At 53.3% G+C, this 48,546-nt stretch carries 41 protein-coding genes and 2 pseudogenes (1 of these 43 running past the window's edge); 10 read left to right on the top strand and 33 right to left on the bottom strand.

Annotation, left to right across the window (positions count from 1 at the left end; translation table 11 throughout):
* A partial coding sequence (locus tag C7B16_RS25255; RefSeq protein ID WP_224481887.1) for a hypothetical protein occupies positions 1 to 114 on the top strand: 114 nt, incomplete at its 5' end.
* Positions 115 to 147: 33 nt separating this feature from the next.
* Here C7B16_RS25255 and pdxK read toward each other — a convergent pair.
* Positions 148 to 999 (bottom strand): pyridoxine/pyridoxal/pyridoxamine kinase, encoded by an 852-nt coding sequence (gene pdxK, locus C7B16_RS07070; RefSeq protein ID WP_000096626.1) that lies wholly within the window; start codon positions 997 to 999, stop codon positions 148 to 150.
* Positions 1,000 to 1,103: 104 nt separating this feature from the next.
* Between pdxK and C7B16_RS07065 the strand changes: the two genes are divergently transcribed.
* Positions 1,104 to 1,478, top strand: a complete 375-nt coding sequence (locus C7B16_RS07065; protein ID WP_000719937.1) for a YfeK family protein — start codon at positions 1,104 to 1,106, stop codon at positions 1,476 to 1,478.
* 32 nt (positions 1,479 to 1,510) lie between these two features.
* Positions 1,511 to 1,600: pseudogene (locus tag C7B16_RS07060) on the top strand (WGR domain-containing protein); the annotation flags it as partial.
* Between the two features lie 196 nt (positions 1,601 to 1,796).
* Here C7B16_RS07060 and cysM read toward each other — a convergent pair.
* From cysM to ucpA, 6 genes are all read right to left on the bottom strand, one after another.
* Positions 1,797 to 2,708 carry a cysteine synthase B gene (gene cysM, locus C7B16_RS07055; RefSeq protein ID WP_001516829.1) on the bottom strand — a complete coding sequence of 304 codons (912 nt, stop codon included), beginning with the start codon at positions 2,706 to 2,708 and terminating at the stop codon, positions 1,797 to 1,799.
* Positions 2,709 to 2,841: 133 nt separating this feature from the next.
* Positions 2,842 to 3,939: a sulfate/thiosulfate ABC transporter ATP-binding protein CysA gene (gene cysA, locus C7B16_RS07050; protein ID WP_000021087.1), complete on the bottom strand. Its 1,098-nt coding sequence runs from the start codon at positions 3,937 to 3,939 to the stop codon at positions 2,842 to 2,844.
* A complete protein-coding gene (gene cysW, locus C7B16_RS07045; protein WP_000852694.1) occupies positions 3,929 to 4,804 on the bottom strand; it encodes a sulfate/thiosulfate ABC transporter permease CysW in 876 nt (291 codons plus the stop codon). Before cysW ends, cysA begins: the two co-directional genes overlap by 11 nt.
* Positions 4,804 to 5,637 carry a sulfate/thiosulfate ABC transporter permease CysT gene (gene cysT, locus C7B16_RS07040; RefSeq protein ID WP_000458417.1) on the bottom strand — a complete coding sequence of 278 codons (834 nt, stop codon included), beginning with the start codon at positions 5,635 to 5,637 and terminating at the stop codon, positions 4,804 to 4,806. Before cysT ends, cysW begins: the two co-directional genes overlap by 1 nt.
* Entirely contained in the window at positions 5,637 to 6,653 is a 1,017-nt protein-coding gene (cysP, locus tag C7B16_RS07035) for a thiosulfate/sulfate ABC transporter substrate-binding protein CysP (RefSeq protein ID WP_107179523.1), read from the bottom strand. The genes cysT and cysP overlap by 1 nt, the downstream gene beginning before the upstream one ends.
* 157 nt (positions 6,654 to 6,810) lie before the next feature.
* Positions 6,811 to 7,602: an SDR family oxidoreductase UcpA gene (gene ucpA / locus C7B16_RS07030; RefSeq protein WP_000517453.1), complete on the bottom strand. Its 792-nt coding sequence runs from the start codon at positions 7,600 to 7,602 to the stop codon at positions 6,811 to 6,813.
* 229 nt (positions 7,603 to 7,831) lie between these two features.
* On the opposite strand from ucpA, the gene murQ reads away from it, so the two are divergent.
* Positions 7,832 to 8,728, top strand: coding sequence for an N-acetylmuramic acid 6-phosphate etherase (gene murQ, locus C7B16_RS07025; protein WP_001175637.1), 897 nt, complete (start codon positions 7,832 to 7,834; stop codon positions 8,726 to 8,728).
* 264 nt (positions 8,729 to 8,992) lie between these two features.
* Here the strand turns inward: murQ and yfeX are convergent, their stop codons facing one another.
* From yfeX to C7B16_RS07005, 4 genes are all read right to left on the bottom strand, one after another.
* Positions 8,993 to 9,892, bottom strand: coding sequence for a porphyrinogen peroxidase (gene yfeX / locus C7B16_RS07020; RefSeq protein WP_107179522.1), 900 nt, complete (start codon positions 9,890 to 9,892; stop codon positions 8,993 to 8,995).
* A gap of 93 nt (positions 9,893 to 9,985) precedes the next feature.
* Complete coding sequence (locus C7B16_RS07015; RefSeq protein WP_107179521.1) at positions 9,986 to 10,561, bottom strand: RpoE-regulated lipoprotein; 576 nt, start codon at positions 10,559 to 10,561, stop codon at positions 9,986 to 9,988.
* 60 nt (positions 10,562 to 10,621) lie between these two features.
* Positions 10,622 to 11,071: a DUF2919 domain-containing protein gene (locus C7B16_RS07010; RefSeq protein ID WP_010379003.1), complete on the bottom strand. Its 450-nt coding sequence runs from the start codon at positions 11,069 to 11,071 to the stop codon at positions 10,622 to 10,624.
* A complete protein-coding gene (locus C7B16_RS07005; protein ID WP_000405994.1) occupies positions 11,058 to 11,483 on the bottom strand; it encodes a GNAT family acetyltransferase in 426 nt (141 codons plus the stop codon). The genes C7B16_RS07010 and C7B16_RS07005 overlap by 14 nt, the downstream gene beginning before the upstream one ends.
* A 213-nt stretch (positions 11,484 to 11,696) precedes the next feature.
* Between C7B16_RS07005 and amiA the strand changes: the two genes are divergently transcribed.
* Together amiA and hemF are read left to right on the top strand one after the other, a co-directional pair.
* On the top strand, positions 11,697 to 12,566 hold the full coding sequence (gene amiA, locus C7B16_RS07000) for an N-acetylmuramoyl-L-alanine amidase AmiA (protein WP_000102900.1): 870 nt from the start codon (positions 11,697 to 11,699) through the stop codon (positions 12,564 to 12,566).
* A gap of 3 nt (positions 12,567 to 12,569) precedes the next feature.
* Positions 12,570 to 13,469, top strand: a complete 900-nt coding sequence (gene hemF, locus C7B16_RS06995; protein ID WP_107179520.1) for an oxygen-dependent coproporphyrinogen oxidase — start codon at positions 12,570 to 12,572, stop codon at positions 13,467 to 13,469.
* A 5-nt stretch (positions 13,470 to 13,474) separates the two neighbouring features.
* On the opposite strand, the gene eutR is transcribed toward hemF, so the two are convergent.
* From eutR to maeB, 18 genes are all read right to left on the bottom strand, one after another.
* Positions 13,475 to 14,527, bottom strand: coding sequence for an HTH-type transcriptional regulator EutR (gene eutR, locus C7B16_RS06990; RefSeq protein ID WP_001516839.1), 1,053 nt, complete (start codon positions 14,525 to 14,527; stop codon positions 13,475 to 13,477).
* A 45-nt stretch (positions 14,528 to 14,572) separates the two neighbouring features.
* Entirely contained in the window at positions 14,573 to 15,061 is a 489-nt protein-coding gene (gene eutK / locus C7B16_RS06985; protein WP_001516840.1) for an ethanolamine utilization microcompartment protein EutK, read from the bottom strand.
* Between the two features lie 12 nt (positions 15,062 to 15,073).
* A complete protein-coding gene (gene eutL, locus C7B16_RS06980; protein ID WP_001111029.1) occupies positions 15,074 to 15,733 on the bottom strand; it encodes an ethanolamine utilization microcompartment protein EutL in 660 nt (219 codons plus the stop codon).
* 9 nt (positions 15,734 to 15,742) lie between these two features.
* A complete protein-coding gene (gene eutC, locus C7B16_RS06975) occupies positions 15,743 to 16,630 on the bottom strand; it encodes an ethanolamine ammonia-lyase subunit beta (RefSeq protein ID WP_105266010.1) in 888 nt (295 codons plus the stop codon).
* Between the two features lie 20 nt (positions 16,631 to 16,650).
* Positions 16,651 to 18,012, bottom strand: a complete 1,362-nt coding sequence (eutB, locus tag C7B16_RS06970; RefSeq protein ID WP_001516843.1) for an ethanolamine ammonia-lyase subunit alpha — start codon at positions 18,010 to 18,012, stop codon at positions 16,651 to 16,653.
* Positions 18,013 to 18,023: 11 nt separating this feature from the next.
* Entirely contained in the window at positions 18,024 to 19,427 is a 1,404-nt protein-coding gene (eutA, locus tag C7B16_RS06965; RefSeq protein ID WP_001097493.1) for an ethanolamine ammonia-lyase reactivating factor EutA, read from the bottom strand.
* The gene (gene eutH / locus C7B16_RS06960; protein WP_000512411.1) at positions 19,424 to 20,650 is read right to left on the bottom strand and encodes an ethanolamine utilization protein EutH; all 1,227 of its coding nucleotides are present in this window, start codon (positions 20,648 to 20,650) and stop codon (positions 19,424 to 19,426) included. Before eutH ends, eutA begins: the two co-directional genes overlap by 4 nt.
* Before the next feature lie 915 nt (positions 20,651 to 21,565).
* A complete protein-coding gene (gene eutG, locus C7B16_RS06955; protein ID WP_001516845.1) occupies positions 21,566 to 22,753 on the bottom strand; it encodes an ethanolamine utilization ethanol dehydrogenase EutG in 1,188 nt (395 codons plus the stop codon).
* Positions 22,743 to 23,579 (bottom strand): ethanolamine utilization protein EutJ, encoded by an 837-nt coding sequence (gene eutJ, locus C7B16_RS06950; protein ID WP_016262237.1) that lies wholly within the window; start codon positions 23,577 to 23,579, stop codon positions 22,743 to 22,745. Before eutJ ends, eutG begins: the two co-directional genes overlap by 11 nt.
* A gap of 10 nt (positions 23,580 to 23,589) precedes the next feature.
* Positions 23,590 to 24,993, bottom strand: a complete 1,404-nt coding sequence (locus C7B16_RS06945) for an aldehyde dehydrogenase family protein (protein ID WP_016262238.1) — start codon at positions 24,991 to 24,993, stop codon at positions 23,590 to 23,592.
* 11 nt (positions 24,994 to 25,004) lie between these two features.
* Positions 25,005 to 25,292: an ethanolamine utilization microcompartment protein EutN gene (eutN, locus tag C7B16_RS06940; protein ID WP_000762196.1), complete on the bottom strand. Its 288-nt coding sequence runs from the start codon at positions 25,290 to 25,292 to the stop codon at positions 25,005 to 25,007.
* Between the two features lie 106 nt (positions 25,293 to 25,398).
* Positions 25,399 to 25,692 carry an ethanolamine utilization microcompartment protein EutM gene (gene eutM, locus C7B16_RS06935; protein ID WP_000387719.1) on the bottom strand — a complete coding sequence of 98 codons (294 nt, stop codon included), beginning with the start codon at positions 25,690 to 25,692 and terminating at the stop codon, positions 25,399 to 25,401.
* Between the two features lie 38 nt (positions 25,693 to 25,730).
* Complete coding sequence (gene pta / locus C7B16_RS06930) at positions 25,731 to 26,747, bottom strand: phosphate acetyltransferase (RefSeq protein WP_000583002.1); 1,017 nt, start codon at positions 26,745 to 26,747, stop codon at positions 25,731 to 25,733.
* Positions 26,744 to 27,547: an ethanolamine utilization cob(I)yrinic acid a,c-diamide adenosyltransferase EutT gene (gene eutT / locus C7B16_RS06925; RefSeq protein ID WP_107179519.1), complete on the bottom strand. Its 804-nt coding sequence runs from the start codon at positions 27,545 to 27,547 to the stop codon at positions 26,744 to 26,746. Before eutT ends, pta begins: the two co-directional genes overlap by 4 nt.
* Positions 27,544 to 28,245 carry an ethanolamine utilization acetate kinase EutQ gene (gene eutQ, locus C7B16_RS06920; protein ID WP_107179518.1) on the bottom strand — a complete coding sequence of 234 codons (702 nt, stop codon included), beginning with the start codon at positions 28,243 to 28,245 and terminating at the stop codon, positions 27,544 to 27,546. Before eutQ ends, eutT begins: the two co-directional genes overlap by 4 nt.
* Positions 28,220 to 28,699 carry an ethanolamine utilization acetate kinase EutP gene (gene eutP, locus C7B16_RS06915; protein WP_105267847.1) on the bottom strand — a complete coding sequence of 160 codons (480 nt, stop codon included), beginning with the start codon at positions 28,697 to 28,699 and terminating at the stop codon, positions 28,220 to 28,222. The genes eutQ and eutP overlap by 26 nt, the downstream gene beginning before the upstream one ends.
* Before the next feature lie 12 nt (positions 28,700 to 28,711).
* Positions 28,712 to 29,047 carry an ethanolamine utilization microcompartment protein EutS gene (eutS, locus tag C7B16_RS06910; RefSeq protein ID WP_000356954.1) on the bottom strand — a complete coding sequence of 112 codons (336 nt, stop codon included), beginning with the start codon at positions 29,045 to 29,047 and terminating at the stop codon, positions 28,712 to 28,714.
* Between the two features lie 292 nt (positions 29,048 to 29,339).
* On the bottom strand, positions 29,340 to 31,619 hold the full coding sequence (gene maeB, locus C7B16_RS06905) for an NADP-dependent oxaloacetate-decarboxylating malate dehydrogenase (RefSeq protein WP_107179517.1): 2,280 nt from the start codon (positions 31,617 to 31,619) through the stop codon (positions 29,340 to 29,342).
* A 285-nt stretch (positions 31,620 to 31,904) separates the two neighbouring features.
* Here maeB and tal point away from each other — a divergent pair, with 285 nt between their 5' ends.
* A complete protein-coding gene (gene tal, locus C7B16_RS06900; protein WP_001003730.1) occupies positions 31,905 to 32,855 on the top strand; it encodes a transaldolase in 951 nt (316 codons plus the stop codon).
* 19 nt (positions 32,856 to 32,874) lie between these two features.
* Positions 32,875 to 34,878: a transketolase gene (tkt, locus tag C7B16_RS06895; protein ID WP_001516851.1), complete on the top strand. Its 2,004-nt coding sequence runs from the start codon at positions 32,875 to 32,877 to the stop codon at positions 34,876 to 34,878.
* A gap of 113 nt (positions 34,879 to 34,991) precedes the next feature.
* On the opposite strand, the gene C7B16_RS06890 is transcribed toward tkt, so the two are convergent.
* From C7B16_RS06890 to aegA, 3 genes are all read right to left on the bottom strand, one after another.
* The gene (locus C7B16_RS06890) at positions 34,992 to 36,035 is read right to left on the bottom strand and encodes a DUF1176 domain-containing protein (RefSeq protein ID WP_016249056.1); all 1,044 of its coding nucleotides are present in this window, start codon (positions 36,033 to 36,035) and stop codon (positions 34,992 to 34,994) included.
* Between the two features lie 125 nt (positions 36,036 to 36,160).
* A complete protein-coding gene (gene nudK, locus C7B16_RS06885) occupies positions 36,161 to 36,736 on the bottom strand; it encodes a GDP-mannose pyrophosphatase NudK (protein ID WP_000193712.1) in 576 nt (191 codons plus the stop codon).
* A 67-nt stretch (positions 36,737 to 36,803) separates the two neighbouring features.
* The gene (gene aegA / locus C7B16_RS06880) at positions 36,804 to 38,783 is read right to left on the bottom strand and encodes a formate-dependent uric acid utilization protein AegA (RefSeq protein WP_107179516.1); all 1,980 of its coding nucleotides are present in this window, start codon (positions 38,781 to 38,783) and stop codon (positions 36,804 to 36,806) included.
* A 205-nt stretch (positions 38,784 to 38,988) separates the two neighbouring features.
* On the opposite strand from aegA, the gene narQ reads away from it, so the two are divergent.
* Positions 38,989 to 40,689, top strand: a complete 1,701-nt coding sequence (gene narQ / locus C7B16_RS06875; RefSeq protein ID WP_107179515.1) for a nitrate/nitrite two-component system sensor histidine kinase NarQ — start codon at positions 38,989 to 38,991, stop codon at positions 40,687 to 40,689.
* 108 nt (positions 40,690 to 40,797) lie between these two features.
* Here the strand turns inward: narQ and C7B16_RS25250 are convergent.
* A pseudogene (locus tag C7B16_RS25250) lies at positions 40,798 to 44,273 on the bottom strand (autotransporter outer membrane beta-barrel domain-containing protein); the annotation flags it as partial.
* A gap of 1,404 nt (positions 44,274 to 45,677) precedes the next feature.
* Between C7B16_RS25250 and acrD the strand changes: the two are divergent.
* A protein-coding gene (acrD, locus tag C7B16_RS06855) for a multidrug efflux RND transporter permease AcrD (RefSeq protein WP_085449137.1) crosses the window boundary here: on the top strand, positions 45,678 to 48,546 show its 5' portion. 245 nt of this gene lie beyond the right edge of the window; 2,869 of the gene's 3,114 nt are visible here — the first part of the coding sequence; its start codon is at positions 45,678 to 45,680; the stop codon falls past the right edge of the window.

Genomic DNA, 48,546 nt, shown 5'->3' with positions numbered 1-48,546 from the left:
ATGGGACAACTTGTGAAATTACCGACAAGAAGGGAAAGGGCCTTCCCGAGAGTGGTAAAGGAGAGGCCCTGGAAATACCCCACAGCCCCGAAAAAGAGCCAGTCAGTTGCTTAACTGACTGGCATTACGCCCGTGGGCGCCATTTTTTTATGCTTCCGCCAGCGGCGGCAAAATCAATTCATCGCTTTCATGCTGCTGGGTATAACACATCACCTCCAGCACGCGTAAACCTGCGCTGTGCACTGCGTCGGTTAACGCCTTCCCTTTCAGTAATCCACTGATAAGTTGAGCGCAAAACAGATCGCCAGTACCTTTAAGATCCGTTTTTACCCGAGAGTGGGAAATGACATTCACGCTATCGGCACTGACCACCACCACCTGCATATCCTGATTGTCTTCATTGCCGGAAGCGCTGGTAATAACCACCCATTTTAATGTCTCTGAAAGCAAACTTTTTGCTGCGGCAATGGCGCTGTCGAGATCGCGGCAGTTTTTACCGGTCAGGATTTCCAGCTCAAAGATATTTGGCGTAATCCCCTGCGCCAGTGGCAGTAAATATTGCCGATACGCATCGGGAAGGTCAGGTTTGACGTAAATACCACTATCAATATCGCCAATCACCGGATCGACCATAATCAGCAAGTCAGGATGCTCTTCGCGTAAGACTGTCAGCCATTCGGCAAGGATTCTAATTTGTGACGCTGTCCCCATATAGCCCGTAGTCACCGCACGTAACTTACGCAGCGCATCACGCTCTTTCAGTGCGCGCAAATAACCGCTAAACCACTCGTCCGGAATCGCACCACCGTAGAACGTGTCATAATGCGGCGTATTACTCAGCAACACGGTCGGTACGGCAAAGACATTCAGGCCGTTCTGTTTAATGGCAGGCACGGCAATGCTGTTGCCTACGCTGCCATACACCACCTGCGACTGCACGGCGACGATATCCGCCTGCAACGCCCTGCTCTTATCGTTAAACAACAACAAACTACTCATTTAATAATTTCTCCTTGCCGATGATCCTCATCGTACCCCAACCGAAACTTTACCTGATTTTGGCAGTCAAATCGGCTAATACAACACAAGGATAAGGCAATTCAGTGAAGAAAATCATTTGTCTGGTCATCACACTGCTGATGGCACTCCCCGCTTACGCGAAGTTAACTGCCCACGAAGAAGTCAGAATTAACGCCATGCTGGAGGGATTAGCGCAGCATAAGGATTTGATATTCATACGCAATGGCGATCAACATACTTGTGATGAAGCAGTTTCTCATCTGCGCTTGAAGCTGGGTAATACCCGTAACCGCATTGATACTGCCGAGCAATTCATTGATAAGGTGGCTTCGTCATCATCGATTACCGGTAAGCCTTACATCGTGAAGATGCCCGGTAAGAGCGATGAAAATGCGCAACCTTTTTTACATGCGCTGATTGCGCAGACGGATAAAACAGTGCCTGAGGAAGGGAATTAATCCGCTTTGGCAAGGCATTTACAGGAGGTAACATGAAAAAATGCTTTATTTATAACGATGAAAAATCGAGTAAATTTTGGTGGATAGATTACGAAGGGGATAGTTTAGCTGTCAACTATGGCATTTGTCGGCAGCAACAACTGCCGACAAATCAGATTATTGACAAAGTGCACTTTGTTTAGCCGGATGCGGCGTAAACGCCTTATCCGGCCTACAAAATATTGCTAATGCAATATATTACAGGAACCTTGTAGGCCTGATAAACGTAGCGCATCAGGCTGTTTTGCGTTTGTCATCAGCCTCCAATGCTATTAATCCTTAAATCCCCGCCCCCTGGCTAAAGTGTTCTTCGCCAAACACCCCGGTGGAAAGGTAGCGATCGCCACGATCGCAGATGATCGCTACCACCACTGCGCCAGGGTTGGCTTTTGCCACGCGTATCGCACCGGCAACCGCGCCGCCGGAGCTGACGCCGCAGAAAATCCCTTCCCGCACCGCCAGTTCGCGCATGGTGTTTTCCGCGTCGCGCTGGTGAATATCCAGTACCTCGTCCACCAGAGAAGCGTTAAAGATGCCCGGCAGATATTCCGCTGGCCAGCGGCGAATCCCCGGAATGCTGCTACCCTCTTCCGGCTGCAGGCCAACAATCGTTACCGGTTTGGATTGTTCGCGCATAAACCGTGACACGCCGGTGATGGTGCCAGTCGTCCCCATGCTGGAGACAAAATGCGTAATGCGACCGCCGGTTTGCTGCCAGATTTCCGGCCCGGTGGTGGTGTAATGCGCATAAGGATTATCGGGGTTATTGAACTGGTCGAGCAGCTTGCCTTCACCACGATTCGCCATCTCCAGCGCCAGATCGCGTGCGCCTTCCATGCCCTGCTCTTTAGTGACAAGAATCAGTTCCGCACCGTAGGCACGCATCGCCGCGCGACGTTCCTGGCTCATGTTGTCGGGCATCAGCAATTTCATGCGATAGCCTTTTAGCGCGGCGATCATTGCCAGCGCAATGCCTGTGTTACCACTGGTGGCTTCGATTAACACATCACCGGGTTTAATTTCCCCACGCTTTTCCGCCTCGACAATCATTGATAATGCCGCGCGGTCTTTCACCGAACCCGCAGGGTTATTCCCTTCCAGTTTTAACCACACTTCACTGCCGTTATCCGGCCCCATTCGCTGCAACTTCACCAGAGGCGTATTGCCAATTGTTTGTTCTAATGTACTCACGATCTCTGTCCATACGTGGTGTTGCCTGATGCGACGCTTGCGCGTCTTATCAGGCCTACAGGTTACAAACCTTGCCATTAAAAAGCCCGGATCGCGGGATGCGCCTCCGGGCGTTTAACATTTACTCAACCTATCAGGCGCTTTGTGCGAGAGCAAGCTCCTCATCGCGGGTTTCAATACGCTGATCGCCGTTATACAAGCGCGCATGTTGCAGGCCAACGAATAAACGCTCACCGCGTTGCGGGGCGTCATCGCCATGCATCACAACTGTCAGCGGTTCGTTGTACCACCCCAGCGGTTGTACGACTAATTGGGTGTAGTGTCCTTTCGGACTGGCTTCCAGTACCTGTACCGGCAGCGGCGAATCGAGGCTGGTGCGGCGACTGATATCCACTTCCCACGGACGCAGGAAGAGATCCACCGGCCCCTGATATGCAGGCGTATACCCCAGCGGCCAGCGATGCGCGCCAACGTGGAACTGCCCGCCGCGAATAATTCCCTGTAAGCGGTTCACTTCGCCCATAAATTCGAGCACAAAGCGGGTCGCCGGTTCACGCCAGACCTGATCCGGCGCATCCGCCTGTTCGATATTGCCCTGGCTCATCACGACCACACGATCGGCAACTTCAGTCGCCTCTTCCTGATCGTGAGTGACGAACACACTGGTAAATTTCAACTCTTCGTGAAGCTGACGCAGCCAGCGACGCAGTTCTTTACGCACCTGCGCATCCAGCGCGCCAAACGGTTCATCAAGCAACAGAATTTGCGGTTCCACGGCAAGCGCACGCGCCAGCGCCACACGCTGTTTCTGACCACCAGAAAGCTGCGCCGGATAACGATCTGCCAGATGAGCAAGCTGCACCATCTCCAGTAACTGGGTGACTTTCGCTTTGATCGCCGCCGCATTTGGGCGCTCTCGACGCGGCAGCACCGTCAGGCCAAAGGCGATGTTGTCGAACACCGTCATATGGCGGAACAGCGCGTAATGCTGGAACACAAATCCCACTTTACGATCGCGCGCGTGCAGGCGGCTGACGTCGGTGCCGTGGAAGCGAATATGCCCGCTGGTTTGATGCTCCAGCCCGGCGATAATCCTCAGCAGCGTGGTTTTCCCGGAGCCGGACGGCCCCAGTAACGCGACCATCTGACCAGAAGGAATATCCAGTGAGATATCGTTCAACACCTGGGTGCGACCAAATGACTTCTTAATCCTGGCAATCTCAATGCTCATGATGTACCTCCTGCTGCGCGCGTTTTTCCTGATTCTCCAGACGCCACTGCAACATACTCTTTAAAAACAGGGTGATAATCGCCATCAGCGTCAACAGCGCGGCGGCGGTAAAGGAGCCGACGGTATTGTAGTCCTGCTCCAGCAATTCAATCTGTAATGGCAGCGACAGGGTTTCGCCGCGAATCGAGCCGGAAACCACCGATACCGCACCAAACTCGCCAATCGCGCGGGCGTTAGTCAGCACCACACCATACAGCAGCGCCCAGCGGATGTTCGGCAACGTAACGCGGCGAAACATCTGCCAGCCAGACGCGCCAAGCAAAATCGCCGCTTCGTCTTCCTGGCTGCCCTGACTTAACATCACCGGCACCAGTTCACGCACCACAAACGGACACGTCACGAAGATAGTCACCAGCACCATTCCCGGCCAGGAGAACATAATTTGCAGATTATGTTCGTCAAGCCAGCCGCCCAGCGGGCCGTTGGAGCCGTAGAACAGCAGATACACCAGACCGGCGACTACCGGCGACACCGCAAACGGAATATCCAGCAGCGTCAGCAGCAACTGACGCCCCGGAAAATCAAAACGCGTCACCAGCCAGGCCAACAGGATGCCGAACACCAGGTTCACCGGCACAGCAATCAGCGCAATCATCACCGTCAGCCAGATGGCGTGCAGCATGTCCGGGTCTGCCAGGTTCTGTAATACCGGCATGATCCCCTTGCTGAATGCCTGCACAAAGATGTAAATCATCGGCACGAGCAGGATGAACGCCGACACCAGCATCCCGGTGCCAATCAAAAACCATTTGCCCCAGTTAATCGGGCGCGCGTCATAACGCTTCAACTGTGTAACTTCCGCCATTAATGACCTACCACACGCCGACCGAAGCGACTTTGCAGAGTGTTAATAGAAAACAGCAGCAACAGCGATGCTGCGAGGATCACCGAAGCAATCGCGCTCGCCGCCGGGTAATCAAATTCCTGTAAACGCACAAAAATCATCAGCGACGTTACTTCCGTCTTCCAGGCGATGTTCCCGGCGATAAATATCACCGCGCCAAACTCACCAAGACTACGGGTAAACGACAGCGCCACGCCCGCCACCAGCGCCGGAGAAAGCTCCGGCAGCACCACTTTGCGGAAACTCTGTAAACGTGTTGCGCCGAGCGTTTCTGCCGCTTCTTCGTATTCCGGCCCTAATTCTTCCAGTACCGGCTGCACGGTTCGCACCACAAACGGAATGCTGGTAAAGGCCATCGCCACCGCGATCCCCAGCCAGGTATAGGTCACTTTGATATCAAACTTCGCCAGCCATTCGCCGTAAAAACCGTTCACGGAAAAGAGCGACGCCAGGGTTAAACCCGCGACCGCTGTCGGTAGCGCGAAGGGTAAATCCATCAGCGCATCAAGCAGCGTGCGCCCCGGAAAGCGATAGCGGGTTAAGATCCACGCCATTAACAGACCGAAAACGCCGTTAAAAATCGATGCCACAAACGCTGACAGCAGCGTCACTTTGTAGGCCGCGACCACCTGCGGATTGGTGATCACCTCCCAGTACTGCGCCCAGCTCATCTCAGAAAGCTGCATCACCAGCGCGGAAAGCGGCAGTAACAATATCAGGCACACAAACAACAGACTGGTGCCAAGGCTTAAGGTAAAGCCCGGCAGCACGCGTCTTGAAGAAACTGCAAACATCAGTTACGCCCCGCAGCCAACAGCTTGTCTAACTCACCGCCGCTGGTAAAGTGGGTTTTCATCACTTCTGGCCAGGAGCCAAACTTATCTTCCACGCGGAACAGTTCGGTCTGCGGGAATTTATCTTTCAGCTTGTCCATGACTTCCGGGTTATTCACGCGGTAGTAATAGTCGGTGATGATGGTTTGCGCCTGCGGGCTGTAGAGCCAGTTCAGATAAGCTTTTGCGGCTTTTTCCGTACCGTTGGCCTGCACGTTTTTATCCACCCATGCCACCGGGAATTCCGCCAGAATATTGGTTTTCGGAATCACCACTTCAAAACCCTGCGCTTCATACTGTTTGCGGATGTTGTTCACTTCCGACTCAAAACTTATCAGCACGTCGCCCAGGCCACGCTCGGCAAAGGTTGTGGTCGCTCCACGACCGCCGGTATCGAAGACTTCAACGTTTTTCAGGAACTGGGTCATAAACTGTTCGGTTTTGGCTTTATCGCCGCCGTCCGCTTTATCGGCTGCGCCCCACGCTGCTAAGTAGGTATAACGCGCGTTACCGGAGGTTTTCGGATTCGGGAAAATCAGCTTCACGTCGGAACGCACCAGATCGCTCCAGTCGTGGATATTCTTCGGGTTGCCCTTACGCACCAGGAAACCCATCGTGGAGTAGAACGGCGAGCTGTTATTCGGCAGGCGCGACTGCCAGTCCACCGGGATCAGCTTGCCTTTGTCGTGCAGGATCTGCACGTCGGTCACCTGGTTATAAGTTACAACATCGGCTTTTAAGCCCTGCAAAATCGCCAGCGCCTGTTTTGATGACCCGGTATGAGATTGTTTTATCGTCAGTTTGTCACCGCCGTTATCTTTTGCCCATTGTTGCTCAAACGGCGGATTCAGGGCAGCAAACAGCTCGCGGGAGACGTCATAAGAACTGTTCAGCAGTTCCGTTGCCTGCACGTGGCCAGCCAGCAGCAGAGAAGCGACCAGCGCGAGAGAGTTCTTTTTCAGTAAGTTAACGGCCATTGCGCACCCTTATATATTTAATGACTTTCTAATAGCCATCATATTTATAACGGGCGTGAAAGGAGTAACGGTTTTATATACCGTTTGGTGATTTGGAAGTTAAAAAGAGAATAAGGCGAAATCCTCCCCACTGATGCAGGGAGGAAACAGAGGTGAATCAGATGCCGACGCTGACCGTCTCTGGCAGTGTGCTGCCGCCATCGATCACATTCTGTGTACCCGTTAAATAGCTGGACTCATCCGACGCCAGAAAGGCTGCCAGCTCGCCTACTTCCAGCGGATCAGCGAGGCGACGCAGCGGAATTGCTTTCGCCATTTCAGTCAGTACTGATTCCGGATCTTGCGGATTCGACTGGCGAGCGATGTTTTCCGCCATTGGCGTGCGCACGTAACCAGGGCAGATTGCGTTAACGCGAATCCCCGACTGAGCATACTCCACTGCCAGCGATTTGGTCAGGCCAACAATCGCCGCTTTCGACAAGGCATACGCCGTTTCGCCCGGATCGGCCACCATATCGCCAGTAACCGAAGACATCATCACAATGCGACCATCTTTGCGGGCAATCATCTCCGGTAGAACTGCCTTCGTGACGTTCCACACGCCTTTGATATTGATATCAATATGGAAATCGCGATCGTCATCGCTCATTTCCAGAAAACTACCCAGACGGCAAACACCTGCGTTATTCACCAGAATATCAATGCGCCCTTCTTTTTCCTTCGCGCGCTTGATCGCTGCCGTAACCGACGCCGGGTCGCGTACATCGGCAATTACCGCCGTACAGCGATGACCGCGACCACACAGCTCGTCTGCCAGCTTTTCAATCTCAGGGGAGATATCCAGCAAGATTAGGTTTGCGCCATGACGCGCAAAGGTTCTGGCAATACCTTCGCCAATACCTTGCGATGCGCCCGTAATCAGTGCTGTCTTGCCCGTGAGTTTACCCATTTCAAGTTTCTCCTTTTGAATACAGAGCATTACGCCCTATTGTCCCTACCATACCTGAATGACAGATCAATGCTGAGGAGTGGATCTAAATTCAGGGAAATCTTAAGTAAAATCACCCATAACCACAACTCAGCCATTGCGCGAATTCACTGCTGTACATAATCAGGCAGGGAGATATGATTCACGCCAGATGAAATTATTTGAAGACAAATATTTAAGGTGATTGCCTATGCAACTTGAAAAGATGATTACTGAAGGCTCCAACAATGCCTCTGCTGAAATTGACCGCGTATCGACGCTGGAAATGTGTCGGATCATTAACGAAGAAGATAAAACCGTACCGCTCGCCGTTGAGCGCGTACTACCGGATATCGCAGCGGCGATTGATGTTATCCACACCCAGGTGAGCGGCGGCGGTCGTCTGATTTATCTCGGCGCGGGAACTTCCGGTCGTCTGGGTATTCTCGATGCCAGCGAGTGCCCCCCCACTTACGGCGTGAAACCAGGTCTGGTCGTTGGTTTGATTGCTGGCGGCGAATATGCCATCCAGCACGCGGTGGAAGGCGCGGAAGACAGCCGGGAAGGCGGCATCAACGATCTGAAAAATATTACTTTAACGGCGCAGGATGTGGTGGTTGGTATTGCCGCCAGTGGACGCACGCCATATGTGATTGCCGGGTTGGAATACGCGCGCCAGTTGGGTTGCCGTACGGTCGGTATTTCCTGTAATCCGGGAAGCGCGGTTTCCACCACCGCAGAGTTTGCTATTACGCCAGTCGTCGGGGCTGAAGTGGTTACCGGTTCTTCGCGGATGAAAGCAGGTACGGCGCAGAAACTGGTGCTCAACATGCTCTCCACCGGGCTGATGATTAAGTCAGGCAAAGTGTTTGGCAACCTGATGGTCGATGTGGTCGCCACCAACGAAAAATTGCACGTGCGCCAGATTAATATCGTCAAAAACGCGACCGGATGTAGCGAGGAACAAGCGGAAGCGGCATTGATTGCCTGCGACCGTCACTGCAAAACGGCCATTGTGATGGTGCTGAAAAATCTCGATGCCGCAGAAGCGAAAAAACAACTGGATCAATACAATGGCTTTATTCGTCAGGTTTTAGACAGGGAATAACCCATGACAATTTGAAGACATCTCCTGGCTATTCATACACCTGAGCAGTGATCCGCTCAGTTGTGCCGTGCTGTTTACACCACGCTCTTTGGCTGCCATAACGTCAATCTGGACTAAGCAGTAGCTTAGAGACAAAACAGCCCGATGCGCTACGCTTATCGGGCCTACAGGTTGACTGCAATTTATTAAGTTTGAACGATCTTACACGCCGGATTAAGCATTTACGCCGCATCCGGCAAGACGCTACAAGTGCGTGAGTAAAACTTACAGCGCCATCAGTTTGTCCAGCGACGGTGCAAAGTAATAGCCGCCAGTGACTGGTTTGGTAAAACGTAACATTGCGTCACGTTTGCCATCGGTATCGCCAAACATACTCAGCAACTGCTGCTCAATGTTATGCAAACGTGCACAGTAAGCGCAGAAGTACAGGCCGTGCGTGCCGCTGGCGGTGCCATATGGCAGGCTCTGGCGAACAATCTTCAGGCCTTTGCCATCTTCTTTCAGATCAACACGGGTCAGGTGAGAAGTTTCCGGACGCTCATCGCCATCGATCTCTTCGTTGGCTTCTTTAGTACGGCCGATCATCATTTCCTGATCGTGAACGCTCATACGGTTGAGTTGCTTCAGGTTGTGTTCCCAGCGCTGCACAAACACATAGCTACCGCCTGCATCCACACCGTCTTTGATGACCGCCACTTCGCGACGCGTCTCTTCACCCACTGGATTTTCCGTGCCGTCAACAAAGCCGCTCAGGTCACGCTCTTCCACCCAACGGAAGCCGTGGATCTCTTCTTTTACCTCAATGCAGCCGCCAAAGGCTTCCATCGCCGCCTGGGCCACGGAGAAGTTTACGTCGTGACGCAGAGAAAGAATGTGGATTAACACATCGAACTGGGTCGTCGGCGCAAGACCTTTTCCGTAACCCGGAAAATCTTTTAGCTCTTCGGCTCCCACGCCGCCGCTCAGAGCACGCCAGGTGTTGTTGCCAAAGGCGACAACCGCGCCAAGATGCGCGTCCGGGTATTTTGCTTCAAAGGTTGCCAGTTTATCGGCAAAGTTTTTACTGGCCGCACGCAGGGCATCAACTTCCCCTTTTACGTTGGCTTCGATCCAAATCGCCGCGCGGCAATGTTCTGGCAAAATGCCACTCTGAACCTGAGACATTGTTCCTCCTGAAATAAGAATGCCACGCAATCCGTGGCATTGTTGAGCGCTATTTTACGTGTTTTTTGTGGCGACGGTTTGTTCAGACGCAAATTAACGCCGCCAGATGATTTTACTGACTTTCCAGTTTTTCAGGGTATCGTCAGAAGGCATTAACCCTTCAGGACCACTCCACTCACCGCTAAACTGGTAGCTAATATGTTGACTGCCTTCGGCTTTACATTCGACGGCACGATTATCATCACCGTCTGCTTTTTTGCAATTGCCAAATGCTTTGCTGTAAAGGTCACTAAACGGTGTACCGATTTTAACCCCCGTGTCAGCAGGAATATCACTATCTGAGACATCAATGCGGCTGATTGTACCTTGATCACCGTTGATAACCATCGCCACGCTGTCGCCCTTCATCACTTCAAAAAAGCGCACCACATTACCGTTCGCGGTTTTCATTCCGCTGCGCAGCCGATAATCACCATCAAGCGCATCGGCAATGACTTGTTCTTGTAGTGGCGTGGACGCCGTTAATTTGCCAACGCCTTGCTCGCTCACTTTAGTGGACGAGCCAAACCAGTTCCACGGATTAGCGGCAGACCAGTTAACTGACGACATGGTGGAACAGCCGGTCAGCATCAACGGCATAGCGCATAACATTAAACGCAGCGATTTCATGTCACTTCCTTTGGTTATTCAATAACGTTGCTTGGAGTGCGAATTTGCAAAAAAGTGCCGTTATTCTTTTTCTTCCACAAAACAAGCGCGTAAACGTCGATTGGTCAACAGCCAGATTAACGCCACAATATCCGCGATAACCAGCGCCAGACCGATACCGCTGACGGATTCACCATTTAGCCACAGCCACGGTTGCCAACAAAGCAAAACGAGCTGCGCCAACAGCAACAGAAAATAGAGCACGTGCCAGATACGGGGAAACGTATCCCGCCGACCACTCAGTAAGAATGCCAGCACCGCCGGAATGCCCGGTATCAACCCCAGCCAGAAATTATCGTGATCGGGATAAAACAGATTCAGCAGCGCAGTGCCCTGCTCGCGCGACGCACCGGCAATGACAAACAGCACCCAGGTTCGCGCCTGAAGCAATAGCACAAACCAGAAGAGGAAGGGTAAACGCAGGCGTCCGTGCACATCATAATGGACAGGATGAAACTCAGTACTCTTCATCTTCAATCAAACGCTTACCCAGACTCAGCACATCGGCGTGTTCATATCCCAGGCGTTCGTACATTCCGAGTACCATATCGTTGTCTTCCGGTACATTGATCTGAATTTTCGGACAGCCGCGAGCAATAAGCTTTTTCTCCAGCCGATTAAGCAATGCATTGGCAATTCCACGCCCGCGAAACTCCGGATGCACGCCAAGATAATAAGCAGACCCGCGATGCCCGTCATAACCGCCCATCACCGTTCCCACTACTTCGCCGTTAACTTCCGCGACCAGGAACAAACTGACGTCATGGTTCATCTTGCGCTCGATGTCCATTTCCGGATCGTTCCACGGACGCAGCAAGTCGCAACGCTCCCAAAGGGTGATGACCTCTTCGAAATCTGCCTGGCGAAATACGCGTATCTCCATGGTATGAGTTACCTTTTTGGGGGTTAAAAGGGTGATTATGGCGTGAACGACCGAATTAGCCAATATCTGACGAAAATCGGTTGAAAAAGTGGCATAATGACGCGTTGTCATTTATTGAAATGAAAAGTAAAACAATTCTCACCAGCAAACCGTCGTAACGGATTACGCGATACGATATAACATCTGGAACTTTATTATTACAACTCAGGCCGTATGAGCACTTTTAAACCACTAAAAACACTCACTTCGCGCCGCCAGGTGCTGAAAGCCGGATTGGCTGCCCTGACGTTGTCAGGAATGTCGCAAGCCATCGCCAAAGAAGAGCCTTTAAAAACCAGTAACGGACACAGTAAGCCGAAAGCCAAAAAAGCCGGAGGCAAACGGGTAGTCGTTCTCGATCCAGGTCACGGCGGGATTGATACCGGTGCGATTGGTCGCAACGGATCAAAAGAAAAACACGTGGTGCTGGCAATCGCCAAAAATGTCCGTTCTATTTTGCGCAATCATGGCATTGATGCGCGTTTAACGCGTTCTGGCGATACGTTTATTCCACTGTACGATCGCGTTGAAATCGCCCATAAGCATGGCGCAGATCTGTTTATGTCAATTCACGCCGACGGCTTCACCAACCCGAAAGCCGCGGGGGCATCGGTCTTTGCTCTCTCCAACCGTGGCGCGAGTAGTGCGATGGCAAAATATTTGTCGGAACGCGAAAACCGCGCTGATGAAGTCGCCGGGAAAAAAGCGACTGACAGGGATCATCTATTGCAGCAAGTGCTGTTTGATCTGGTGCAAACAGATACCATTAAAAACAGCCTGACGCTTGGCTCGCATATTCTGAAGAAGATTAAACCAGTGCATAAGCTGCACAGCCGCAACACCGAACAAGCCGCGTTTGTGGTGTTGAAATCACCGTCGATTCCTTCGGTGCTGGTGGAAACCTCATTTATCACCAACCCGGAAGAAGAGCGACTGTTAGGCACGGCGGCGTTTCGTCAGAAAATCGCCTCTGCCATTGCCGAAGGCGTGATCAGTTATTTCCATTGGTTTGACAACCAGAAAGCACACTCGAAAAAACGGTAAGTTATGAAGCCCGACGCACACCAGGTTAAACAGTTCCTGCTCAACCTTCAGGATACAATTTGCCAGCAACTGAGCGCCGTAGATGGCACACAGTTTGCCGAAGATAGCTGGCAGCGCGAAGCTGGTGGCGGCGGGCGTAGCCGGGTGTTGCGTAATGGTGGTGTTTTCGAACAGGCGGGCGTCAACTTTTCTCACGTCCACGGCGACGCGATGCCCGCTTCTGCCACTGCTCATCGCCCGGAACTTGCCGGGCGCAGTTTCGAGGCGATGGGTGTATCGCTGGTAGTGCATCCGCATAATCCGTATGTTCCCACCAGCCACGCCAATGTGCGCTTTTTTATTGCCGAAAAACCGGGTGTCGATCCCGTCTGGTGGTTTGGCGGTGGTTTTGACTTAACCCCTTTCTATGGCTTTGAAGAAGACGCCATTCACTGGCACCGCACCGCCCGCGACCTGTGCCTGCCATTTGGCGAAGATGTTTATCCACGCTACAAAAAGTGGTGCGACGAATACTTCTACCTTAAACATCGCAATGAACAACGCGGCATTGGCGGGCTGTTCTTTGATGACCTGAACACGCCAGACTTCGACTACTGTTTCGCCTTTATGCAGGCGGTAGGCAAAGGTTACGCCGACGCATACTTGCCGATTGTTGAGCGACGTAAAGCAATGGCATATGGCGAGCGCGAGCGCAATTTCCAGCTCTACCGTCGCGGTCGTTATGTCGAATTCAACCTGGTCTGGGATCGCGGTACGCTGTTTGGCTTACAAACCGGCGGGCGCACCGAATCAATCCTGATGTCAATGCCGCCACTGGTACGCTGGGAGTACGATTATCAACCGGAAGAAGGCAGCCCGGAAGCGGCGTTGAGTAAATTTATTCAGGTCAGGGATTGGGTGTAATTTCATCACCCTAACTCCTGCATCCGCTGATGCAGCGTCAGTGATGGCTTCTCGGCAAACAGTTGCTGATAATCCGTCGCAAATTGCCCAAGATGCCAGAATCCCCACTGCATGGCGGCGTCTTTTACCGTCAGACTTTGCGACCACGGGCTTATCAGCTCGCGGCGCACGGCGTTCAGGCGAATGCGTTTCAGCCACGCGTTCGGGCCAATGCCCAAAATAGTGTGAAATGCGTTTTGTAAGGTGCGGCGACTGACGTGCAGTTGATTGCACAAGTCCAGCACCGTTACCGGTTCGGACATATTCTCCAGCACATATTCGCGGGCGCGGGAAAGCAATCGTCGATAGCCCTGATGGCTGATGCTTTCCGCCGTCACCATTGGCTGCGCTTCTTCCAGCATCACTCCCATCGCCAACAACAAGTTATCGCCAAGCACTTTACGCACAGCGGATTGATGTAAGTTCTCCGGATTCTCGCAAAACGTCGCCAACGCCTGTTGAACAAAGCCCCACAGTGCGGCTTTATGCTGCTCCTTCACTTCCAGCGCCGACTGATTACGCAACATATGCAGCACCCTTTCCGGGTTATGCAGAAAGTTTGCGTGACGGGAAATGACATCTTCCGAGATCACCACGCCAAGAATGGTGTAATCGTCCGGCGTACTTAATTCAAACTCAGTGCCGCCAGGCCGCGTGGCTATTTCTGCGCTTCCCAGACATTGCGAACCGATAAATCCCTGTTCACCGCGCGTCGCCGGAATACCAAACCAGAATGAGTTCGGCCAGACCAGACACGACTGGCGCAGCGCCAGACCGGTGTATTCACGGAAAACCTGAATATCATCAAGCAGGATTTCCGTAAATTCACCATGAAACTTTCCCGGATGCAGTTGATCATAAATCTGCTGCCAGGCGGTAATTGTCAAAGCATGTTCATAGACATCTGTTGTCTGTTGTTGATGAACATTATCCACTTCAACCTTCGGCGTGAGCCTCAGATTTTCGGGTAAGGGTTCATGATAAAGATGGTGCAAGTTGGCTGTACGGGTCTTTTTCATGATGTTAATGCCGGGTGTTATATGACACCCGGCACCTCCGACAGGTTAATGGGGCTTGAGACGATAACGACTACTGCGTTTACGCAACGTCCCGGCAGAAAAGAGCTGTTCGAGCGCATTTCTGGCTTTTTCCAGCGGCCAGCCAAAGTGGGCGGCAACTTCTCCGACCGTCATTCCCTGACGTACTGATGTTAACAACGCCAACAACTCGTCGGCAGATTCCGTGACGATCGCTGGCGCGCCAGGTTGCTTTAGCTGTCGGTTAAAGCCAGCAACCAGCCACTGGGTGTCATCATCAGGTCGACCAATTTCCTTGCGGCTGATAACTCGCCCGGTACGCATTGCGGCGGCATAACCGGCATCCAGCGCCGCACGACACGCCGCCAGATCGCCTTCCACCACCAGCGTTAAGCGACCGGGGTCAAGCACTTCATGACTGAGCAGACGCACGTTTGCCGCTTTCAGCATGGCATCTGCCGCATCGATTGCGGCGACCATGCCGTCAACTTCCAACAAACCCAGTGCATTGTTCATCGGCAACCTCCGTTACGCACGTTGGATTGGATTACGCGCGATTTCCAGCACTGCATCAGTAAAGGCGTTACAGGCCGCTTTACACGCTGCCTGGCTACCGGTCAAAAATGCCGCTGAATAGTTGGTTTCTGACGGTGGCGGAACATAAGTCACCAGTTGCACATCAGCAGATTTCAACGCAGCATCAATGCCGTAGGTCGCTTCCAGCGGCGGTGCCACCAGATACGCCATCGGATCACCGAGCGTAATGCCCGCAGTGGAAGAGAGATAAGAACCGGTACGCGAAACCACATGAGCGAGGAATGCCGTATCTTGCTTATCGTTCGCCCACTGGAACGCCGCGCCGTTTTCAATATGCGCGACCATCGCATCCAGACCGGCACGCACTTCCGCCGGGTTTGGCCCGCCGAGCATAATCAATACTTCACCGGCAGTCGGTGACGGGCCGTGCGCCGCGCCGGCATACAGCGAGCGACCATACACCACTTCAACCATCGCCTGTTTTGTCGCTTCATCAGCCGCAATGTAGGTGACATCATCAGAATCGGCGGAAATCAGCCCGAGGCTACGAATATGCGGCGGCAATTTCAGTTCACGCGCAAAATCAGCGTTAACGGAGGCAATCACCCGCATGGCAGTGACCGACGGTCGAATCAAATCTAAAGCTGGCATGATGCCTCCTTATCGGGTCATGTTGATGCCGGATGCTTTCTGCTCCAGCATACGTTTCGCCAAATCCACAATGACGGCTGCGGCTTCAACCGGCGGCGTGCCACCCTGGTGAATGTTAGAGATACAGGTGCGATCGGCCTCCACAGTAGTTGCCATACGCGGTGAGTAAACGGCGTAGCAGGAGAGGCTCTCTGACTGCCCTAACCCCGGACGTTCGCCCACCAGCAGGATCACCACTTTCGCGCCAAGAAGCTCGCCAATCTGGTCTTCAATTTTCACGCGACCATAACGCACAAAAAACGGCGTGCCGACTTTCAGCCCCGCATGTTGCAAGCCCGCCATCAGCGGCGGCAGAATTTCTTCGTAGTTCACAGTGATGGCATCCGTAGACAGACCATCGGAGACAACGACCTGCACGTCAGGATTGGCGACACATTGCGCTTTCAAAGCCTCGACGGCTTCCGCACACAGACGACGTCCCAGATCCGGGCGCGTCAGATAAAGGTTTTTGTCGCTAATTTCAGAACGTACTTCCAGCAGCCCCTGCGCTTTCACCCACTCTTCCGGCACCTCTTTCAGCACCGTATCTTTAGAGCGCGAGTGGTCGGCCAGGAAACGCAACAGCGCCTGGGTACGCGGACGCGGACCGGCACGACCGGTACAGACGCGGGCCACGGTGCTGCGGCGCAGTTCGGTTAATACGTCTGCGCGATGCGGATTTTCAACGCCAATCCACGCCTTCGCTTCAGCAGAACCTAAATCCAGCGCGCAGCTTTCCGAGGTCACCGGTGTTGCACAGGTTGTGGTGGCGCATTTTGCTTCTGACGGCGCGGCGGCCGCTTGTCCCATTGACGCCATCACGCTGCGTACAATTTCTTCAATCTGTTTTTGATCCATGATGTGTTATCTCCGCGTCATCAGAAGAACAGTGACGGATCGCCCGCCCGTTTGGTCAGGCGACCGTTTGCCATAATGCCCATGCTTTCCAGCCAGCGTTCAAACTCCGGTGACGGACGCAGATTCAGTAACTGACGCACAGTAGCGGTGTCATGGAACGCCGTGGTCTGGTAGTTGAGCATGATGTCGTCACCCAGTGGCATCCCCATGATGTAGTTGCAGCCTGCGGTAGCGAGCAGGATCATCAGGTTTTCGTTGAGGTTCTGGTCAGCGTCAGCGTGGTTGGTGTAGCAGCAGTCACAGCCCATAGAAATGCCGCTCAGCTTGCCCATAAAGTGATCTTCTAAGCCCGCACGGATAATCTGCCGGTCGTTGTAGAGATACTCCGGCCCAATAAAACCGACCACGGTGTTGACGATAAACGGATCGTAATGACGCGCCAGCCCGTAGTTACGCGCTTCCATCGTCACCTGATCTGCACCGAAGTTGGCACCAGCGGAGAGTGCAGAACCTTGTCCGGTTTCGAAGTAGAGGCAGTTTTCCCCGGCAATACGGTTGAACTCTGCGCCCACTGCGCGGGCTTCGTCCAGCATTGCCAGTTCCACGCCGAACTCTTTCAGCCCTTTCTCGCTGCCACAAATACTCTGGAAAATCAGCCCGCCCGGTGCGCCGCGACGAATCGCTTCAATCTGGGTGGTGACGTGCGCCAGCACGCAGCCCTGAGTCGGAATGTTGAATTTGTCGATCACCCCGTAGATGGTGTCCAGCACGCGGCTTAAGTTTTCCACATCGTCCGTCACCGGGTTGACGCCGATCACCGCATCGCCTACCCCGAAGGAAAGCCCTTCATAGATTTGCGCGGCGATACTTTGTACGTCATCACGGGTATCGTTTGGCTGCAAACGGGCGCTGAAAGTGCCTGGAATACCGATGGTGGTATTGGCCTTTTTGATAATCGGCATTTTCTTTGCGCCGTAGATCAGATCCGCGTTAGAGCAAATCTTCGCCACCGCCGCGACCACTTCCGAGGTCAGCCCTTTACGGGTAAAGGCAATATCATCAACGCTGGTTTCGTCGCTCAGGACGTACTCACGCAGCTCGCTGATGCTCCAGTTTTTAATCTGGTTGTAGGCCGTTTCGTTAACGTCATCCTGAATCAGCCGCGTCACGCAGTCTTCTTCATAGGCAATCACCGGGTTATTGCGGATATCCGCCACGGTCATTTCCGACAACACCTGCTTTGCCGCTACCCGCTCCTGCGAGCTTGTTGCCGCAACCCCCGCCAGCACATCCCCCGAACGCAGTTCGTTGGCCTTCGCCAGCACCTCTTTTACATCCTTGAATTGATAAACATTGCCAAACAATGTGGTCTTTAGTTTCATAAGTCGTTCCCTCAGGAAGGAAATGCGAGTGATTTCACCGTCACCGGCACAACCGATCCGCCAAAAAGAGGCGTACCAATGTCGATATAGTCCCCCGCGCGAACAATCACTTCATCAATGACTGCCAACGGGAGTTGTTGTAGCTGTGGGCGCAACAACATGCCCAGAGCTTTACCAAAGTCCTGCCCGGCCACCACCAGCAGGGGATGCGGATTCGGAAAACGCGCGACGAAATCGACCAGCGCGTTGATGACCGTCAGTACCGCGGCGTAACGCACGGGAAGCCCGGCGGGAAGCGCCAGCACGTACGCGTCAGAGTTGGGATCAAGATCGAGCTGAATCAGCGCCTGTTGCCAGCCATTCACCAGATCCGTTTCATCAATCGGGATCGCCACCGGCAAATTGCGCAGCGGCAGTTGCACGCCCTCCAGCCAGATAGTGCTGCCAGAGAGCGAAAGGGTATGCGCACCCGCGCCAATCACCGTGGCGCGCACGGTTTGCGCCGGAAACTGCACGCGCATCTCACGCAGGCGCGGATGGTCATGCAGCGCTGTTGCCAGCAGCGGCCCAATATCGGCAAAACAGAACGGGTCAGCGGGCTGATGGCGATAACATTCGCCCACGCCGCCAGAAAGAGTAATGATTTCGGGCGTAACGCCTGCGGGCAGCAAACCGGTTTGCATCAATGCCTGCGCGAGCGGCGAGAGCGTTCCTTCAATCACTTCGACAATCAGTTCCGCCATCCGCCGGGTAACCTGCACCAACTGCGCACCGGTCAGTAAACGGGCGTCAGTGCCTGTGCCGAAGCACTCATCCACAATCATCTGCCCCGGTTTATGAGCGTAAATCACGCGCCCCTGGCAGTCGGTTTCCAGCAGCCGACCGCCGACGTTGAGGCAGGCAGTCCCACTGATTTTTCCGGCATCGAACAGGGCGTAGTTCGCCGTGCCGCCACCGATATCGATATTCAGCACCCGACATAACCGTTGTTCAGAGAGTGTTTGCGCTCCGGCACCGTGCCCGGCAATCACCGATTCGAGATGCGGTCCGGCACTGGCGACGACAAAATCGCCCAGCGATTGAGAGAGCGTCATCACCGCCGGACGGGCATTGCGGGTTTTCGCGCTTTCGCCGGTGATAATAATGGCACCGGAATCGACGCTCTCCGGTGCAATGCCCGCAGCCTGATATTGCTCAAGGATTAAAGTTTTCAGTTCCGCTTCTTTTAATCCACCCTGTTTGTCGACAGGGGTAAAGAACACCGGGCTTTGCCAGCTAATTTCGCGTTTGATGAATTCGTAACGCGGCACCTGCGACACTGCCGCACGGTTAACCAGTTCCAGGTGGGAGAAGATCACCTGGGTGGTGGTGGTGCCGATATCGATACCGACGCTCAGTAGCTGGCGAGTGTTCACGATTGCGCCTCCGCTTCGGTTTTAGCCGTGGTCGCATCTTCTTTTGGCACCAGCATCATCGCCACGCCAATCGCCGTAACACCGCCGATCAGCTTGCCGACAATCATCGGGAAGATCATGGCGTTCATGTTGGCAGCGGCGAAACCTAAGTGGTCGCCCAGGGCAAAGGCAGCGGAAACGGCGAAGGCACAGTTGATCACTTTGCCGCGGGTATCCATCTGCTTCATCATGCCGAACATCGGGATATTGTTGGCAAGCGTCGCCACCATACCCGCCGCCGCAATATTGTTCATATTCAGCAGCTTACCGACACTCATCAGCGGTTTTTCAAACCAGCGGGTCAGCAGCAGCACCATCGGGTACGCCCCCAACAGAACGCAGGAAATCGATCCGATCACTTCAATGGCGCGCATCACTTCGCCGGGTTTGTCGCCAGGAGACATAAAGATGGGATCAAGACCGGGGATCAGTTCCCAGCCAAGCAGGAATTTCACCACCGCAGCGGCAAGACCGATGGTGATTAATGCCACGAGAAATTTGGCGAAGATCTGGAAACCGTTGATCATTTTTTCCGGGATGAATTTCAGCCCCAGCGCCACCAGAATCGCGACAATGATCACTGGGATCATATTCATCAGGATCAGCGCGAAGGTAAATTCCACCGGCTGGCCGTTGATCTGCACACCGGAATACATCGCCACCAGACCACCGGCGATACAACCAATCGGAATGGTCACAATACCGGCCAGCACGCCGAGTGCGAGATAACGGCGGTCAGACGGTTCGATGATGCCAAGCGCCACCGGAATGGAAAACACAATCGTTGGCCCCATCATCGACCCGAGAATTAACCCAGAGTATAGCCACGCTGCCACATCGCCGCCCGCCAGTTCTTTGGCGAGGAAGAAGCCGCCCATATCGCACGCCAGCAGTGTTCCGGCGAACATTGACGGGTTTGCGCCGAGCATTTCGTAAACCGGGATGATTACCGGCCCAAGTACGTGTGCCAGTACAGGCGCAAGCGCGGTCATACCGACCATCGCCAGACCCAGAGCGCCCATTGCCATAAAGCCTTCTTCAAACTGGCCGCCCGATCCCTCAATGCTTTTACCGAATTTACCGAGGAAACGCGCTGAACCGCCGAACTGCGACAGAACCCTGTCTACGGCAGCTATCAGCATAAAGAACATCATGATGTACATGATGATTTCATTAATTCCCATCGCCTTTACTCCCTGTTAGTTATTATTTATTGGCGGATGCGGCGTGAACGCCTTATCCGCCCTGCATGTGCAATCCTGTAGGCCGGATAAGACGCGACAAGCGTCGCATCCGGCACTTGTACCACGCCACTGGCGGATGCGGCGTGAACGCCTTATCCGCCCTGCATGTGCAATCCTGTAGGCCGGATAAGATGCGACAAGCGTCGCATCCGGCACTTGTACCACGCCACTGGCGGATGCGGCGTGAACGCCTTATCCGCCCTGCATGTGCAATCCTGTAGGCCGGATAAGACGCGACAAGCGTCGCATCCGGCATCTGCACCGCGCCACTGGCGGATGCGGCGTGAACGCCTTATCCACCCTGCATGTGCAATCCTGTAGGCCGGATAAGATGCGACAAGCGTCGCATCCGGCACTTGTACCACGCCACTGGCGGATGCGGCGTGAACGCCTTATCCGCCCTACATATGCAATCCTGTAGGCCGGATAAGACGCGACGAGCGTCGCATCCGGCATCTGCGCCGCGCCACTGGCGGATGCGGCGTGAACGCCTTATCCGCCCTACATGTGCAATCCTGTAGGCCGGATAAGACGCGACAAGCGTCGCATCCGGCACTTGTACCGCGCCACTGGCGGATGCGGCGTAAACGCCTTATCCGGCCTACATATGCAATCCTGTAGGCCGGATAAGACGCGACAAGCGTCGCATCCGGCACTTGTACCACGCCACTGGCGGATGCGGCGTGAACACCTTATCCGCCCTACATATGCAATCCTGTAGGCCGGATAAGACGCGACAAGCGTCGCATCCGGCATCTGCACCGCGCCACTGGCGGATGCGGCGTGAAGCCTTATCCGCCCTGCATGTGCAATCCTGTAGGCCGGATAAGACGCGACAAGCGTCGCATCCGGCGTTTATTGCGCCGCTGCGTACAGGCTGACAATCTGCTCCAGGCTGGCGGTACGCGGGTTGCTACGCAGACAAATATCTTCCTGCGCGGCCTGCGCCCATGCATCGTAATGCGCAGATGTCGCACCAACATCGCCCAGCCGTTTACCAATCCCAACTTCCACAATCAGCTCACTTACCGCGTTAATAGCGTCACGATCGTCCGATTTTTTAGTTCGCAGCGCCCGACCAACCTGGCTAAAGCGTTCACGACAAACCATTCGGTTAAACTCCATCACCGTTGGCAGCAACATAGCGTTCGCCAGACCGTGCGGAATATGCAGCGCCGCACCCGACTGATGCGCCATCGCGTGACACAACCCAAGCCCCGCGCTGGAAAACGCCATTCCGGCCATACATGAAGCCAGCAACATGCTCTCGCGCGCAGCAAGGTCATGCCCGTAGCCCACCGCTTTCGGCAACGATTTACCGATCATCGCGATTGCGCCAATCGCCAGACTGTCGGTAAACGGTGTGGCGTTCAGCGCGCTGTACGCTTCAATGGCATGAGTTAACGCGTCGATACCGGTCATCGCCGTGACATGCGACGGCACGCCTTCGGTCAGCGCGGCGTCGAGAATGGCAACATCCGGCATCAGCGAAGCATGTGCTAATACCTGCTTGCGCCCGCTCACTGCGTCGATAATCACCGTCACGTTAGTGGTTTCAGAGCCGGTTCCGGCAGTCGTTGGAATGGCAATCAGCGGCAGGCGTGATTGCAGAACGCTGTTTTCTGACATCCCGGCCAGTGTGCTATCGGGGTTCGTCACCAGCAACGCAACGGCTTTCGCTGCATCCAGCACCGAGCCACCGCCAAACGCGATCACCCCATCGCAACCCGATTCACGCAGTTGCGCCACAGCCGCACAAACGTCAGTAATACACGGTTCGCCCACCGGACACGGCCAGAGCGTGATGGCAATTCCTTTGACGGCCAGACTACGCATAAGGCCAGCGGTCATCCCCGCCTGATGTAAAAAGCTGTCTGCCATTACAAACAGATGTTTCAGGCCACGGGTTTGCGCTTGTTGTCCACAACCGCTCACCGCGCCCAGACCGCTGAGCGTCACTGGCGGAACGCTAAATGTTTTTACCCGTTGCAGATTCAGGGTATCGAATGCCTGAAAGAGCGCCGTTTGCAATTCATTTTGCATAGATCCCCTCCGCTTTCTCTCGCCCGCTACTGGCTATCGCCAGCGGGGTCATAAACAAACTGTGCTGCGGTAAATGCACCTGTAATGCCGGGAATTGTTTGCGAAACAGTTCCGCCACGCCCGGTTGCATACAGGAACCACCTGCCAGCCATAAATCAGTAATGCTCTGCCCTGCGATATGTCGGGCGACAATGTCCGCCATTTTTTCGTATACCGGCTTCACCGCAGGCCAAATTTCTTTGCCGTGACCGCGCTTGTAATGCTCCGCCTCTTCCAGCGGAATGCGACGATTTCCGGCGAGGGTCAGAGAGATATGATGTCCGCCAGTCGCTTCATCTGCCGAGTAAGTCACTTTGCCCTGTTTCACAATGGCAATACCGGTGGTGCCACCGCCGATATCCACTACGCCAGCGTTGTCCAGTTGCAGCAGGTCTGCCACCGCCGTTGGCTCATCCAGCACATGACTCACTTCCAGTCCGGCAGATTCCAGCACGTTGATGGAAATACGCGCATCCGTCCCCGGGGGAAATGACGTCGCCGCATGACTAAAACGGCGACCCAATTGCTGCTCAAGGGTGTCAAGATGGCGACGAACAATGGTGACTGCGCCGAAGAAATCCCAGACGATGCCGTCGCGGACCACATCGGCCCAGTCGAGGCATACCGCCACCGGCTGACCGTCGCGGTCGACGACCATTGACACCACATCGCAGGTGCCCAGATCCACCCCCAACCACAGCGGAGATTCCGTCGCCGCTGGCGTCTGGTTACACAACGTTGCCGCTGTTTGCAGACGTGGGGTGAGCCATTGTTCGTCGTGCGCCATCTGTTACTCCTTAAACAATGCGAAACGCATCGACTAATACACAGCGGCGCAGACGAACAAACGTCCGCGCGCTGGTTACCCCTTCACCGGTTGGCGTGGTGATGGTCATCGTGGTCCAGCCTTCTCCGCCCAGCCCCAGCCCGGCAATGCACGACCCGTTCTTGACGAAAATGCTGGTATCAATGGCGTTTGCCATCTGGTTCATGTTGTCGATATTGCGCGAGTGCATTGCCGCCGTGTGGTGGCAACCACCTTCCAGTTTCACCGCCAGCGCAATGGCATCAGCCACGTTGGTGACGCGCACGACAGGCAACACCGGCATCATCAGCTCGGTAACGGCAAAGGGATGTTCTGCAGTGGTTTCCACAAACAGCAAACGCGTTTCTTGCGGGACGTTCAGGCCAATTGCTGCCGCGATTTTCGCCGCGTCACGACCTACCCAGTCACGGCTGACGGTGCCTTTTCCGCGCTCGTCGATATTTTTCAGCAACACAGATTGCAGTTGCTGTGCCTGCTCTGCGGTCAGTTTCACCGCGTGCTGGCCTTCCATCAGGCGCATCAGTTCATCGGCTACGCTATCAACGACAATCAGTACCTTTTCATCGGCACAAATGATGTTGTTATCGAAAGAAGCGCCTTTGACGATGGACTGCGCGGCACGGGCGAGGTCGGCGGTTTCATCCACCACCACCGGCGGATTACCGGCACCTGCGGCAATCAGGCGTTTATTGGTGTGTTTGCGCGCTGCTTCCACTACCGCTTCGCCACCTGTCACCACCAAAAGGCCAATGCCCGGAAACCTGAACAAGCGTTGCGCGGTTTCGATATCCGGATTTGCCACGGTAACCAGTAAATTTTCTGGCCCGCCTGCGGCGACAATCGCCTGGTTGAGTAACGTAATCGCCCGCTGAGAGACTTTTTTCGCCGCCGGATGTGGGGCGAAAATGACGCTGTTGCCCGCGGCGATCAGGCTGATGGCGTTATTAATTACAGTTGCCGCCGGATTGGTTGACGGTGTCACCGAAGCCACCACGCCCCAGGGTGCGTTTTCAATCAAGGTCAGGCCGTTATCACCGGTCAGCACCTGCGGAGAAAGGCATTCAACACCCGGCGTACCGCGCGCCTGAGCGACGTTTTTGGCAAATTTATCGTCAACGCGACCCATGCCGGTTTCACTAACGGCAAGTTCCGCTAAATCTCTGGCGTGCTTTTCGCCTGCTTCACGAATAGCAGCAATGGCTAACTGGCGCATCGCCACACTTTTTAACTCAGGTTGCGCCACTTTAGCAGCCGCAACGGCGTCATCCAGGGAAGCAAAAACGCCCATCTCATGAACGGCGGCGGGCGGTGTATCACTGCTTTGCATTTTCAGCAGCACCGCTTTCACCACCTGTTCAATATCCTGTTGATTCATGATGTTCTGCCTTATTTGTGGAAAATGACCTGACCGCCAGACACCACCTCATCGACAATGCCAATCACGCACAAGTCGACCGGCGACGTTTCGCTTTTATGCGCCTGGCGGGCGGAACTGCCACTCACCAGCAACACCCACTCTCCGGTTCCTGCGCCAATATTGTCGATAGCGACGGCACACTGCCCATCGGGATTTCCCTGTGGATCAATCATTTCCACCATCAGCAATTTGTCATGCGCCAGTCCGTGGTGGCGCACGGTGCAAACAATTTGCCCAGTGACGACAGCCAGTTTCATACCCGCCTCCGTGGCGTATTTCAGGTAAAAGCTCCCCCTACCCTCCGCAGAAGGTAAAATGAACAAGGAGAGAGCGTGACGCCCGAATCGACGTCACACAGGGTGATTACAGGTTGCTGCTGTCGCCTTTCAGGCCGATCGGGAAGACTTCTTCCAGGTCGCCGTGCGGACGCGGGATAACGTGTACGGATACCAGCTCGCCAATACGCTGTGCCGCTGCGGCACCAGCATCGGTCGCGGCTTTACAGGCAGCAACATCACCGCGAACCATTGCAGTCACCAGACCGCCACCAATCTGCTTAACACCAACCAGTTTGACGCGCGCGGCTTTCACCATCGCATCAGAAGCCTCAATCAGTGCAACCAGGCCCCGGGTTTCGATCATTCCTAATGCTTCCATTGTGTTTTCCTCTTTATAGGGGTCCAGAACGGGACCGTTCATTCAACCAGTGTGGGTAAACTGCTTTCGCGGTTCACTTTTGTCTGACGCGGTACGGCGGCCACCAGCGCCAGCTCGATAATTTCCTGCACGCTACAACCACGCGAGAGATCGTGCATCGGCGCGGCAAGTCCTTGTATCAATGGCCCGACGGCACGATATCCGCCAAGTCGTTGTGCGATTTTGTAGCCAATATTTCCCGCCTCTAGCGACGGAAAAACCATCACATTGGCGTTGCCCTGAAGCGGGCTGGCAGGCGCTTTTTGCGCTGCCACTTCCGGCACAAAGGCGGCGTCAAACTGCAACTCGCCATCCACTACCAGTTGTGGCGCGCGTTCACGGATTATTTCTGTCGCCTGCTGAACGTTAGCAACGCAGGGGTGGCGGGCGCTGCCGTTGCTGGAAAATGACAGCATCGCCACGCGCGGCTCTTCTCCGGTGATAGCCCGCCATGTTTCGGCGCTGGCAAGCGCGATATCAGCCAGTTGCGCCGCCGTTGGTTGCGGCACTACGCTGCAATCGGCAAAACCCAACGCCGGGCCGCTGTACTGCGGCAACATCAGGAAAATGGAGGAGAGCGTTTTACAGTCAGGTTGCAAACCAATAATGCGTAATCCGGCACGCAACACATTCGCCGTGGAAGAGAGATTGCCCGCGATACAGACATCCGCTTTACCGGCGCTAACCATCGCGGCGGCGAACATCAACGGGTCGGTGAGTTTTTCCAGCGCATCCGGCGGCGTTTTTTCTCCCGCACGGGTCAGCCAGCGCTGGGCAAATTCTTCCCGCATTGCGAGGTTGCCATGCGGATCAATGGCCTGTAGTCCATCCATCGCCACACCATGAGTGAACGCAAACTGGCGAAGTTCAAACGGACTGGCGACCAGAATGGGCGTCGCCAGGCCTTGCTGATGCAGATATTGCGCAGCTTTCAGCACACGCTGGTCTAACGCATCCGGAAAAACCACTCTGGCGGGCGCTCGCAACGCCAGTTCACGACAACGTTCAATAATCATTGCGTTTCCCCCAGTCGTTGTTGGATCTGTTTCACCGTTAGCGGCTGCTTCGTTACGCTCAAAATCATCATCACGTAAACCGTGCTGGAAAGGCGGTTCAGCGCCTGCAAGATGTCCGGACGCAGTACGTTAAAACTGCGGGTAATAAACACCTGCGCCGCGACGGTTTCGGTTTCCCGCACTTTGGTTCGCAGCAGGTTCAGCAACGCCACATCGCGTCCGTGGCTGGCTTCCGGCACCAGATGATCGTGGTCGAGATAACGCAGCGGCTGGTGAGAAAGCCGATGCAGCTCTTCGTCAGAAAACCCGACAATCGCCTGATCGGCCAGCGGTTCCCCCAACGCATCGGCACGCATAATGTTGCCAAGACGCGAACGGATATCCGCCAGCCACGGCTGCCACGGTTCCGCCAGTTCAATTTGCAGCCACACTGTCAGCGCAATGGTGCTGTCGAGGACAGCGCGAAAACCCAAGCGCGGATCGCTTTTAGCGACCATTTTTTCCGCCGACAGGTGAGTCAGCGTGTCAGGCTTTTTTGCCACCGGCTGGCGACACAGTTCGCAGCACGCTTGCGGATATTCATCGCTACTGGTCAACCCGTGAACACGCTGCGGCTGCTGCAGTTCATCGTCAACAAACAAACTCCCCTGCTCATCAATAAACTTGATGCGCAGATGGCGGCTTTCCAGCAACTCCCGGGCAGAGGGCGTCAGGCGACTGTCCGCAGGGAGATGGATCTCTGCGCCTTCGCTGAGCGTATGGTTTGCTCTTAGCCATGCTTCGGTGATGAAATCTTTCATAGGGATTGCCAGTTCGCCGGCCAGGCGACATACAGGAACTTCACGCTGGATGTCGTACCAAATTCGATGCTGGAACCTTTCGGGATAAACATCACATCGCCCGCTTTGGCGATCATGGTTTCGCCTTCGTGGCGAACATGCAGTTCCCCTTCCAGTACCATGTCGATTTCGTCGTAGTTCAGGGTCCACGGGAAGAAGGCGTTCTCCCACTGCATAAAACCGGCGGCCATGCTGCTGCCGTCGTCTCCGGTCACGAGATCAGTCAAGCCCACGCAGTGCGGTTGTGCGCCATCGAAACGACCAAATTTCACGCTGCCGCCATCAATCACTTTGATGCCGCCTTTGCCGGTCACCGATTTAAAGCTCGGCTGCATTGCGCCCTGCTCCAGCGACTGTTTTTCCTTCATCACTTTTTCCATCAGTTGCGCGACCAGGCTTTCGGTAAACTGGCCTTCCGGTAACTGGGCGATGATGGTTTCGCGGATGCGCTGGTTTTCGGTTTTATCGGCTGGCGCGCTGACGGGAACGGATGCCGTTACCGGCGTCGATTCATCGCACTCGATGATGGTAACCCCCAGCAGGGCCGCCACTTCTCGCGCTTCCGGGGTAATAATGCTGGCACGCAGAACCACGGACATTGCCTGTTCGCCGCGTGAATGTGCTTCACGAATATCATTCGCTGTGATGAGTTTTTTCACCTGCTTCCTCCTGTTCGGTGAGAGATGCCAGATAATCCACCAGTTGCTGCACGCTTTGCGGGTCGTGGCTGTTTAGCGCGAAAATCGGTTCTTCGAAGCCCGTCTCAAGCAATAGCTGTCGCGTAGCGGCGATATCAGCATCTGGCATGTCCGTTTTACTGATGACGGCGATTTGCCGTTTAATAACGCCAATATCCAGCAACCCGACAGGTAATCGGCTTTCCGGGTCATTCGCGCCGTGGACATAGATCAGCATGTCCACATCCTGTAGCGTGGTAATTAAGGCGTGATACAGGCGGGGATGGCTAAAATATTCGCCTGGAGTATCAATATCACCCTTATCATTAAATTCCACAGCCTGCGTTTTTTTGGCGAGAGCGTAATTCCCCTGCAAAGCATTAAAAAGCGTTGTTTTTCCTGCCCCGACGGCCCCCACAAACGCGATTCGTTTCATGAATGCCTCGTATTAACTTTTCGTCATTTCACACAGCGTATAATTTAATAAGCGCCCTAAACCGCTAACGGTTTGTAATAAAGCTTCTTCCACTGCGCCCACCGAGCCATAAATCACCAGAGCACCACTGAAGCGGTCGAGAAAACCAATGTGTACGTCGGCGGCTTTCAATGCTAAATCACCGGCAATCATCGCCGTTTCTCCGGGAGTTAGCGTCATAATGCCGATTGCACCTGCATCCGGAACACCGATTTTCTTCGCCAGTTCCTCGCCAGGGTGCGCAATGAGATGTGCCAGCGTGACCTGTTTCCCGGGCACAAATTCCTGAATGATGCGTTCTTTATCCATGAGTCGCCGCCTGTGAAAAACTTGCGGCTATCGTGACAATTTTTCGTCAGAGTAAATAACAAAATTCGGCAAGCGAGTTTGAAAGGTGAGGTAGATCACTAAGAATGGGGAGATATTTTATGTAATGCATAAATTTTCACGTGCAGCACATGAATATAATTAAATTGATAATTGATTTATTTTTATATGGCGTACTTTATTATTCGAAAAACCAGTAATAATCCCTTCTGATATATTGCGGTAAATCGCTTACCCCGAATAATTCAGGGTAAGCGTGATTTAACATTAAGAATTACAGCGGTTGAGTTTGCGCTTCAACCACGGCCAGCGCCACCATGTTAACGATACGACGCACTGACGCGATTGGCGTTAATACGTGAACCGGTTTTGCCACGCCCATCAGCACCGGGCCGACCGTCACACCTTCCGAGCTGGAAACGCGCAACAAGTTGTAACTAATGCGGGCGGCTTCCATGTTCGGCATCACCAGAATATTGGCGGAACCTTTCAAAGGGCTGTCCGGCATACGGTCGTTGCGAATCGCTTCTACCAGCGCCGCGTCACCATGCATTTCACCATCAATCATCAGTTCAGGAGCACGTTCTCTCACCAGCTCCAGCGCTTTACGCATCTTGCTTGACGACGGGCAGTCAGAAGAGCCGAAGTTGGAATGCGACAGCAGAGCAACGCGCGGCTCAATACCGAAACGACGGACCGTTTCTGCCGCCATCAAGGTGATCTCCGCCAGCTCTTCTGCATCTGGCTCATTATTGACGTAAGTATCAGCAATAAAGGTGTTACCACTCGGCAGCAGCAGCGCGTTCATTGCGCCAGCGGTGTGAACACCATCGCGATAGCCAAACACATTTTTCACCACGCTGAAGTGTTCGTGATATTCGCCCACCGTACCGCAGATCATTGCATCGGCTTCGCCACGCTGAACCATGATCGCGCCGATCACAGTCGGGTTGCTGATCAGAGCACGCTGCGCCTGTTCCTGAGTTACACCACGACGCTTCATGATCTGGAAGTATTCGCTCCAGTACTCTTTAAAGCGCGGATCGGATTCGTTATTGACGATCTCAAAATCAACGCCCGCTTTGATCTGCAAACCCAGTTTCTTAATGCGCATTTCGATCACATTTGGACGACCAATAAGAATTGGTTTTGCCAGTCCCAGCGTTACCAGTTCCTGAGTCGCGTGCAGAACGCGCGCCTCTTCCCCTTCAGGCAGGACAACGCGCTTCGGCGCTTTGCGAGCCTGGGAGAAAATCGGCTTCATAAACAGGTTGGTTTTGTAAACGAACTCGGTCAACTTGTCGATGTAGGCGTCAAAGTCGGCAATCGGGCGCGTCGCCACACCGGACTCCATTGCCGCTTTTGCCACCGCTGGCGCGATCTTGACGATCAGACGTGGATCGAACGGTTTAGGAATAATGTATTCCGGGCCAAAGCTCAGATCCTGATCGCCATAGGCAGAAGCAACCACTTCGCTCTGTTCCGCATGAGCCAGTTCAGCAATTGCGCGTACCGCTGCCAGTTTCATCTCTTCGTTGATGGCCGTTGCGCCAACGTCCAGCGCGCCACGGAAGATGAACGGGAAGCAAAGCACGTTGTTGACCTGGTTCGGATAGTCGGAACGACCGGTACAGATGATGGCGTCCGGACGCACTTCTTTCGCCAGCGGCGGCAGAATTTCCGGTTCCGGGTTCGCCAGCGCCAGAATCATCGGCGCGCGAGCCATTTTCTTCACCATCTCCTGGGTCAGCACTTTCGGGCCGGAACAGCCGAGGAAAATATCCGCGCCTTCAATCACATCGTCGAGGGTACGTTTGCCGTCATCCACAACTGCATATGCCGCTTTGGTTTCCGCCATGTTCGGCTCGCGCCCCTGATAGATAACGCCTTTTGAGTCGCAAACTACGATGTTGTGTTTTTGCAGACCCAGCGCCACCAGCAGGTTCATACAGGCGATTGCCGCTGCACCTGCGCCAGAAACCACCATCCTTACGTCGGAGATATTTTTCTCCACCACGCGCAAGCCGTTGAGGATGGCGGCGGTGCTGATGATTGCCGTACCGTGCTGGTCGTCATGGAATACCGGAATGTTCATTCGCTGGCGCAGTTTCTGCTCAATGTAGAAACATTCTGGCGCTTTAATGTCTTCAAGGTTGATACCACCGAACGTCGGTTCGAGTGCGGCGACCACTTCAATAAATTTATCCGGGTCCAGCTCATCAACTTCGATGTCAAACACATCTATCCCGGCGAATTTCTTAAACAGAACGCCCTTGCCTTCCATTACCGGTTTGCCTGCCAGTGCTCCAATGTTACCGAGCCCCAGCACTGCCGTACCGTTAGAGATCACCGCCACCAGGTTACCGCGCGCTGTATATTTGTAGGCTTTTAACGGATCTTTTTCGATTTCAAGACAAGGCGCGGCGACGCCAGGCGAATAGGCCAGCGCCAGATCACGCTGCGTTGCCAGAGGTTTGGTCGGAGAAACCTGGATTTTCCCTGGGACTGGAAATTCATGGAAATCAAGTGCACTTTGTTTTAACTGGTCATCCATTTGGTTGTTCCTTTCACGTAACGTTCACAAAAATGTGTGGGTTGCTGCCTTCGCCCACAACGTGGCGCACATTATCACCTTGCCGGAGCTTTCAGACTTTGAGCAAGTCCAAACTCTCCACATCGAAATAATGTTTCGGTAATAATCCTATAACACCGATGTTACCTGCTTAATCCAGCAATACCATGCCTGTCTGCTATGCTTTTTTGATGCGTTTCGCGAAATTTGTCAGAAGTGTGAATTAACGCACTCATCTAACACTTTACTTTTCAAGGAGTATTTCCTATGAACGAGTTAGACGGCATCAAACAGTTCACCACGGTCGTGGCAGACAGTGGCGATATTGAGTCCATTCGTCACTACCATCCTCAGGATGCCACCACCAATCCTTCGCTGTTACTCAAGGCTGCCGGATTATCACAATATGAGCATTTAATAGACGATGCTATTGCCTGGGGTAAAAAAAACGGTCAAACCCAGGAACAACAAGTCGTCGCGGCCTGTGACAAACTGGCGGTCAATTTCGGTACAGAAATTCTCAAAATCGTACCCGGTCGTGTGTCGACAGAAGTTGATGCACGCCTCTCTTTTGATAAAGAAAAGAGTATTGAGAAAGCGCGCCATCTGGTGGATTTGTACCAGCAGCAGGGCGTTGAGAAGTCACGCATTCTGATCAAGTTGGCTTCGACATGGGAAGGAATTCGCGCGGCAGAAGAGCTGGAAAAAGAAGGTATTAATTGCAATCTGACGCTGCTGTTTTCCTTTGCTCAGGCACGAGCCTGCGCAGAAGCAGGCGTTTTTCTGATTTCACCGTTTGTGGGCCGTATTTATGACTGGTATCAGGCGCGCAAACCAATGGACCCATATGTGGTAGAAGAAGATCCGGGCGTCAAATCAGTACGCAATATCTACGACTACTATAAACAGCACCGTTACGAAACCATCGTTATGGGCGCAAGTTTCCGCCGTACCGAGCAAATCCTCGCTTTAACCGGTTGTGACCGTCTGACCATCGCGCCGAACTTGCTGAAAGAGTTGCAGGAAAAAGTCTCGCCGGTGGTACGTAAATTAATCCCGCCTTCTCAGCATTTCCCGCGCCCTACCCCTATGAGCGAAGCGGAATTTCGTTGGGAACACAATCAGGATGCGATGGCGGTAGAAAAACTGTCTGAAGGCATCCGCCTGTTCGCTGTCGATCAACGCAAACTGGAAGATCTTCTTGCCGCCAAACTGTAAACCAGCCACGGAGTGTTCTATGTCCCGAAAAGACCTTGCCAATGCGATTCGCGCGCTCAGTATGGATGCGGTGCAAAAAGCCAATTCTGGTCATCCCGGCGCGCCGATGGGCATGGCCGATATTGCCGAAGTGTTGTGGAACGATTTTCTTAAACATAACCCCACCGACCCGACCTGGTATGATCGCGACCGCTTTATTCTCTCTAACGGTCACGCATCGATGCTGCTCTACAGTTTGCTGCATCTGACCGGTTACGACCTGCCGCTGGAAGAGCTGAAGAACTTCCGTCAGCTACATTCAAAAACACCAGGTCACCCGGAGATTGGCTATACGCCGGGCGTGGAAACCACCACGGGGCCGCTGGGTCAGGGGCTGGCGAACGCAGTCGGACTGGCGATAGCAGAACGCACGCTGGCGGCGCAGTTTAACCAGCCGGATCATGAGATTGTCGATCACTTCACTTATGTGTTTATGGGTGATGGTTGCCTGATGGAAGGTATCTCCCATGAGGTCTGTTCACTGGCGGGAACGCTGGGACTCGGTAAGCTGATTGGTTTTTACGATCACAACGGGATTTCGATTGATGGTGAAACTGAAGGCTGGTTTACCGACGATACGGCAAAACGCTTTGAAGCCTATCACTGGCATGTTGTCCACGAAATCGACGGTCACGATCCGCAAGCGGTGAAGGAAGCTATTCTCGAAGCACAAAGCGTGAAAGATAAGCCGTCGCTGATTATCTGCCGCACGGTGATTGGCTTTGGCTCGCCTAATAAAGCGGGTAAAGAAGAGGCGCACGGCGCCCCACTGGGTGAAGAAGAAGTGGCGCTGGCACGGCAAAAACTGGGCTGGCATCATCCACCCTTTGAGATCCCCAAAGAAATTTACCACGCCTGGGATGCCCGCGAAAAAGGCGAAAAAGCGCAGCAGAGCTGGAATGAGAAGTTTGCCGCGTATAAAAAAGCCCATCCACAACTGGCAGAAGAGTTTACCCGCCGGATGAGTGGCGGTTTGCCGAAAGACTGGGAGAAAACGACTCAGAAATATATCAATGAGTTGCAGGCGAATCCGGCGAAAATCGCGACCCGCAAAGCCTCGCAAAATACGCTTAACGCTTACGGCCCAATGCTGCCGGAGCTGCTTGGTGGTTCAGCGGATCTGGCTCCCAGCAACCTCACCATCTGGAAAGGTTCTGTGTCGCTGAAGGAAGATCCAGCAGGGAATTATATTCACTACGGGGTGCGTGAATTTGGTATGACCGCTATCGCCAACGGCATCGCGCACCACGGTGGATTTGTACCGTATACCGCAACGTTCCTGATGTTTGTTGAATATGCCCGCAACGCCGCGCGTATGGCGGCGCTGATGAAAGCGCGGCAGATTATGGTTTATACCCATGACTCGATTGGTCTGGGGGAAGATGGCCCGACGCACCAGGCGGTTGAGCAACTGGCCAGTTTGCGCTTAACGCCGAATTTCAGCACCTGGCGACCGTGCGATCAGGTAGAAGCGGCGGTGGGCTGGAAACTGGCTGTTGAGCGCCATAACGGACCGACGGCGCTGATCCTCTCCAGACAAAATCTGGCCCAGGTGGAACGCACTCCGGAGCAGGTGAAAGAGATTGCTCGTGGCGGTTATGTGTTGAAAGACAGCGGCGGCAAGCCGGATATTATCTTGATTGCTACCGGTTCAGAGATGGAGATTACCCTGCAAGCGGCAGAGAAACTGGCGGGCGAAGGACGCAATGTGCGCGTGGTTTCCTTACCCTCGACGGATATTTTTGACGCCCAGGATGAGGAATATCGTGAGTCGGTGCTGCCCTCAAACGTTTCTGCCCGCGTAGCGGTAGAAGCAGGTATTGCCGATTACTGGTACAAATATGTCGGTCTGAAAGGGGCGATTGTCGGAATGACGGGTTATGGCGAATCTGCTCCGGCGGATAAACTGTTCCCGTTCTTTGGCTTTACTGCCGAGAATATTGTGGCAAAAGCGCATAAGGTGCTTGGGGTAAAAGGCGTCTGATGCTGATTGCCGGATGCTGATTGCCGGATGCGACGCGACGCGTCTTATCCGGCCTGGCGCGTCTTATCCGGCCTGGCGCGTCTTATCAGGCTTACATGTTCCCGCCATGATGTTTAACGGGTGATCCACAACGTGGGCCAGGCGTCTGGTCCATGCCAGTTATCGCAAGTTGGCTCTGCGGCGTAACGCACCAGACGAAAGCGCTGGCCGTCAAAACGCCAGCGAGTCTGGATACCACAATCGCTTAACCCACGCCCTTTCGCTAACGTCACCAGTTCACGCGACTTTTCATCAAATGTCGCGTTCATCAACTCCAGTTCATTCGTCTCCTGACCGTTGTTGAACGGTAAGCGCAACCTTACCGGGCGCGATGCCAGCGGTTTTTTACGCGAAACGATCCACGCCAGATCAATGGTGTTATACGCGCCAGCCTCACAGCCAATCATCATTAATGCCTTGTCGTCGGTCAGCGCCGTGACGCTCACTTCACGACGCAACGGGTCAAGCGAACAACGCAGCCCCTTCATCCGCCAGTTACCGTAATCCAGCAAATCATTACGTTCTTCAAGTGAGAGTGGCGTTGGCGTTGGATTCACTACTGCGACCTCTTTCAGTGCAGGCGCAGGCGGCACGCTAAGCGGCGGCTCATCCCCTTTCTTGATCCACGCGGTTTCACTACCAACGCGCTTTTGTTGGGCATCAATAAATATCAACGCCGCTTTTAAACCGCTCAAAGAAATGGTCTGCTCGCCGTCACGTAAGGTGATTGCCTTCCCATCCTGAACCCTCTTTAAAAACGCGGTGATGGTCGCCGTATCATCGGTCACTAATAACCACGGCGAAATTCGCCACTTATCTCCTATTAATGCCAGCGGCTTTCCATCTAATAGTAGTCGTGGCGCTATCTCCTCTTCCAACGCATCCGGTGATTTCAAACCACCACGCTCAATACGTAAAACGGCGTCGGTATGCGCCCCGGCACTGCGGCTAAGAGTCATCACCAACCCATTGTGATCGCCTGTGTTGCGCGCTACGCAGAAATTTTGATTATTACAAGTAACCTGCCAGTCGGAAAACGTCCGTTGCGCTGGTGCTGCCCACGCTAAAGACGTCGGCAACAAAGCGATAAACATGAGAAGGAAAATGCGATAGCGCATGGACGGTACGACCCCAGAAGTTCAAACAAACAGCACAAGTCGTATCTTCGTTGCGCAGATAGCGCGGCTCAATCGGATTTATCGGATTGAGCCAATAATAATCAGCGAAATATTATTGTTACTTTTCAGTCCATTAAATGTGACGCTTGCAAATAGTTAAGCAATAACACTGTCTTACCGTCACGTATCTCGCCAGTTTTGATCATCTCCAGCGCCTGGCTGAACGGCAGCTCGAGCACTTCAATATCTTCATCTTCTACGCCGCCACCCGCGTTAGCGCGCTGACTGTCACTGTATTCCGCGATAAAAAAGTGGATTAACTCGGTCACACCGCCAGGCGACATATACAGTTCAAATAATTTGCGTACTTCGCCAACTTCATAACCTGTCTCTTCAATCGCTTCTTTGCGAATACAGACTTCCGGTTCATCGTTATCCAGCAGCCCGGCGCAGGTTTCAATCAACTGCCCACTTTCATTGCCATTAACCCAGGTGGCAACGCGGAACTGACGAATCAGCACCACGGTCTTTTTCTTCGCGTTGTACAGAAGGATCGTCGCGCCATTACCGCGATCATAAACCTCACGTTTATGGCGGATCACTTCGCCATCTTTGCGCGTAAGATCATAAGTAATGTTGTGCAGGGTGAAATAGTTATCGGAGAGAATTTTGTCTTTGATAAGGGTGATTTGTTGCGTCATACCGACTCCACAGCGCGAAATGAACTGTTATCTTACGCTGTGAAGTCGGGTTTGTCTGTGTATGAAATTAGTGAGATTTGACTGATTTTACCCCCAGCCAGTCAATAATTCCCTGCGCCGCATGACGCCCTTCCGCCATTGCGGTAACCACCAGATCCGCACCACGCACGGCGTCGCCACCGGCGAAGATTTTCGGGTTCGTCGTCTGGTAACGGTACTGGCTTTCAACGTCCGCCACAATGCGGCCCCATTTATCCACAGTGACACCGTGCGACTCCAGCCACGGCATCCCGTGCGGGTTAAAACCAAACGCCATAATCACCGCGTCGGCTGGCATGACAAATTCACTGCCTTCAACCGGCACCGGACGTCGACGTCCTTGTGCATCCGCTTCACCAAGACGCGTGCGCAGGAAACGAATTCCGCAAACGTGACCTTGTTCATTCAGCTCAAGCGCCACCGGCTGGACGTTAAATTCGAAGTTCGCTCCCTCTTCGCGGGCGTTTTTCACCTCTTTTTTCGAGCCAGGCATGTTAGCTTCGTCACGACGATAGGCACAGGTGACGTTACTCGCGCCGTGACGCAACGCGGTGCGCACACAGTCCATTGCGGTGTCGCCACCGCCCAGTACCACGACATTTAGTCCGGCGGTATTGATAAACGGCTCTTCCGGTAATTCTTCAAGCCCCATCACCTGTTTGGTGTTAGCAATGAGGAACGGCAGAGCGTCATAAACGCCCGGCGCATCTTCATTGGGTAAGCCCGCTTTCATGGAACGGTAAGTACCTACGCCAACGAAGACCGCATCATACTGTTCCAGCAACGCATCCAAAGAGACATCTTTGCCCACTTCACAATTGAGTTCGAAGTGAATTCCCATCGCGCTGAAGATTTCCCGACGACGCGCCAGCAGAGATTTATCCAGTTTAAAAGAAGGAATGCCAAAGGTGAGCAGGCCGCCGATTTCCGGATGGCGATCGTACACCGTCACCTCAACACCGTTACGCGTCAGGACATCCGCACAAGCCAGCCCCGCCGGCCCCGCGCCGATAATCGCCACCCGCTTGTAGACTTTGGTGACGTGGCTTAAGTCAGGCCGCCAGCCTTTCGCCAGCGCCTGATCCGAAATGTAGCGTTCAATGTTGCCGATGGTTACCGCGCCGTGTTCATCGCGAATGGTGCAGGCACCTTCACACAGGCGGTCTTGCGGGCAGACACGCCCGGTAATTTCTGGCAGGGTGTTGGTCTGGTGAGAAAGCTCGACCGCTGCGTCGATGTTTCCGGCTTTCACCAGTTCAATCCACTGTGGAATATGGTTATGCAGCGGGCAAGTCCATTCACAGACGCTGTGTTCACCGCACTTCAGGCAGCGCGAGGCTTCTCGCTGCGCCTGATCGGCACGAAACGGTAGATAAATCTCATCAAAGCCAGTTTTACGCGCTTCAATTGCCAGTTTATCCGGCTCGCCGCGCGCGGGCGTTGCCTGCATTTGCTCAACTTTACTCATCACCGGCATTTCTTGTGCCGTTGTACTGGCATGCCAGGGTTGATGTTCCTGACGAGCGGTGCGTAAGCGGCGGGATTTCGCCATGCCGGATAATGTGGAGTCGGTGACCAGTTGCAACGCATCCGCCGGGCAGTTTTCGACACAGGCGGGGCCGTTTTCTCGCCCTGCGCACAGGTCGCATTTATGCGCTGTAGCTTTCACTTTACCCGCAGCGACGGGGGTCAGGACGATTTGCATGGTGCCAAACGGACAGGCCACCACGCAGGATTTACAGCCAATGCACTTTTGTTGATTGACCTGAATACTGTCATCAACATGGCTGATCGCGCCATTGGGGCAGCTACGGGCACAGGGCGCATCTTCGCAGTGATGGCAGGTTACCGCACTACGCTGTTGCTGATGTTTAATAACCGTAATTCGGGGGTGAAAATGGTGTTGGCTCAAGACATGTTGTTCATCATTGTGAGCCATGACACAGGCGATTTCACAAGCATGACAACCCAGACATTGCTGACTGTTGGCCATAATAAAACGATTCATAACGACCTTCTTTTTTGGTTGTAAAAACCTTATTCTTTATATGAGTGTTGTTATTACCCGACTTACAGGGGAATCGGCAATATTCATTTGCCCAGGGCAAGCAACTATTTCGCTATAAACTGTGGCAGATCAAATAATCTCATCGCTTATTAAATTGCGTTTCAGCGACCTGAAACATTAATTATTTTATGTGGAGAAGACGCGTGTGATTGTCAAACGACCCGTCTCGGCCAGTCTGGCCCGGGCCTTTTTTTACATTGTGCTGCTGTCGATCCTTTCCACTGGTATTGCTCTGCTAACTTTGGCGAGCAGTTTGCGCGATGCCGAAGCGATCAATATTGCCGGATCGCTACGTATGCAAAGTTATCGTTTGGGTTACGATCTGCAACGCGGCAGCCCGCAGCTCAATGCGCATCGCCAACTGTTCCAGCAGGCACTGCATTCACCGGTATTAACCAATCTCAACGTCTGGTATGTGCCAGAAGCGGTAAAAACTCGCTATGCGCATTTAAATGCCAACTGGCTGGAGATGAATAACCGGCTCATTAACGGCGATTTGCCGTGGTATCAGGCTAATATCAATAGTTATGTCAATCAGATAGACCTGTTCGTGCTGGCTTTGCAGCACTACGCTGAACGCAAAATGCTGCTGGTGGTGGCGATTTCTCTGGCTGGCGGCATCGGTATTTTCACGCTGGTCTTTTTTACTCTGCGCCGCATACGCCATCAGGTGGTTGCTCCGCTGAATCATCTGGTGACCGCCAGTCAGCGTATTGAACACGGGCAGTTCGACTCACCGCCACTGGATACCAGCCTGCCGAATGAACTGGGGCTGCTTGCAAAAACCTTTAACCAGATGTCGAGCGAGCTGCATAAGTTGTACCGCTCGCTGGAGGCGTCAGTAGAAGAAAAAACCCGCGATCTCCACGAAGCGAAGCGCCGTCTGGAAGTGCTGTACCAATGCTCGCAGGCGCTAAATACCAGCCAGATTGATGTACATTGTTTCCGTCATATTTTGCAGATTGTTCGCGACAATGAAGCGGCTGATTACCTGGAGCTTAACGTTGGTGAAAACTGGCGGATTAGCGAAGGAAAGCCAAACCCTGAACTGCCGATGCAAATTTTGCCGGTGACCATGCAAGAGACAGTATATGGCGAACTACACTGGCAAAATAGTAACGTGTCAACGTCAGAACCGCTGCTTAACAGCGTTTCGTCGATGCTGGGCCGTGGTTTGTACTTTAATCAGGCGCAGAAGCATTTTCAGCAGTTGCTGTTGATGGAAGAACGCGCAACCATCGCCCGCGAGTTGCACGACTCGCTGGCACAGGTGCTTTCTTACTTACGTATCCAGTTGACATTACTGAAGCGTTCGATACCGGAAGATAACGCCACCGCACAAAGTATCATGGCCGATTTTTCCCAGGCGTTGAATGATGCTTATCGGCAGTTGCGCGAGCTGTTGACCACTTTCCGTCTGACACTCCAGCAGGCGGATCTCCCCTCTGCGCTGCGTGAAATGCTGGATGCGTTGCAAAACCAAACCAGTGCCAGACTGACGCTCGACTGCCGTCTACCAACCCTGGCGCTGGATGCACAAATGCAAGTGCATTTGTTGCAAATTATTCGCGAGGCGGTGCTGAATGCGATGAAGCACGCCAACGCCAGCGAAATTGCCGTCAGTTGCGTCACCGCGCCGGACGGCAATCACACGGTCTATATCCGTGATAACGGTATCGGCATCGGTGAACCGAAAGAACCCGAAGGTCATTATGGTCTGAATATCATGCGCGAGCGTGCAGAACGGCTGGGTGGTACGCTGACTTTTTCGCAACCTTCTGGCGGTGGCACGTTAGTGAGTATTAGCTTTCGCTCTGCGGAGGGTGAGGAAAGCCAGCTTATTTGACATCCATGCTCGAAATAAGCCGACTTTAAATAAGGCTCTACGACTGATATAAGCCTGATACATTTACTTACCCGGCGGCGAAACAACACCGGGTAAGCCCTCTGTATTTTACCAACTGTAACGCAGGTTCAGACTGCCATTAAGATCGTTATAGTTATGGCTTCCTGTCTCACCAACAACCTGGCCAGTAATACTCCACTGGCAGTCCTGGTTCACCTGAATCCCTACTTTCGCCTGCGCCCGGTTAGTCGGGCTATCCTGTTTCATCTCCGCGCCATCGAACGAAACTGAAACATCACCGCTAGTGTACAACCAGTTCACTTCGGCAAATGGCTGGATCATGGATGTTGCGTTCCTGTGCAATTTACCATCCACACGCAGCCCCAGACGGGTGGTCCAGCTATCACTATCCTGATCGTCAATACGAGTGCCGTTATTGTCGATAACGCTGTCAGCATCATACTTCTGCCAGGTCGCCTGCGCCTGTGGTATCAGGCTCACTGTATTCTGGTTACTCAGCGCAATATCGTGGCGGTAGCCCGTCTCCAGCGAGATGGCATGTGCCGTGGAGTCATAACCCTCAGAACCTACGTCACCGTTACTCACGCTGTTGTTGTAGAAGCCATACTGATACCAGCTATCGACATAAACCCCTTGATGGTTTTGCGCATCAGCAAACCAGGTCGCATATACTCCGAGATTGTAGCCATCAACATTACCTGTCGCGCTGAACCGACTGCCGTCCGCGCCACGATTACCCTCGCTGTCGGTGTCTGCGTTGATGTAACTGGCCATCAAGCCGACTTTCAGACTCTGCCTGTCGTTATCCCACGCCAGGATATCGCCGCCCAACTGAAACTGCGAATAGTTGTTGTTGATATCAACATTGCCGTCAGCCGCCTGCGACCCGGCATTACCCGCCTTGAAACGCATCCAGACACTGCCATCTTCATTATGGTACTGACTACCTTCGCGATCGTACAACGTCTGCATTTGCAGGTTACGCACCATCCACTGGTTACCGAGGTAAGCGCCAATATCAGGGCGATATTGCGGCGTTACCGGGACATCGCCACTATCATCCGGTTCCGGTGGAACGGTGGATTGTGAGCGTAAATACCAGTCGCCTTCATCTTCATACAGACGGTATTCATACAGCCCAATCTGCACCTGGTTACCCTGGGTAAAGACACCTTCTGACTGGCCGCCGACATCGATCACTTCAATACCATTTTCGTCTGTGCGCCTTTACCATTGACGTTAGCAACATAGACCGTCGTGTTACCCGAAGTATCACCGGAGATGACCAGTTTATCGGTTGGTGAACTGTCGTCGCCCAGTTGCGTGTTGAAATACAGATTACCGTTGTCGCCAGTGTAGTTACCGTTGATGGTTAGTGTGTTGCCCGTTTCGCCTTCATGGCTCATAGCAATCTTGCCACTGTTGTAGATATCGCCGTTCACTACGCCGCTGCCGCCGAAAGTGGCACCAGAGTCAACATTTACAGCCCCCTGGCCAGACGCATCCGGCACGCCAATTACTCCGGTATCCGTCAGCCACAATGTGCCTTCGGTGACGCGAGTTTCACCGCTGTAAGTGTTGGCAGTGTTCAGGATCAACGTGCCGTCACCCGCTTTGGTCAGCGTTTTGCCATCCCAGCCAGTCACGCTGTTCGGGTAGACATCCGCCAGCACCGTATTCAGCGTAAAGCTGCCATCGGGATCGCTGAGGGTAAAGATGCCGTGCGCATCCGTCGCCGCATTATTTTCATCCGCATACCAGGAGAGTGACGCCGTCAGTTCGTATTGCGAGTTATCGGCGGGTACTACACGGCTGTCAACCGTCAGGAAATCCGTTTCTTTGGCTTCGATTCCGGCGACGGTCAGGTCGTCAAAGTCCCCACTAATAGCGCTGTCGGCATCGATCAGCGTGAAGGCGTAAGGGGCATGGGTAAGCGGATCCTGAATATTGCCAATCCCGGTGATATTCAGCGTGCCGTTCAGGCTGACGCTGTCGGCGGTAATGATTGGGCTACTGGCATCCGCGCCTAAATCAATGCTCAGCACGCTGCCCTCCTGCTGGTCAAGCACGGTCGTACTGAGCGTTGCGCTCGCCGCCAGCGAGGTGGTGCCGCCGCTAAACGTCGTCAGGTTCGCCAGTACATATTCTCCCGCCGCATTCAGATTCAGCATGGCGTAGTTATCTACGTCGCCCATCCCCAGCGCACCAACGTCACTGGCATTCAGCGTGCCTTCGGCAATCAGCGTGCCGCCGCTGTAAGTGTTGGCATGCGCAATGGTGATGGCGTTAGCGCCCTGTTTCACCACTTTACCCGCGTTCATCTCGACGAGTTGCTCGCCGTCGTAGTTATAGTAGTCGCTAATCACGTTGCCGCTGTTCAGCGCCCAGTCTTCAGTGCCGCCGAGATACAGGGTTCCGCCATCAACGACATTACCCGTGCCAAGCGCGGAAGCATCAGCCACCCGGAAACTGGCATAATTACGGAGGGTCCAGGAGCCGCTAAACCCGCTATTGTCACCGCTGAGGGTGGTATCGCCTGTGCTCCAGACATCGCCGCTGCCGCTGATGTTGTTATCCAGAGTACCGGATGCGGATTCAATGAGCAGCAGGCCATCAGCCACAATACGCCCACTGCCAAGTTCCAGGGTTTGAGCCTCCACCACGGCATACTGCTCAATGTCGATAGTCGCACTCAGTCCGCTGAGATCGCTCGTCTGCCCGATAATAAGATCGCCGTACACATCCAGCAGGCCGCCGCCGGTCACGATGCCGTTAAACCAGGAGGTCATATAGCTGTCGCCTCCCAGAGTCAATTTACCTCCGTCCAGATCCAGCGTGCTCCCGACATCGCCATATACGTACTCAAGGTTCTGGCTCATGCCATCCAGGTCAAAGGTGGAGCCAGATTCCAGCTCCAGCCCCCCCTCTTCACCCAGCGAGTTATCGACTCCGGCAATCAGGGTGCCACCGTTAACGAGCGTGTTGCCGCTGTAAGTATTCGCCGCCTTCAGGATAAGCGTGCCGTCACCCGCTTTGGTCAGCGTTGAACCATCCCAGCGAGTGGCGTCGTTCGGGGCAACATCGGCCAGTATGGTGTTCAGCGTAAAGCTGCCATCGGGATCGCTCAGGGTGAAGGTTCCGTGAGCATCTGTGACCGCACTGTTTTCATCTGCGTACCAGGACAGCGAGGTGGCGAGCTCGTACTGCGAGTTATCCGTGGGGTTAATACGACCCGCGACCGTCAGGAAGTCGATCGCTCTCGTCTTCATTCCGGCGATGGTCAGGTCGTCAAAGTCGCCGTTGATGGTGCCATCGGTGTCGATCAGCGTGAAGGTGTAGGGATCATGGCTGAGCGGCTCCTGAATATTACCCACCCCAGTAATATTCAGCGTACCGTCCAGCGAGGCGCTGTCGGCGGTGATGATTGGGCTACTGGCGTCTTCCCCAAGGTTGATATTCAGAACGCTGCCATCCTGCTGGGTGAATACGCCGGTGTTAAGCGTTGAACCCGCCGCCAGCGTGGTGGTGCCACCGCTAAATGTCGTCAGGTTCGCCAGCACGTATTATTCCTTTTTAATTAAAGTTCAATAAAGCGCCTTATTTTGAGGAAAGAAACAAACTCACCGATTATGATTTTCATAACAAAGAACTTTTTATCCCAATGCTCTGGTAATAAACACATATTGCGCGCAATATAATTTAATAAAATTTGGCGCAATACTCCCCTTACCCATAACAAGTATTGAAAAACATCCAAAAACATTCATCAGAGTAAAGTTTTTTATTTTTGGCGCTAACACGCCACCGCTGCTGATATTTAACCAACAACGTAAAATCATTATTATCGACAAGTTAGTGATTAATCACTTCCATATTACATCTTCATCTACCGTTCACTAGTTAATAGTGGGCTACTGTTAGCCTGCCTGAAACAAGGTGCAAAAATAGCCTTTAAAACGTTTCACATCAAGAAAAAATATCAATAAAATCAATTAATTATACTCAATAAACATAAACATATGTAATGCAAAAGTTAATAAAAAACCATTACAAACCATGCCAATATATTTTATTGGCAATAGTTCATCCGGAGCGAAACCCCTCCATGAAATAGATATTGAAAATAGTGACAGTTTATTTAAATAAAGTCATATAGTTTTTATAGATCGATAAATAAAAATCGATCTATAAAACAGATCGATCCATATGAAGAATAGTTCATGGTGTACCTACCAAGATGATTAAAATACTTTCTCAGAAAGCTAAGAATATTTACCACATCACTTAGCATATGATTTTCAACCAAAAAAAATGGTCTTCTCATTTTAAGAACCATAGAGGAAAAAGATACCCGACGTTAATTAATAAGATAGAGAGCAAGTCATATTCGTATAAAACAATAGATATCAAAAATAATTCCACACAAACAAAATACAAGAATCATACATGACATCGATTTAATATCTCTATATATTCATATAATTATTAGCAGAAGTCATAAAATAGTGTTTAGTATGTTGATGAGCGTCAGCAAAAACGAGCAGTTTCCTCGCTTATTGATATGGAACCAGACAAACGAAATATCCGCTTTTTGCAAGCTCTCCGGGAAAAACGATGCCGGGCAACGATTCCGTTAAGAAGAAATTTTGTTAACATCCTGCTGCGGCTTTACATTTGTAAAGGTGAGTTTTCGCTGACAGGGTTCGAATGATGCTCTTCCTTGCGATATCAAAATAAAAAATCGCTGTATTTTTTATCAAAAATTCAACAAATTAGAAAAACATTCCGTTCATGCACCGCAATGGAAAGAGATAGCTGCCGTTACTTTACGCTTATGCAAACTTTGCTACCGAGTGCTGATAATTTACATTATCTCCTTTTTTTCTCCACGATTGGCTCGTACCTTGCCGCTACAGTGAAGCAAGGTATGCCCATAACGATACGCAGAAACACGAGGTCCTCTTTTAATGGCGAATTTCTTTATTGATCGCCCCATTTTTGCCTGGGTACTGGCAATCCTGTTGTGTCTGACAGGAACCCTGGCGATTTTTTCATTGCCTGTTGAACAATACCCGGATCTCGCCCCCCCTAATGTGCGAGTAACGGCTAACTATCCTGGCGCGTCGGCCCAGACGCTGGAAAACACCGTGACCCAGGTTATTGAGCAGAATATGACTGGCCTCGATAACCTGATGTATATGTCGTCACAAAGCAGCGGCACCGGCCAGGCGTCGGTGACGCTCAGTTTTAAAGCAGGCACAGACCCGGACGAAGCAGTGCAACAGGTGCAAAACCAGTTGCAATCAGCCATGCGTAAACTCCCCCAGGCGGTGCAAAATCAGGGCGTAACGGTACGTAAAACCGGCGATACCAACATTCTGACCATTGCCTTCGTCTCTACTGATGGTTCAATGGATAAACAGGATATTGCCGATTATGTTGCCAGTAATATTCAGGATCCGTTAAGCCGTGTTAATGGCGTTGGTGATATTGACGCTTACGGTTCGCAGTATTCGATGCGTATCTGGCTTGATCCGGCAAAACTGAACAGTTTCCAGATGACCGCCAAAGATGTCACTGATGCCATTGAGTCGCAGAATGCGCAGATTGCGGTTGGGCAACTTGGCGGAACACCTTCTGTTGATAAACAGGCGCTAAATGCCACCATTAACGCTCAGTCGCTGTTGCAAACGCCTGAACAGTTCCGTGATATCACCTTGCGGGTGAATCAGGACGGTTCAGAAGTAAGGCTGGGCGATGTCGCCACCGTCGAAATGGGAGCGGAGAAATATGATTATCTTAGCCGCTTTAATGGTAAGCCAGCCTCGGGTCTGGGAGTAAAACTGGCCTCCGGCGCGAACGAAATGGCAACGGCGGAGCTGGTGCTCAACCGTCTGGATGAACTGGCGCAGTATTTCCCCCCCGGACTGGAGTACAAGGTGGCATATGAAACCACCTCGTTTGTTAAGGCCTCCATTGAAGACGTGGTGAAAACTCTGCTGGAAGCTATCGCACTGGTTTTCCTCGTCATGTACCTGTTCCTGCAAAACTTCCGTGCCACGCTGATTCCGACTATCGCCGTACCGGTAGTGTTGATGGGAACCTTCTCCGTGCTTTACGCCTTCGGTTACAGCGTCAACACCTTAACCATGTTCGCGATGGTGCTGGCGATCGGCCTGCTGGTGGATGACGCCATCGTGGTGGTGGAAAACGTCGAACGTATTATGAGCGAAGACGGACTTTCGCCCCGCGAGGCGACGCGGAAATCGATGAGTCAGATCCAGGGCGCGCTGGTCGGGATTGCGATGGTGCTTTCGGCTGTTTTTGTGCCAATGGCCTTCTTCGGCGGCACCACCGGGGCTATCTATCGCCAGTTCTCCATCACTATTGTTGCGGCGATGGTGCTGTCGGTACTGGTGGCGATGATTCTCACTCCGGCACTGTGCGCCACGCTACTTAAGCCACTGAAAAAAGGTGAGCATCACGGGCAGAAAGGCTTTTTTGCCTGGTTTAACCAGATGTTCAACCGCAACGCCGAACGCTACGAAAAAGGGGTGGCGAAAATTCTCCACCGCAGCCTGCGCTGGATTGTGATTTATGTCCTGCTACTTGGCGGCATGGTGTTTCTGTTCCTGCGTCTGCCAACGTCGTTCCTGCCACTGGAAGACCGTGGCATGTTCACCACCTCGGTGCAGTTGCCCAGCGGCTCGACCCAGCAACAAACCCTGAAAGTGGTGGAACAGATCGAGAAGTATTACTTCACTCATGAGAAAGACAACATCACGTCGGTGTTTGCCACGGTCGGTTCTGGCCCTGGCGGCAACGGGCAAAACGTGGCGCGGATGTTTATCCGCCTGAAAGACTGGAGCGAACGCGACAGTAAAACCGGCACCTCGTTTGCCATTATCGAACGTGCAACGAAAGAATTTAATAAGATTAAAGAAGCCCGAGTTATTGCCAGCAGCCCGCCAGCAATTAGCGGTCTTGGCAGTTCTGCGGGTTTTGATATGGAGTTGCAGGACCACGCCGGGGCGGGTCACGATGCGCTAATGGCAGCACGTAACCAGTTACTGGCGCTGGCGGCAGAAAACCCGGAATTAACCCGTGTGCGCCATAATGGTCTTGATGACAGTCCGCAGTTGCAGATTGATATCGACCAACGTAAAGCCCAGGCGCTGGGCGTTGCCATTGACGATATTAACGACACGCTGCAAACCGCGTGGGGTTCGAGCTATGTAAATGACTTTATGGATCGCGGTCGCGTGAAGAAAGTCTATGTGCAGGCTGCCGCGCCGTATCGCATGCTGCCAGATGACATCAATCTGTGGTATGTGCGTAACAAAGACGGCGGCATGGTGCCTTTCTCTGCCTTCGCGACCTCCCGCTGGGAAACAGGTTCGCCGCGTCTGGAACGCTATAACGGTTATTCCGCGGTAGAGATTGTCGGGGAAGCTGCGCCGGGCGTCAGTACCGGTACTGCAATGGATATTATGGAATCGTTAGTTCAGCAATTGCCGAACGGCTTCGGTCTGGAGTGGACGGCAATGTCGTATCAGGAACGGCTTTCCGGCGCGCAGGCTCCGGCGCTGTATGCGATTTCATTGCTGGTCGTGTTCCTGTGTCTGGCAGCACTGTACGAAAGCTGGTCGGTGCCGTTCTCGGTGATGCTGGTCGTGCCATTGGGGGTTATCGGCGCGCTGCTGGCAACCTGGATGCGTGGGCTGGAAAACGATGTTTATTTCCAGGTGGGACTGTTAACGGTCATTGGTTTATCAGCGAAAAACGCCATTCTGATTGTCGAGTTCGCTAACGAGATGAATCAAAAAGGCCACGACC

The sequence above is a fragment of the Escherichia sp. 20412-1 genome (assembly GCF_003027595.1).
Classification (GTDB): Bacteria; Pseudomonadota; Gammaproteobacteria; order Enterobacterales; family Enterobacteriaceae; genus Escherichia; species Escherichia marmotae.
This window is presented reverse-complemented; position numbering and strand designations above follow the sequence as displayed.

Coding starts and splice junctions, on each gene's coding strand:
- hemF (WP_107179520.1), top strand. CDS start 12,570: ATGAAGCCCGACGCACACCAGGTTAAACAGTTCCTGCTCAACCTTCAG.
- eutL (WP_001111029.1), bottom strand. CDS start 15,733: ATGCCAGCTTTAGATTTGATTCGACCGTCGGTCACTGCCATGCGGGTG.
- eutP (WP_105267847.1), bottom strand. CDS start 28,699: ATGAAACGAATCGCGTTTGTGGGGGCCGTCGGGGCAGGAAAAACAACG.
- aegA (WP_107179516.1), bottom strand. CDS start 38,783: ATGAATCGTTTTATTATGGCCAACAGTCAGCAATGTCTGGGTTGTCAT.
- tkt (WP_001516851.1), top strand. CDS start 32,875: ATGTCCCGAAAAGACCTTGCCAATGCGATTCGCGCGCTCAGTATGGAT.
- eutR (WP_001516839.1), bottom strand. CDS start 14,527: ATGAAAAAGACCCGTACAGCCAACTTGCACCATCTTTATCATGAACCC.
- nudK (WP_000193712.1), bottom strand. CDS start 36,736: ATGACGCAACAAATCACCCTTATCAAAGACAAAATTCTCTCCGATAAC.
- C7B16_RS07015 (WP_107179521.1), bottom strand. CDS start 10,561: ATGAAATCGCTGCGTTTAATGTTATGCGCTATGCCGTTGATGCTGACC.
- pta (WP_000583002.1), bottom strand. CDS start 26,747: ATGATTATTGAACGTTGTCGTGAACTGGCGTTGCGAGCGCCCGCCAGA.
- C7B16_RS07005 (WP_000405994.1), bottom strand. CDS start 11,483: ATGGAGATACGCGTATTTCGCCAGGCAGATTTCGAAGAGGTCATCACC.
- cysA (WP_000021087.1), bottom strand. CDS start 3,939: ATGAGCATTGAGATTGCCAGGATTAAGAAGTCATTTGGTCGCACCCAG.
- eutJ (WP_016262237.1), bottom strand. CDS start 23,579: ATGGCGCACGACGAACAATGGCTCACCCCACGTCTGCAAACAGCGGCA.
- yfeX (WP_107179522.1), bottom strand. CDS start 9,892: ATGTCTCAGGTTCAGAGTGGCATTTTGCCAGAACATTGCCGCGCGGCG.
- eutK (WP_001516840.1), bottom strand. CDS start 15,061: ATGAACAATGCACTGGGTTTGTTGGAAGTTGACGGCATGGTCGCCGCA.
- C7B16_RS06945 (WP_016262238.1), bottom strand. CDS start 24,993: ATGAATCAACAGGATATTGAACAGGTGGTGAAAGCGGTGCTGCTGAAA.
- eutC (WP_105266010.1), bottom strand. CDS start 16,630: ATGGATCAAAAACAGATTGAAGAAATTGTACGCAGCGTGATGGCGTCA.
- pdxK (WP_000096626.1), bottom strand. CDS start 999: ATGAGTAGTTTGTTGTTGTTTAACGATAAGAGCAGGGCGTTGCAGGCG.
- C7B16_RS07010 (WP_010379003.1), bottom strand. CDS start 11,071: ATGAAGAGTACTGAGTTTCATCCTGTCCATTATGATGTGCACGGACGC.
- amiA (WP_000102900.1), top strand. CDS start 11,697: ATGAGCACTTTTAAACCACTAAAAACACTCACTTCGCGCCGCCAGGTG.
- eutM (WP_000387719.1), bottom strand. CDS start 25,692: ATGGAAGCATTAGGAATGATCGAAACCCGGGGCCTGGTTGCACTGATT.
- eutN (WP_000762196.1), bottom strand. CDS start 25,292: ATGAAACTGGCTGTCGTCACTGGGCAAATTGTTTGCACCGTGCGCCAC.
- eutG (WP_001516845.1), bottom strand. CDS start 22,753: ATGCAAAATGAATTGCAAACGGCGCTCTTTCAGGCATTCGATACCCTG.
- eutH (WP_000512411.1), bottom strand. CDS start 20,650: ATGGGAATTAATGAAATCATCATGTACATCATGATGTTCTTTATGCTG.
- murQ (WP_001175637.1), top strand. CDS start 7,832: ATGCAACTTGAAAAGATGATTACTGAAGGCTCCAACAATGCCTCTGCT.
- tal (WP_001003730.1), top strand. CDS start 31,905: ATGAACGAGTTAGACGGCATCAAACAGTTCACCACGGTCGTGGCAGAC.
- eutT (WP_107179519.1), bottom strand. CDS start 27,547: ATGAAAGATTTCATCACCGAAGCATGGCTAAGAGCAAACCATACGCTC.
- C7B16_RS06890 (WP_016249056.1), bottom strand. CDS start 36,035: ATGCGCTATCGCATTTTCCTTCTCATGTTTATCGCTTTGTTGCCGACG.
- cysW (WP_000852694.1), bottom strand. CDS start 4,804: ATGGCGGAAGTTACACAGTTGAAGCGTTATGACGCGCGCCCGATTAAC.
- cysP (WP_107179523.1), bottom strand. CDS start 6,653: ATGGCCGTTAACTTACTGAAAAAGAACTCTCTCGCGCTGGTCGCTTCT.
- ucpA (WP_000517453.1), bottom strand. CDS start 7,602: ATGGGTAAACTCACGGGCAAGACAGCACTGATTACGGGCGCATCGCAA.
- maeB (WP_107179517.1), bottom strand. CDS start 31,619: ATGGATGACCAGTTAAAACAAAGTGCACTTGATTTCCATGAATTTCCA.
- eutB (WP_001516843.1), bottom strand. CDS start 18,012: ATGAAACTAAAGACCACATTGTTTGGCAATGTTTATCAATTCAAGGAT.
- cysT (WP_000458417.1), bottom strand. CDS start 5,637: ATGTTTGCAGTTTCTTCAAGACGCGTGCTGCCGGGCTTTACCTTAAGC.
- eutS (WP_000356954.1), bottom strand. CDS start 29,047: ATGGATAAAGAACGCATCATTCAGGAATTTGTGCCCGGGAAACAGGTC.